The following is a 57,671-nucleotide window of genomic DNA, read 5'->3' as shown; positions in this document are numbered from 1 at the left end:
CCTGTCTGAGAGTTTGGCGCATATACATTCACCACGGTAAAGTTAGACCCGCCTGTTGGCGCTGTACCAGCAGTACCATAGGTTGCGCGGAGGGCCAATGCGTCCAGCCATTTCTGACCAGCCATGAATTTCTCCTTAAAGAGATCCCATTTCAGACCGGCAGACCATAAAGGAATCGCCCTGTTGCGACGATCGATGCCATACATGCTGACGTCGTCAAAACGGATGCTACCGGATACAAAATACTTATCGAATAAGGAGTAGTTCGCAGTAGAGAAATAAGACAGATAACGCTGGATGTTTGTCACGTATGCACCATCCTGATAACCCAGCTGTCTGGTGCCACCGAAGAACAGGCTATAATTCACTGTCGGATTAAAGGCCTGGGAAGTACCGGTATTTTCATCATATCCATAGCGGATCTGTCTGTAACCTTTCGACTTAGACTCACGGATATCTGTACCTGCGAGGAAAGTCAGTTTGTGGATCAGGTTCCACTGTTTATTGATATTCAGTTGCGCTCTCGTACCGTAGTCCGTAGACCAGCTGTTTGTATTCGTCATGATACCACCGACAGGCACACCATACACCAGTTTACCGTTCTGGATGGTGGTGGCACTATTCAGGAAATCTCGGGTATAATAACTACCAAGTTCATTCAGCAAAGTGATTTCCTGGGAGCTACGCTGATACATACCAGATACCTGGAAATCCGCCCAGGGAGTCAGTCGCGTAGTCAGCGACAACTGCATACGGGTAGCCTGTTTTTCAAAGCGGGTCTTTGAATAATTCAGTTCGTCGATCGCGTTATATGTCCATGGGAGCAGGCCCAGTTTATTATGAAGACTATCCTCGATCTCCGGCTTCAACAGTAAGCTATTGCTGATAGATTGACCATTCTGATCTATCAGCTGATCATAAGGTCTTAATCCATAGAAGCCTGGCTGTAATGCACGCAGCGCTGCCTGATTTACAAAACTGGTAGAGTAGTTATGTGTCAGTCCGGCAGTGATCTTCGCACGACCGCCAAGGATATCAGAGGTCAGGCTACTATTGATAAAGTAGTTGGTAGCACTGTTGCTTTTATAGGAAGGCTGATCTTTGGAATAGTTACCGGATACATGGTAGCTGCTGGTCCTGCCGCCACCAGACAGCGATAGGTTATATTGCTGTGTAACGGCTGGTTGCAAGAGGTTTTCACGGATCTGCGACTGGTTATTTGTAGCTGCCAGACGTTGTAACTGTGCATCACGTTCCTGTTCAGTGATCTGACCACGTTTAGCCAGGAACATATACCTCACTGCTTCACTCGGATTAGCGAAGCGCCAGTGTGTGAACGGATCCTGGTAGAAGTTTGCGTCAAACATCTCTTTTTCCATATCGATGTATTGTGCGCTGTTCATTGTTTTCAGCTTTGACAGGCTGATAGGCGCTGAAACACTCAGGGTGGCGCCTGCGTTCACGGTGGTCGCTTCTCCCCTTTTACCTTTTTTGGTTTCTATCACGATCACACCATTTGCGGCACTGGAACCCCATATAGAGGTAGCAGCAGCATCTTTCAGGAAAGTGATGCTTTCGATATCATTCGGGTTAAAGGCGCTCAGTACTGCGTTATTGGTACCTGACTGATCTCCGAATAAAGGCGTATAACCAGGGCGGAGGTTCAGGTTCTGATCTATCGCCGGAAAACCGTCGATAATAATCAGGGGCGCACTTTGCAGGAAGTTGTTGGCGCTTCTGATCTGTATGGTATTATTTACAGGGTCAAAGCGTACGCCGGGTACTTTACCTTCCAGGCGTTTAGCCAGGTTGATATCAGGTGTTTCTTCCAGTTCTTTGGAAGTGATCACCGTATATGATCCAGGTGTCGAGGCTTTTTCGATCTTCTGGAAACCGGTACTTACTACAACACCTCTGAGTTCTCTCTGTTGCGGTGTCAGGGTGATCTTTACATTGACATCACCATCAGTCACCGTAATTTTTTTATGCGCGGTCAGGTAAGCCAGGTGTCTTACTTCCAGCGTATAGTTACCAGCGGGCACGGCGGCCATTATAAAGGTACCGTCGTTTTGTGTGGTCGCGCCTCTGTCTTCAGTAGGCATTAACCTTACGATTGCTCCTGGTACAGGCACTCCTCTTTCGTCAATGATCTTCCCTGATACCAGCGGCAATTTCTGCGGCGCTGTATAGGGCATTGGTACGGGGATAGTCCTGCGGGAAATGACGATCGTTTTATTTTCGATCGAATAATCCAGCGGCTGATTGTCTAAAGCCTTTTTCAGGAAATTCTCCAGCGGCACTTCTTTAACGCTGATAGAGACTGGTTTTGTCTTTCCCAATAGATCCTGATCGTAGAACACCACATAACCCGTTTGCTGCTTAATAATTTTAAATACCTGTTCCAATGGCACATCTGTGCAGGTATAAGTGATGTTCTGCGAATAACTGATTTTGGCGCTTGCCTGCATAATAAATGCCAGCAACAAAATGGTTGATAATCGCATAATACGTAGCGTTTGATTCACTAACCGGCTATCCTTCCGGATAGGCATAGGCATCCCCTGCCGGTTACAAGAAGCTTGAAAAATCATACTTTTGTACTCGTTGTGGTTGATAAATAAAATAAGTGTCTGGCTAGACGCTGTTTTTGTTTAAAGGCCCTGACTCATGGCCGTTCTACCTCCCCGTAGAGCGGCCATTCAATTCCTGGCTGAAGTCCCTTCTGAATGCTGCTTATAAGCTGTTTTACGTTTTCTATGTCACTGTTTTACATTACTATCAGTTTGTTGCCGTTTTCGATGCGGCATTTTACATCCATCTTTTCAAGGATGCGTAAGACCTGTTGCAGGGAAAGATCCCGCTGTAGTTCCCCACCAAATTTTCTGGCAGGGATTTTTCCTTCAAATACGACATCTACATCATACCATCTGGCGATCTGCTGAAGTACCTGTCGCAGATCAAGCCCGTCAAAATTGAACATTCCGTTCTTCCAGGCCATTACCTGATCAATGTTCACTGTTCTGTTCAGTTCCACCTTTCCGTTGTCAGCCACTGCCTGCTGAAGAGGATTCAGCACAACGCGCCGGTCAGGATCATCACCTGTTTTCATCACTACTTTACCATCCAGCAACGTCGTGCTGATTGGGCTTTCATCGGAATAGGCGTGGATATTAAAGTTGGTCCCGAGCACCTCTACCGTTGCACGATCATCAATCTGTACACGGAAAGGTTGCTGTGGATCTTTAGCTACTTCGAAATAAGCCTCCCCCTTTAACGTTACCACTCTTTCATTGCCATTGAAGGCTGTCGGGTAACGGAGGGATGTGGCGGCATTCAGCCATACGGCTGTACCGTCCGGTAACACGACCCTGAACTGTCCGCCGCGTGGCGTTGTCAATGTATTAAAGCCGGCTCCTCCGGTACGGGCGTCCGCCTTATACTGTAAGGTGCCCCCTTGTTGCTGCACGGCGGTATTGCCTTGTACCAGTTGTTGTTTTCCCATACTGTCCAGCGATACAACGCTACCGTCCGCCAGTGTTAATATGGCTTTATCCGTTCCGGGTGCTTTATCATATACGGCAGCGATCTCCTGTACAGGTTTACGCTCCACCAATACCCATGTACCGGACGCGGCCAGTAATACGACAGCCGCTGCAGCCCACCAGTAACGCCTCAACGGGTGAATACGCGCTACAGGCGTTTTTTCCGGCTGTTCCTCCGTCAGAAATGACAGACTATTAAACACTTTATCTACCGGCTGCTGGTGTCTGGAATACAGTTCTTCCGCTGTACCTTCTACGTCCACTTGTTCAATCATTTCCTGCCATACGCGCGCAAATTGCTGATCGGCAGCATAAGCGGCCAGTTTCCTGACCTCTGCTTCCGTACAGGCTCTTTGCAGAAATTTATCGAACAGACCACGCAGTTCTTCCTCATGAAAAACATCTTCCATAATAGCTAATACGAACAAGGAGAAATAAATAACTACTCTCCGTGAAAAATTATTTTAAAATAAAACAGAGCAGGATAATACCGGCGATATCCGGGTGGTCCGCCAGGTATTCCCGCAGGAATTTGGTGGCCTTAACTATATGATTATTAACGGTAGACGGAGAAATGCCCAGTAACAGACTGACTTCATCATGACTCTTCCCCTCCAGTTTACAGAGGGTAAATACCAGTTTACGTTGCGGGGGTAATGCATCTACGGCCTGCTGGAGCATAAATGCATTCTCTTTTTGTTCCAGTCTTTCTTCTGTGTGCGTGTAATGGTCAATACTGGCTTCGAGGAGCCGGTTGAGCAGCTGGGTACTGCGGTTGGCCTTTCTGAAGAGATCTATGGCCAGATTGTCTGCTATTTTGAATAAATAGGACCTGAATGAGCGGGTAGGGTCAATGACCGTATGTTTCTGCCATACGACGATAAACACCTCCTGGAGCAATTCGGTAGCGAGGTCTTCAGAATGCAGTAATTTCAACAGCTTACCATAAATACGGGGCGCATAATGATAATAGATCGCCTGAAAGGCATCTCTATCACCCGCCGCCATCTTTTCCAGTAAAGCTGTTTCGTTATCTAACATTCCTGACATGCTGCTTCATTCTCCACTGATTTGGTAGAATAGGGCGCTAAAATAAGTAAAAAGCCGTGTTTTTTACAATCAGGGATTAGGAATTATCAATCAGGAATGTAGAAATTAGTGCTTTCCTCTATTATTAAAGGATTTTATCGAGATTCTATTCAATAATAATACATATTCATAAATTCAATAGGTCGCTCAATTTATGAGCGACCTATTGAAATATCAATCAATATTATAATTGGTCAGGTCTGAAAGCCCCTGACTAATTCTTCTCTGCCAGTTCTTTTACTTTCTCCAGCGCCTTCGGCCAGGTATTTACAAAATACTCCTTATGGCTTTCTGCGATGTCCATATCAACTACCAGCTCTGTATGACCGTCTACATTCTTTAAGGTATAGTTCTCATGCGCACCCGCCCATTGTTTTACTTCCGGACTATCAAAATCTTCTTTTCCTTCCTTTACATAGCCCAGGTGCTCAATTGACATATACTCATTAGGGATGTTTTCCGCGATAGCCGAAACCATGCCACAATTCTCGCCATCCAGGAACAGTACCTTACTGCCTTTTTTCCAGTCAGTTTTAGCCCATGATCCTGGTGCAAAAACGGAAGTCCATTCCCTGTAAGAAGCATCATCCCACAAGATCTGCCACACTTTTTCGCGTGGACCATTGATCATGATCCTGAATTCCTGTTTTTCCATAATACGTGTTTTTAAGTGTTCTAAACCTATGAATAATGGAAGCTTTGTTCGCTGTAACAAAGATGGAATTCTTTTACGTTCCGGAGGCGGTGTGCTTACGACATTCTTGCGGGGCAGAACAGTCAAAAAAATTAGGAATTGGTAATTAAGAATTAAGAATTCGAATGCAGTGGGGATGATTATTATTACCGACACTACATTACACTAAAAGCCACTACCGGTTTCCAAATAATAAGAGGCTGCATCATACTTTGAGCAGCCTCTTACGGTTCAATTCTTAATTATTAATTGTTAATTCTTAATTTTTCACTTCGTCTGTACTACTTTCTGGATCGTACCATCGCTGTTATAAAACAGCTTATCTACGCAAATAGACCTTAACCAGTCATGATGTGACAATGCACTGTTATGATAGAAGGAATACCACTGTCCTTTGTATTCTACAATAGAACCGTGATTGGTATAACTATCAGTCGGATCCATGTAGATACCACGGTAGGTCCATGGTCCCAGCGGACTGTCACTGGTGGCATAGCGCATCTGGTTGTGTTTACCATCTTTATCGTTATTGTCAGAATAAGACAGATAATACACACCATCACGCTTATGTACCCAGGTTGCTTCATGGAAATCTACCAGGCCTTCCATTGGCTGCATAGTACCATCTATTTCCATCATATTATCCATCAGTTTTCCGCCTTTGCAGACACCGCCACCACCATAATAGAAGTAAGCCAGTCCGTCCTCATCTATGAATACACAGGGGTCAATCATTGGCTCCAGATCAGGCAGGAAGCCCTGTACCTTAAATCCTTCTGCAGGACTATTACTGGTTGCCACGCCTATCTTCCAGGTCTTATTCCATTCATCGCCACTTGGATGCGGGAAATAGAAATAATAGGTACCTTTTCTGAATACGCAGTCAGGCGCCCACATAAAACCGCCGTCCTTTCTTCCCCAGGGCACCTGGCTCGCACGCAGGATCTCTCCATGGTCTTTCCAGTTCACCATATCATCCGTAGAGAAAACATGATACTGGTCCATCAGATCGCATCCACGTGGCGGTGCGATATCATGAGAAGCGTATACGTATAATCTGCCATCTGACCATACATGCGCCGAAGGATCTGCAGTGTATATATCTGTGATAAACGGGTTCTTTTGTGCACTGGATGAAAGCGCCGACAATGCCATACATGCGATAGAAAAAGAACGAATGATCATTCCCTTCATCTGACTGATCTTCAATTGCTGCATACCTGTTACTTTTGATTTACTGTTATGGAACTTTTACCTCTATTATTTGTGAATAGTTAAATTGTTTATAGCTGTCATCCACACGTGCACCCAGTCTGGCATAAAATGTCCTGCCTGATTTCAGGTTCGGCACCCTGATCTCATAGGTTTTGGCGGCAATCTCACCCGACCAGCTGGCATTGATATCCACTTTATTCGGATCGGTATACTGACTGATCGTAGCGCCGCTGCCTACGTAATCACTGATATTTACAAATGGTTTGATATCCAGTAAACGGGGCAATCCCGCTTCCTTCGGCACCGAAAGTTTACAACGCATGATCAACGTGGTGCCCTGCAGTTCGTGTTCAAACTGTGTGATACGAAGATACGGTGTCAACGTGAAATCCTGCGTGGTAGTGCCGTTGATATCGATCTCTATTCCTTCTACCGGCCAGAAAGCGCCATTGGCGGGTGTTACCCTGTAATGACCGCTAAACAGCTTTGTATCTTCAAAGGTACCATCACTTTTTGACGGAATATATTGTGGTGTTGGTGTGGCACTCCAGCTCAGCTCTTCCAGCTTGATCTGTACACCACCCGTTTCTGTCAGAAAATTTTCCTTGGAATCATTATCCAGCAGCCGGCCTTTGAACCCTGCATCCGGACCGTCATAATTATCCTCCTTGGAGCAGGAAGACACTAACGTGGCGGACAGTAAGATAAATAATCCTGCTATAATCTTGCGCATGGTACTCAGTTTTTAATTAATGGTTAGGATTGTTGGGGAACAGATTCGGGTTCTTACCCAGTTCACCGCCGGGAATCGGCTCATAATAGAACTTCTTCTCAAAGTTGTAGGAACGCTGAAAAGGCTCCATTTCACGCAGGAAGATGTACTTCTTTTCATCTGCCACATAATATGGCATCAATGCATGGTATTTGGTATTATCCAGCATTCTGTCAGCAATACGCCATCTTCTCAGATCCCACCAGTACTGCTTTTCAAAAGCCAGTTCCTTACAACGCTCATTCCTGACCGTATCGATGGTGGGGTCTGCCGTCAACTGCGGTGCACCAGCCCTGTCTCTCAGGTCATTCATCACTGTTCTTGCATCAGAAAGCTTGTTGAGTTCTACCGCTGCTTCTGCCCTGTTCAGCAATACTTCTCCATAGCGCATATCGATCCAGCTTTGTGTACTCATGTACAATCCGCAGGCAGACTGTGCGCGGTTATAATCGATATATTTCCTTACATAAAAGCCGGTACGGGTCAGGTTATCATCATCTGTACTGATACCGGTAAAACCAATAATACGCATGCCATCGTACAGGGTTTCTGTTTTACCTGCCAGGTGTCGGTATTGACGATTGGGTGGATTCTGTCCTATCTCGTCTGCGGCGGTACCCTGAAAATGCTCATAGATACCCCGTTGCATATCGAATTGTTTTCCTCTCAGCGAAGCACCCGGAAAATAAACGGTTGCCAGTAACCTTGGTTCTACGCCCTGCATCAGCTGCGCTGTATTGTCAAAACGACGTGGCGTACCGTCTGTATTCACTACAGGCAATTGTCCGTTAAAACGCTCTATCAGTTCCAGTGTAGGATAAGCACGGGAAAGACCATCAGCGGTCATAAAGCGGCAGGTCATCGTAGCGTCCCAGCTATGTGCGGTATTACTGGTGAGGGAATAATCACGTAAGAGGATATTTTCTGTACTTTCTTTATCAAGGAAGAGGTCTACGTAGTTCTGCTCTTTATCGGTCTTTTTACGGTACAGACTATAATGTCCTTCCAGCAGCTTTGCAGCATCCCATGCACGCTGAAAGAAACCCTGTGCCGCAGACGCCGGAATACCGACATAACCCAGTGTTCTGGCTTCTCCTTCTACGAAGTTCGCCGAACCATATTTCGCGATCGTACCAGCATATAACATAGCCCTGGATTTCAGTGCAGCCGCTACATAGCGGTTTGCACGTCCTCTCGGACTGGTTTCCGGCATCTTCTTATAGGCACTGTCCAGATCATCTGCAACGAAATTCCAGACGTCTACTTCCTTATCGCGGTGTACCTGCAATTCTTCCAGACTTTGCTCCGGATAATGCTGTACCTGTTTGATGATTGGAATACCACCATAACGTTTTACTAATGCGAAATAGAAATAGGCACGGCAGAAATAGGCTTCTCCCATCCAGGCGTCTATCTGTTCCTTTGAAAATCCTACCCCAAATACCGGCAGATTTTCCAGGAAATAATTCACCGTACGGATGTCACCATAAGGCCAGTAACCAAATCCACCCGCACCATCATATGTGCTGCCGTATGGTCCTACCATCTCACCACAGAGTGCACCGGGGTGATAGAACTGCTCCCATCCACGGTTAAATCCTGAATTTGCCTGCTGATAAAAGAAATCTTCAATGGGTAATGCTTTGTAGATCGTTGCCATATAACCAGCCACGCCAGCCTCCGTGCCAAAAACGTCCTTATCCTGGATCACATTTAGGGGTTCTACGTTCAGGTCGTGACAGGCGGGTTGTATAAGCAGAGTGAATATTGTAATGATGCTTAAATATATCTTGCTCTTCATATGGTTTCAGTTTAGAAAGTAATGCTGGCTCCTACGCTGAACGTTCTGTTCATAGGATATTTATAGCCGCCCTGGGAATAGTTCCAGTCTGCCCCGCTGGCAACAGTACCCGGATGCTCAGGATCACTGTTTTTCAATCCGGTAATAGTGGCCAGATTATAACTGTTGATGTAAGCACGCAGATTGGTGATACCTACATGGCTCAGCAGTCTCTTCGGAATTGTATAGCCAAATTCCAGGCTTTTGATCCTCATATAGCTGGCATCCTGTACTGCTTTTGTACCTTCTGCAGATGGTGATCCCATAGCAGGATATTTACCTGGTATCCATACAGTATTAGGATCAAACACATCTGCTCCCGGATCGGCGGTATGCCATCTGTCGAGGAATGGTGTCAGCGCACTACGACCATACATCAGCGGTTCCGCCATCTGTTCGGCATACTGTACATAGAAGTCTGTAGCGCCCTGCAGCAGCATATTGAAATCAAATCCTTTCCAGGCAGCGCCGATCGTCATACCGAAATTCACCAATGGAATATCTCTTGTAGCAATAGGTGATTCATCCTTTCCATCGATCACGCCGTCGTTGTTCCAGTCGATGTAGTAATAGTCGCCCGGTACAATACCCTGGTTACCACCGCCTGCATTAACGGAATGATTGTAGATCTGATCGTAGGAAGTAAATTGTCCGCCGTACTGTTTACCCCACCAGATGTTCGTATAGCGATCTGCCTGTGAGTTCTTCCAGTTCTCATAAGAGTTACCGGCTTTGGTTTGCTGTACCGTGCGCATCATTCTACGTGTAGACGCCACATTCGCAGTGATATTATAACTGAAATCGCCCAGTGTATTACGATGTGTCAGCACGATCTCATAACCTCTGGTTCTATCGCTGTTCAGGTTTTCCTGTGGCAGGTTAGTACCTACAGTACCTGGCAGTGTTGTTGTTCTGGTAGCCAGTAAACCCGATCTGTTACGGATGAAATAATCAACCGAACCACCCAGTAATCCTTTCAGCAGATCAAACTCCACACCCAGGTTCAGCGTTTTCGCCGTATACCAGGTCAGATTAGGATTCACCACTCCCCTGGAGACCATCCCGTTTACGTAATTACCTCCAAAGAAGTATCCCGGTGATGGATAGTTATATCCTGATATGTACTGGAAGCCCGTAGCGCTGTCATCCCCTGTTTTACCATAGGAAGCGCGGAGTTTCAGGTTATTCAGGAAGGTCGGCGAAAGGATCGACTGTATGAAATGCTCTTCACTCAGTCTCCATCCTACGGATACCGCTGGGAAGAAGCCCCATTGTGCGCCCGGTTTGAACTTACTGGACCCACCATACCGGAAACTGAAATCGAACAAATATTTGCTTTTGAAATCGTAATTCAGTTTGCCGACCAGCCCTTTATTCACCGTCTCCCATAATCCATTCCCATCCATACTACCCAGTTGATTGGTCTGGTCACCGGCAAACAGGTAAGGCAGCCCCAGCGAGAACTCTCTTTGTGCATAGAAGTTGTCAGCCGTAGCATGATTCTCCTCATACAATAACAGCCCTGTTACGTTATGTTTAGCGGCGAACTGACGGGTATAATTCAGCGACAACTGATACAGCGAAGCGGTATTGTTGCCGTAGGTACGATTTACTGTAGAAGGCGAATTCACCAGTGTAGGAATGTATTTATCATTCTGCCGGTCGTACTCATACAGGTTATACGACTTTCTGACCATGGTATTGTCCACGATATTAAAACCGTAGTTATACATACCACGGGCCATCAGTCCCTGGATACCTGGTATATCATATTCCAGTGCCAGTTGTCCCTGGAAGTTCTTATTCTTAAAGGCCTGTGAACCTACAATATCCGAATTCGTCATCACTACCGGATTGGCATTGTCGGGCTCCAGGTGCGGATACAGCGGATTACCATTTGCATAGATCTGATCTGTCGGCAGCTGATTCCAGGTATACTTGAACATTTCCCATACACCTCTGCCTCCCGGCTGGTTCTTGGTATCAGTATAACCGGATAACAGCAACTGTGCACGCATCCTGTCATTGATCTTTGCGTTGATATTAGAGCGGAAGTTCCAGCGGTCGTAATTCATATCATTTGTGCGAAACAGACCATCCTGGTTGAAATATCCCAGGTTGAAGAAGTAGTTTGCCCTGTCGTTACCACCATTTACGCTCAGCGTATGCTGCGTTTCAGGTGCAAATTCCCGCATTGTTTCACCTACCCAATCTGACGACTTTAATGTTCCGTTTTTGTACAGCTCCATATCTGCATCTGAGAAAGACGGCGGCATCTGGTTATAGAAGTTATTCCCGAAATCACGCTTCTGCTTTTCATTCTTCAGCATCATATACTGCAGGGCATCCACGCCCTGCGGCACATTCAGGAACTGCTGCCAGCTCTGATTCACGGAATACGTGATATCAAACTTGCCATTCGGGTTACGGGAACCTTTCTTACTGGTCACCACAATGACCCCATTCGCTGCCTGTACCCCATAAATTGCTGCCGAGGCATCCTTCAGGATAGAAATACTCTCTATCTCATTCGGGTCCATTCTCGACAGATCGCTACCACTCCTGGGCACTCCGTCAATAACGACCAGCGGGTTTCCCATCCCCCTGATGTCAAAAACGTTGTCATACGCTCCAGGTTCGCTACTTTTCTGCACTACCCTGAGTCCGGGCAGTTTACCCGTCATCATATTGATGACGTTCTCATTTTTAGTCGTGACAAGCTCACTGGCTTTGATCACAGATACGGCCCCTGTTACGGTTGCTTTCTTTTGGGTACTGTAACCCGTAACAATCACCTGGTTCAGGCCTGCGGTCGTTGCCGGCAGGCGTATCAGCAGTGCGCCGGCACCTGTATATGGCACTCTGATCTCCCGGTAACCGACCAGGCGGACATACAATGTATGTGTCTGTCCTTCGGGTGCTTTGACGGAGAAGCGTCCGTCTTTTCCTGAAATAGTTCCCGACTGCGTTCCGGCAATACCGATAGTCACCCCCTCCAGTACACTTCCGCTGGCGGAGTCAATGACCTGTCCGCTGATCGTTTTTGTCAATGCTGCCCCTTCGTTGTCTCGTTTTTGTGCTGTGGTTTGTCCCGGTCGGGATAAAATAATGGCGCCGATGAATAATAGCTGAAAGAACAGGAAATTTCCGCCCTTGCTTTTCATAACATGGACGCATGCGTCATACGTGGATCTTTTCATATTTGCGGCTTTGCTTTTGTCCTTTTAACAAGGAGGTCTGTAGAATTTTGGTTTCATAACTGGATTAAAGAGTTTTATGCTGATTCACTCATGACATAGATTCTTCTATTGGCGATCAAGGTGTAAGAAACTATCCGGGAGGTTAAAAAAGGTTTAACAAAAGGGTTAATGAGGGGGTTAATAGCCAACTTTTTTTCAGATTTGTGAAAATTTCGTGACGGTTTAAGCGTGTGGAATACGTTTTATCGGATTTTTGATGTGTCAATTATGGTTTTTGGGGATGATGCAGCGCTGATACTGCGGGTATTTGTCGTTTAATCTTGCATACCCGGATGGTAGTTCTGAATAGCTGGATATTGGGGATAGTAATGCTTTCCTGGATTGAGTAGATTGACTTTTGATTATTTGAAGGTGAGAGTGATTATATGGTGAGTGATGTTGGGTTGGGTGAATGGGTACTGGATAGATTGGTGTTGAGTAGACCAAAGGTGAATGATTTGGAGGGAGATTGATGTGGGGGCACTGCGTTCGGTTTCAGGAGGGACCCGGGCTGTGTTCTTTGAAGCGTTCGTACGATGGGGCGGTTTGGGGCGTATTTGGCAGTGGGGAATGATTAAGCGCGGGGAGGTCGGTCAGCTTGCTTCAAACAACGAAGGCCCTTGGTCTCCTCCTGAAACCTGCCGCTGAACGGTTCTGTCTCTTAAGTTGGTAGGTTAAGCAATTTGAGCCGGATTATCCCTGGTTTCATTACCTGGGCTAGTAATTACTGTGCCTTGGTATTATTCTCTGCAAAGTGAGTGCGGTAGCTTTCAGTATCTTTGGCAGATCTTGTCTAAGACTCTTTGAGCCAGTCCAGTTCTGCCAAATTGCGCTCATTCCTTGTTCAAAATCAGGCCATTAAACGTCTTTTTTAAATACTTGCCTCAATCAATTAACGTAGCTGTCTTGAATGGTTCCGTTTCACTAGTTACACTCTAACAAATTGATAATGTACAACTAGCGAATGCTTGCCTCAGTCAATCAAATAAGCATTCACAGAAATAAAGACTTTTTTATTACTACGCCTCCCATCTCTCTTGCCAGCTCCATATGTGGATGGTTAGACTATAGTCATGCAACGTTAATGTTCCGTTTTTCAATGAAAGATCATCGAATGATGACTACAGAATAACCGTTAAGAGCCAATTCATAACATACCTCCCCAGGTTAATTGTAAGCCTCCAAACAGCGGCGGTTTCAGGTGGGAGACGCTGGCCTTAGCTATCTGAAGTATGCCAAAGCCTTGCACAAAAGTTCAATAGCAAAAAAATCACCACCTCCCCCCCAAACGCTAAATACATAAAAACTTCAGAGAGCATCAGCCAGTGGCCCTACCTGAAACCAGAGCAGTACCACCAGGACGATTACCAACAACAGCCAGAAACCAGTGCTGAAGTCCAAGACCAATATGCTAAAAATAAGCCCCTAGGAAGCGGCGGTTTCAGGTGGGAGACGCTGGCCTTAGCTATCTGAAGTATGCCAAAGCCTTGCACAAAAGTTCAATAGCAAAAAAATCACCACCTACCCCCCAAACGCTAAATACATAAAAACTTCAGAGAGCATCAGCCAGTGGCCCTACCTGAAACCAAAGCAGTACCACCAGGAGCATTACCAAGAACAGCCAATAAGACAACAAGAAAGGCAATTATGCCTTAATCACGTCATTGAAGGACTTATAAAACTCCTCGCCATAAATATCCCGATAGTCCTTAACGAACTTCTCATAAGTATTATTAGCCAGAGAATATCGCCGCAACAAAACAAGACTCCTACACTTAAACTCCAGCGCCTCCTCATTCAGACGGTCAAAGAAGAAGATCGCATTCGCTACTCTGATGACAAACTCAGGATCTTCAGACTCCTGTTTAAGATAACCCAGACTCATGTCAATCACCGCATTACTCACCTCAGCCTTCACATCATCCAACCAGTCATACTCCGTCTTGGCAAGAAAAGCGCCTGATTCGATCACCTTCAGCAGGGATGTTATCAAAGGACGGTCAACAACAGTATGTGCCTTTGTAAGATGGACAAACTGGTCATAATCAAGGGAGAATTGTCCTTCATTGAACTGAAACTGCCAATAAACGGACTTCTTGTTAATCATACAGTTGCCAATCTTCTCAAGAATACTTTTCAGCTTCGCCAGGTTAACAGAGCGATTATTTTTAGCGTCCTTGGCCGATTTACCATTCCAGAGGATCTCTGTCAACTCATCCGAAGTAATACCCTGACCAGTTCTGACCGTATAGATCAGGATGAGTAAAAGCAATTCCTTCATCAGCGGGGTGAACAGACCAGTCAGCTCCGTACCATCTTCACTAAATGCCTGAAACGGACCAAACAGACGAATAGCTGAACGGGCAGGCATAGCAGATTGTAATGGAAGAGCGACAGGTTCTTCAGTTGCAGGAGCGGCTGCTACTAACGGAAGCTCGGGTGCTTCTTCGATAACCAAAACTTGCTCGGGAATTGTTTCGATCAGGTCAGTATCAGCAATCTCCTCAGGAACAGGAATAAACGGAGCTGTCTCAGGGGAATGACTCACTTGTACCGGAAGAATACGCCGTTTAGCCCGTCTTCTACTGTATAACCACAAGACAAGTACGCTGGTGAACAAAAACAGTCCTATGAATAAGAGCCATTTATACAGGAAGCTTTTTTGAGGAAGAGCAGTCAATGTTGCTACCTCCGGATCGAGCGGCGGGAAGTCGATCGTATAGACCTTCACGCTGGTTTCGCGATGATGTAATTCCTGGTCGGCATAGAGGAGCGTGACTGCCACCAGTTTACCCGCCCCAGGTGCATAGTACAGGTCTGCAAAAGACTGTACATCGTAAAAGGAATACGGAATCGGCGTACCCGTCAGTTTATAGACGGGCTTATCCAATGAACCCTGGATCAGCTGTAATTTCGAATTAAAACTGTCTTTAGGGAATACGAGTCCGTAGTATTGACGTCTTTTGGCATCAATAACCAGACTGTTAGCAAATGTGAACCTGCCATAAACAGAATCCAGGTTAAAACGCTTTGTGAATGTTTTAGAACGGATATCAAAGGCAAAAAGGTCGTAATAACCACCAGGGTCCAGCATCTGATCGCCGGTCATGCTACCGTAACCACCCACGATGAAGGCAGTGTCTCCGCTGATGTTGAGGCCCAGACCTGCCAGGTAACGGGGAGGAAAGAAATTACCGCTGACTGACAACGTATCCCATTTACCGGTACGCAGCTGATAACGTTGCACCTGGTTTTTATACTTCAGCTGACCATATCCCCCAATAATATATAACGCAGTATCCAGCGGAGAAATAAACTTATTGGCATGCCAGTATTCAGTCAGGATGGTATCAGGGAAAGTCTTGTTCCATTGTGAGGAAGCAGGATCATAAGTAGCCAGCTTCCGGTGATCGATGTAGAAATTATAGAAGCGGTTGGTCAACGTATCATAAATACCCTGACAACCGATCAGGATGTTTTCCTGTTTAGCACTCTTTGCAGTACGGGGATGCTGATTCTGCCGCAGATCATAGGTCACGATGGAGTCAGTACCGGCAATCAGCAATTGTTCATTTCTGCTGTCAAAGCCGGTTACCGCATTACCATTCAACTGAAAGGAACTGGCTATTTTCCAGTACTGATGCCCCGGCTTCAGCCAGACACCATTCTTGACCCTGGCAGGCTCACGGGCACTGATGTCATAACAGAGGGTATCGGAGACTTCTTCCAGCGGCCAGTGATTATGCAGACGTTCATTATTGAAAATCCGGATATCCTTGAGACGCATAGGTGGGATATCGCGGGTATGAAAGCGCTCATCGTCATTGGCGCCATAGAGAAAACGAAAACAATTGCCTTTAAAGGCGAAGGCAGTACTTCCTGTCTGACGGTCATTGAGGGAAAGCGATATCAGCTGTTTGTTGAGGTCCAGCGTGATAGCGAGTTTATTCCAGTCATTGTACAGCCTGTAAGCGTCTGCCGCAAAAGAGATGTTAAAGAATTTTTGTCCGGAAATGACCCGGAAAAGAGATGCCCGCTGATCATAGATCAGGTCAATATTCTGGTTCTCGTTAACAATACGGAGGATGTAACCAAAATAAATATGATTATAGGAAACAAAGTTCAGATCAAACTCCAGCCTTACTACGCCTGATAAACATATGGGCCTGCCGCTACCAATTTCAAAGGAAGTCCTTTTCTCGGCAACTGCTTCATGTCCGTTGAATGCCAGCCCATAGGATAAATAAGATTGCGCCCGTCCTATAGTACTAAAAATGAGTAACAAAAATATAGTAAGGAAAGATCGATACATACTTAAACAAAAAAACAATATTAAGTTGTATTGACCAATCCCCGGACGCATTTTTTTATTTGGTCCACCGCCTAGTAGACCACCAGAACGGCTCCTTTCTCCTGTACGGGCTGCCCCAGAATATCAATTCCCTGCAACAACCATACATAAGCGCCGGTATCTACCTTTTTGCCACGGAAGGTACCATCCCATCCTGTACTCACATCTTTTGCGGTAAATACACAGTTACCCCAGCGGTCCATTACAGTGAATAGACTATAAGAAGCCACTCCTATCCCTTTGGGTCTGAATATATCATTATGTCCGTCGCCATTGGGTGAGAAAGCGGTAGGTGCGTATACTTTTACGGCGTCGATGATATCGACTTTAAAGTAGGTCGTCGGACTTATACACTCTCCAAACTGATAGTTAATCCCAAAGGTGGTACTACCCGTGATATCTGTAACACTGAATTCTCCTGTTGTATTTGTTTCAGACCATTCTGTGCCCGGACGGAACAGGTTATAGTTTCCCTGGTGCAGGTTGGTCACTTTGATATCGGCCGTCATGCCTTTCATGATCACGACGTCTTTTACCGTGGGCGCCAGCAACAGGATGTCCACTGCATTTACAGTGAGCGGATCACTATACACGATACAACCATAGGCGTCTGTTACACGCAGTGTATAGTCATATCCTCCTGGTAATGACTGTGCCTGTAAGGTGGTAGAAATAACCGTGCTATCGGGGTTAAGCCATGCATAGGACAGCGGTTCTTTACCATTTACCCCCAGACCGGCAATTGCACCGGACGTCATGCTACAAACGTCATCGATGATGGACAGATATGTCGCATCTATACGCGGCAGATTAGGAGTTTTCAGGATAATAGTAGCTACCAGCTGCTCACATTGTTCAATGTCTTTTACATACAATCTGTAAATACCATCGCCTGCATTGGTCAGGTCTTTCACGGTGCTTACCTCCATGTCATTCATGTTCAGCCAACGATAACTGGCGGGCGTCCCACCTGCCAGGATCATACCTGTAACACTCCCATTATTCAGGTTACATACGGGATTCTGTGTATTTAACTGTGAAACCGTGATCAGATCAGGTTCATGCTGTGGTACATCAAAATCAGTGGTGAGGGCACAACCGTAGGCATTGGTGATCTCAAGGCGATAATTGCCAGGGGCCAGATTTGTCAGATTAAGACCGGTACCGATCACGGTGCCGCTGTTATCCATCCAGCGGGTTGTTTCTGCATTGGTAGCCTGTAAGCCGGTGATACTACCATCACTGACCGTACAGGATGCTTCTCCTATGATAGCGGTGCTACGATCGATCAGGATCTCTCCCGGTGCAGTGATCACAAATGGTTGTGAAGGGCCTGCGGCCGGACAACCAGATTGATCGGAAAAAGCAAGTGTATAGGTACCGGCAGGAATGTTTGTCAACTGTGCGGTACTGCCTACGGTTTGTCCGGTAGCATCAGTCCAGGTATAGGTGATGGTACCAGTACCGTTTACGACTAATCCGGTGATGCTGCCTGTCGGCTGACTACAAACCGCGTTCTGTAACTGCACGGTGCTCAGGTCGAGCACCGGTGCATTTACAGCTCTTATTTCAAAAGGTCCGCCGGTTGCAGTGCAACCGTTAATCGTGTCTGTAATGGTGATATAATAGTTGCCAGGGGCAAGGTTATTGACAGTAGGACCAGCGCCAGCACTCACTGCCGGCGTATTGGCATTGTACCAGTTGTATTGGAGGTTGATACCCTGAAACTGGATACCGGTGATGCTGCCGTTGTTAACGCCACATCTTGCCGGAGTGATCGTCATGGCAGCCGTCTGGATCACCGGACTCATATCTTTCACCTCAAAGAAGGGTGAATACTCAATACACTCCGGTTTGTTACATCCTGCACCATACATCACCAGACGGTATTTACCTGCGGGTACGTTCAGCAACGAAGTATCTGTACCCACTGTATTCCCGTTTTCATCTTCCCAATGAAAGGGTGTTGCATTGTATAATATCTTATTGATAATGCGTCCTGTACTCTCGCCACAGGCAGTATGTACGATGTTGTCCGTAATATCCTCACTCCATACCGGATTGCTGTAATCCGATGTGGCGCCGGTAGCATCAGTGGCAGAGAAGATCACGCCATCACGACCTTTCAATGCGTAGGTCCATTTACCATCTGCTCCGGCGAAAAATGTTTCAATATAATTACGGCCATCACACTTACGTCCGTTACCACATCTGTAAGGTATAAAGGCCTCCATTTTAGCATTTGGCGTAGCCACCCCTGTGATGGTGGTCGCATTGCAGGTCAGCACACGTACAAAAGGCTTTGCTTTCCCATCTGCCGGATTCCAGTTCAGCAACTGGATACTATTGGCAGGTCCCGTTACAATAGACGTATTATTGTTACAGAACATTTCATTCTGGGAGATGGTCGCCTGATAGGTAGAAACAACTACCACCGGTACATCATAACAACCGGCAATGATATTTTTGTCAGATAGTGTGCCACCGATTACGCCCTTCATACAATCCGTCAGGCGTATGCCGGAAGAACGTTGTCCGAGTACGGCTGTACCGGTAATCTCCGTCCCTATCTTATTACGCTGCACCCTGAAGGTCCCATTGCGTAAACCAAACAATCCAAGGCCATACACACTCTGTCCTGCAATGAGGTTATCAGCCACCGTCACGATCCCGTTCGTAGGACCATAAATAGCGATATAATCGTCTCTGAAAAGATAGGATGCGGTAGCAGCAGTGCCGCTGACATCAGTCCCTATCTTGTTAAAAGTAGCTACGACGTCCCCAGCATCTGCAGAAAGAGAAACACCATAGGTGGTACCCACGACTATATTTCCAAGACCAGCCCAGCTGCCCCCAAACGTTACGCCGTTCAGGTGTGTAACCAGTACGGGCTGATAACACGAGTTTGCGTCAACCGGAATTACACCATCCTCCCGCATACCGATGATATTATTCTGTATGGTCAGGTTACTGATAGTTTTGGGGTCTGTATTAGGCGCTACGCCATAGATCCCAAACTTATAACCATAAATAACATTGCCTTTACCATTCCCACCGATAATAATATTTGAACAGGTACCACTGATCTGAATACCATAACTTTCACCTGCTACGCCGGCGGTTGCGATCACCAATCCGTAGATCTCTACATCTGAAGCATTATCTATTCTCAGTCCATAAAATGTTGACTGGTCATTATTACGCAACAGCTGCACCCTGGCAGTACTGACACCATATACCGTAGATGCCTGTGTAGATGCATCTACCACAATGTTACTGCTCAGTGCCGGCAGATCGCTGTTAATGACAATGACAGGCCTTAACGGCGAGGTCACCGAAATATTAAAATAGATATAATCTTTCTCAGTTGTACCGTTGCTGTTAGCTTTGGTAATTGCATCTCTTAGTGATCCGGGGCCGCTGTCTGCCTGCGTAGTGACAGTAAATATGGCTGCGCTGGCAGAGGAAAAAACACAAAAGAAAGATATGGTAATAAGCAGGAGTTTAACACCTGTAGGTTTCATATTTTATCAGTATTCGGGATATTCTGGCAGTTTGATTTATGCTGCCGGGCTGAAAAATACACATATTTATCAAGAATATAATATAAATCGGACATTAATTATACACATTCCTGCCGCCAGACGGGCATTTCCGGACACAAGGACTTAAATATCATATGCTTGAGCAAACAGGAAATTTTGGCAGAAAATATTGGTCAACGTACTTCTTTAAACAAAATAGCCGGATACAGAAGTATCCGGCCTGCTTTAACCACAGCGGGATGAAATAAACTATTCCACCACCAGCTTCTTTGTGTCAATCTTTATATCAGAGATTGTCTTTACGAAATAGATACCTGGTACGAGATTGTCCGTAGCCAGCTGGATACGCTGCTCCCCTGCCGGGATCTGCTGACGTACCGTCTTCACCAGTACACCGTTTGCATTGTAGATGGCTATCAATACATTGGATGCTGTAGGCAAACTGTAATACAACGTAGCCTGTTCCCTGGCCGGATTTGGATAGATCCGCAGACCAGCCTTCGTCCCTTTCACTTCTGTTGCAGCAGCGGCCACATATGCCTGTCTTGCTGCAGATGTAGTACCCCATCTGAAGGTTTCCCATCCACCAATAGCAGTACGGTTCCAGTTCATAGGCTGTGTACCGTTTTCAGAACACAGATACAGGCCTTTCAGACTTTGCAACGCTACTGTATTGCTACTCAGGTTAATCCAGTTAAAACGGGTCGTGCTGTCCAGGGTCGTACCTGTACAGAATACCGGATTAGTTGCTTTTACATACAGTCCATTATTACCTTTCAGTGCAACCGTATTGTTGCCTGCGTCTACTACTTCAAACTTCTCCCATGGACCCAATCCTGTACGGTTACAATTCATCGCCTGTGTACCATTCTCAGAACATACCAGCAAGGTATCATGATACAGATAGATAATGCTGCCTACCGGTGCAGGTGAAGGATTCGTTACGGTTGTATCCTGTGCATCTTCAATGATAATATCATCAAAATAAGCCGTAAAAGTACCTGTCTGGGAAGCGTTATCATAAGCGATACTGATACCGGTGATCTCATCTCCGATCAGTTCTCCCTTCCCTATCTGGCAGGTAAATTTCGACCAGCTGCCTACTGTACCTCTTGCCACATTCGGATGCATTACACTACCGTTATTGTCTTTATAAGCACTGAGGTTACGCAGTACCTTACCTGATTTAAAAGTCAGGTCTACTGAAGTATTACGTCCCTGATTGTTAACGGTATATTTCCAGAAACTCAACTGCATATTGGCTTTTACCGCAACTTTGGTTTCGGCGATCTTATAATAATAGCTGGAAGTGCCATTCGCAGTACCATTGATCTTTACGGTGTATACGCCGCTTTTAGAAAACGCGGGCGTATTCTCAATTGCTACGCTGGTATTGCTTACACCGGCTGATGACAGCAACGCATTCTTATAAAAACAGGCATCGATCGGCGAGATGATATTCTGCGGCACCTCATTGATGATACAGTTCGCCACCCTGCTTTCAAAGCTGTTCCTGTAATAAATCGGACCCAGTGAATAAGGGATCGGCACATCCGCAGGCGTAGTTGTACTGGTCAGTAAACGGGCTGCCTGTCCTGCCAGTCGCAGATAAAAATCAGACGAGGTCCATATTCCATCCATCGACAAAGTACCAAAGTACTGGTCAGTAGGAATATCGAAATAATCGACTGCCGAACTGATAATATTAGTGGATTCCTCAAACTCATCCAGCATAGCGAAATACATGGATTTTACGCCAACACTTTTAATGTTACGGGCCTGCTTCCAGAGGAACTTGCCTCCCAGTCTGCGGGTGTCATTAGGATAACCATGTACATGTTGTGACCAGGCACTTCCCGGGAATATCACAGGATAGAAACCCATACCATTCTGATCGCAATACTGCTTGTCAGGGATCAGAGATTCCGTGCGGAAATTATCTGCACCGGTCGTATCATTATACACGCCAACTGTCCAGGGCGAGATCATGTTGTAAGCCTTGTAAACATCTTCAAAATCAGCACGGGATCCGCCATTACGTAAACGCCAGTCCCTGGGTACACCTGCGATCACATAACAACCCCGGTCTTTAAAGAACTGTGCCAGCTCCAGCGCCTGTAGTCTGTCAACCAGGATCGTGGAATATCCCAGTCCCCATAACTCAACTACCGGTTTACCATTTACGGTTGCATAAGCACCTGATTTCGTCAGTTCATAGATCTGCTCCATCTGGTACACCCAGTCGCGCTTAATACCCTCTACAAGATCAATTGAGTTGACTTCTCCATTGTTCTGATCGGGCATACAATACATCACGTAAAACAATCTGCCGTTTGCTTCGCAGGCATTTTTGATATTAACGTAGTAATCGTCTGTTGAAGTATATTTTATGTTTCTGCCTACCGGTGCATTCCGTTGGATCGCAACACCGTCAAATCCTGTTCTTTGCAGTAATGCCATCTGCACATCGATCACTCCTTTATCTGTAGAATTATACAGCTTTGCAGGCTTGCCATTTCCAAGATTGGCAAAATTAGTGGCGTACATGGGAATGTTAGGATTGTTCTCATAATCGGCCAGGTTCGGGAACGTTTCCGTATTATGATTTCCTCTGCCTGCGGCAGGTACTTTGTCGTAGGCCCAGTGACTCCAGTCCTCCGGTTTCGGACCCGCTTCATGCCATAACTGATAACCGGCAAAAGATTTACCCACGAATTCGGAGCCCGGATTGTTTGGTCTGGCAGGAATAGGTTCTGCGGAGGGGTTCAGCGAACCTACATACATGGTAATGTCTTTGATATAGGTATCTTCTGATCCATAGCCCAGCCGGATATCACCGCCATAGCCCATGCTACCATCGAGTCCTGCATCTTCCAGGAATACCAGACGGGTGATCCATTTACCGGTATTGGATTTCTTAAAATCGGCGCCGCCCCAGTTGCTGCCGGCACGGGTGTAATTCAGCCACACGAAGTTCATGCTGTTATCATAATAAGTAATGGACAGGATGACTTTTTTTGCGGTAGAGGGAACAGCAGTGCGGTCAGCACGGACGTACATAAATTTTCCGGCAGGGATCTTTCTGCAGGGCACACCATCGATCGTTGCGATCTCTGTGTAACCTTCACCTGCGGCATTTGTTTCGATGCCCAGTGTCAGGCTGCCGGATTGTATAGGATTTGTGTATCTGATCCACGCGGATGCTGCCGGCAGGGTAATGTTACCTGCATGTAGTATGCACGCCGATAGCAGGCATGCAAATAGTAATAGAGAGTGTTTCATATATAGTTTTTAAGTGGGAAAAGACGGCAGTCATATTGAGTTGACGGGTTTCATAGCAGCAATGGCTGACTGTCAACGATACGGGTCGAGGGCACAGGTTTTCATTTCAGGTTTTTAAAAAGATGGTTCCGGGCGTAAATATACAATTCTAAAATAAAGAAGCGATACTTACTGTCAGGACATATTGCCAAGCGCTGTATTTCTCTCTGATTTCAAATATGCAATATAGGCAGGCAGTGTATCTAAAGTAGGAAAATCAGATGCCGGCATGCCTTCGGGCAGCTCTCTGACAAGATAGACATTGATATTTTCTGCGAATGATTTCTCTCCGAGAAGACTTTGCAGCAGGATAAAAACAGCATCATCCAGGTTCTCGTTCTGCTTCAGATATTCATAGTCATCTATATGTACAACTACGTCTAATTTTGCAGGGAATTCCGGGTCTTCTACTGCAGAGAACCACATGTCTTCCGCGGATAATTCCAGGTCCGCATATTCAATACGGGCACTCTCCGGATCGGCCTGTATCAGTGCGGTAAATTTCCAGCGCTCCAGCTCAGGGGCCTGCGTAACCAGGTATTCCGCATCATCAAAAAATGACTCATCGCAATTGGCAGTGATGACCAGTTCGCCGCCATTCAATTCGTCTACACGCATTTCAAAATACAGGCTGGTGCAATAAAGGTGGAGTCTCTCAGTCAGCTCATCAAACAGGGCCACAATTTCGTCCTGTTCCATTTCTCTGAAAAAGCGGAAATCGTCATTTCTCTCTGTGAACCATTTCCAGAACTTGGCAGCGTCATTACTTCTAAGCATATTTCTCAATTTATAGCTACAGGTAGCCGGGGGTAACAATCTGTTTACTAACCGCAATTTAGTTTTTTTTGTTATTTTAGAATCAGACACAAACGTAAATTAATGCCCAACGTTAACACTATCCGGATACCATTGAACAGAACCCGTCTTTTACTCGCGCTTTTTCCCTGTGGAGTCTCTTTACTGCTGATCGGTTTCAGCCTTACACAAAATGACAGCACTTTTCTGCCACCAGCCCTGATCTATGTCAAAAACATACTGGGCATCCTGGGAATATTGCTTTTTGGTACATGCTCCGTGTGGGTTATCATGAGATTATTCCGGTCATCCGAAGGACTCTTTATCACCGCAGAAGGCTTTACGGACAGATCCAGTGCAGCCGGAGGGGCACCTGTGAAATGGGAAGAAATCATAAATGTGGAAACGAGAGAAATATGGGGCCAGCCAATCCTGACTATCTATCTGAAGGACCCTGCGGCGTATATTACGCGTGAACGAAATCTGCTGAAGCGGATGGTCCTGCTACGGAACAGAAAACATTATGGTTCTCCGCTGCAAATTCCCATAAGCAATGTAAAATCCAGTCCGGATGAGTTATTGCAAATAATCTTATCCAGACTGGATGCGCACCGGACTATTTAGCCGCCACGACGAGAATAGAGTTCATATCGCCTTCATGTGTCTTTGGATTGCGGGGGTCAGACAACCAGACGCCGTCTATGACGAACTTATACTGATAAGTACCCGGAGCCAGCCGTAAGGCCGCTTCCCAGGCGCCATTCTTCCAGCGCATGGGTACTTCCAGGTCATTCCAGCCATTGAAGGTACCCGCCAGGCTAACCAGTTTCGCAGCTGGAAAATCTCCCAGTCTGAAAAACGTCAATGAGCTATCAGCTGCAACCGGCGTCGCTATAAATGTGCTGTCCAGCTTCCCCGCCATCTGTTTATAATTTGTTTTTGCGGGTTTCAGCGTAGCTGCCTTTGTATACCATTGCTGTGCTTCTTTCGGATGGCCACCCCTGAGTGCGGCTTCCGCCAGTCCGGCATAAGCATCTACAGAATCAGGGTAAGCCTGCGTATTCAGGCGGAAGAGCTGTTCTGCCAACTCCGGACGACGATTCTCCAGCAAACGGTATCCCAGCCAGTTCATTTTCGATTCCGGTAATGCGGCGGTATCCTGTACGCTGCCCTTCATAAAAGGAGCGATCGCTGTAGCGAAAGGTTCATGCAGCAGATCATTCAGCAATGCTACATGTCTGATATCCGGATCTTCATTTGTTACCCAGGCAATGGCAGGCTGTTCTCCGCCAAAAAAGAGTTGCAGAATATCGCGTGCAATCGTCAATCCTGCGGCACTATTCGCAAAATAGACCAATCCCTCCTTCTTCTCCGGATAACCGATCAGAAACGCCTTAAAAGTGCCATTATCGCCCCATTGCCAGAAGGCAGGACCGGCAGCTGTTTCCTGACGGCCAACACCCAGGCTCCAGGACAAGGCCGTTTTTCCCTCTTCTACCTGACTATGCACCTGTGGCTGGAGCATGGTCTTAAAGGTCGCAGGCTTCAGTCCCTGCTTATTCAGCAGCGCACAAAGCAGTTTGGCATAACTATCAGCTGTTGTATGCAGGGAAGCGGCTGTATTTACCTTCTCAGGTGTCCAGCGGCCTGAAGTCGTACCGGTTTCCGTATGCGGCCATGCGTAGTCCTGGTCAAACTCATTTTTCCAGATAAAACCACTACGTTCCATCCCCAGGGGTTGTAAGACAGTTTCTTCCAACCAGGGGCTCAATTCCTTTCCGGTGATCTGTTCTACTACTTTTCCCAGCCAGACGAATCCTTCTCCGGAATAGTTCCAACGCTCACCGGGATTATATTTAAATTTCAGGGTATCTCCATTCCGCCAGTTGGGTAATCCGCTGGTATGACTCAGCACCTCTCTGGCAGTTACTTTTGCAGCACGGGCATCATATTGCAGGTCGGGATAGTTGTAATAAGAAGACAAGGGTTTGTCAAGGTCCAGTTTGCCCTGGTCTACCAGGTGCATCACCCCATAGGCAAAAGCGACCTTTGTAAGCGAGGCTGCCTGAAAAACGGTCCGGGCATCAACGTCTCCGCCGGTGTCATTACTGCGGGTACCGAGGTAATAGGTCTGCGCGACCCTTCCATTTTTGACATATGCCAGCGAAAGACCCGGCACATGTGCGCGGGTCATCAATGCCTGGAGTGCGGCTGTCTGGTCCTGGGCATGGCACAAAGAGGAAAATGCCACCAGGGCGGCAGCGCATAAAAGTGTCTTACTCATTGTTGGTTTATTAAAAGACGACTAAAGGGTCAAAATGTTGCATGTGTATTTTATGGGGCTTCACTGCCCTCTTTACAATATAGCACAATAAAAACAGCCGTGCATAAAAAAACCATGAGGAATGTATCGCATCCCTCATGGTTAAAACCAGACAAATAAATACCTATATTTTTATTCTGTATACAGTATAGGGAGAGGTACGTTTATCAACGCCATTATTGTATTCAGGTTGTTTCTGTATCTGGGAACAACTGATGTATAAATAACCATCTGCTATGGAGTAGCTATCGGGCCAGATCAATCTGTCATCTCTGACCACCGTTGTCATGCGAAATGCACTGTCCAGTTTAACGATCCTGTATCCCTGGAGATCTCCCAGATAAAGGTTTCCTTTTTCATCGAAGATCATCCCGTCGGTTGTTGTAAAATGCCCCAGGTCTTCCACCTGCGCCGCCAGATCGGTAGCCGTCATATTCCAGTTACGCAGATGTTCTGTTTTGATACGGTAAAGCTTATCATCAGATAACGGCTTGTAATACAACCAGTTTCCATCTGGTGTCAGGGCAATACCATCCGAATTGAATTTTGCAGGTTTACCATCTTTCATCAGTTCCCTCCCATCAATAATAAATTTATACAACGGATCAGAAATGGTGGAATAATGAGCCTGCAACACGCGGCGCATTTGTCCGTCAGCCAGATTCACCACAATAATTCCGCCTCCTTTGGATTCGGTAAGATAAGCATACTGCCGTTCGACGTCAACACGCACGTCGTTGACATAAGAGGTATCAGCCAGTATATCGGTAAAAGAATAAGTACGGGCGATCGCATTCGACTGCTTATCCATCTTTACAAGCTTTGCGCCGTTTCCCTGGATTGTCTGTAGTCTGGGAGCTGCCGGGTCGAGTATCCAGAGTGTTCCCGCCTTATCAAAATAAACAGATTGTACGCACACCCATTTATTAAGACCTGATAGTCCATGACTCCATTGATTTGTTGCCACATCAGGATAAGGCGTCTTTCCTGTTTTGGCATTCGTCACGACAACCGCATATTGATAGATATCAGACCAACGTGGATAATTCACCAGTAATCGTCCGTTCTCTTCTTTAGCAACACCTGTCAGCTGATAGGTATTGTCTTCAAACATTAATTCCAGCTTTCGTTTCCCATGATCATTATCTTTGGAACAGGCAGTCATCCCCGTCATAGAGACGGCCAGCACAGCGGCAATAAGGTTGTTTTTCATAAAGCTTTTAGGCTAACCGCGCAAAACATTATGCCAGATAAGAACCGTAGGAAAAGACCTGTACAGTGTTGTCGGATGTACCCGCAGCACAAAAGCAGTGTAGCAATTACTCTCAGCAACAGCAGGCACTACATAAACAAAAAAGGACTGCGAAAGCAGTCCCTTTGTCCTTCTCTTAACTATAAAAACCAAAACAAGATCATACTTTATTCACCAGCAGGAAGACCAATACAAAAAGCGCCAGCCCGCCTACCGGATACCATACCCATTTGTCAGCCAGGCGATACCGGCGTTTTGCCACCCATGCGCCTAATATAGCGCCGACCAGTATACCGGTGATTGTCCATAAGACTTCAAATGAAATAACATCACCCGCATGCAGTAACCTGCGCAGAAAGATAAAAAAGTTCATACTAAGGATGAGTACAGGTTTTGCTATGATAACAATCAGAATGAATATTCCGGCTGTAACCCAGCAGCCAGTGTTCTTCCTGGGTGTAGATATATTAGTCATTCAGGTTCGTTTTATATTTCCGGCGGATGTACCGGATTGAAAGAAATAATCCCCCTCCCAGCATTATCAGCAGCAACAGATAAGCAATGCTCACCGGTTCTACATATCTCCAGGGCAATCCCCAGGGCAGATACTCCCGCATGCCCATATAAAAGGAAGCACTTTGAAAAGCGCCGGCCAGCAAGCCGAGTACCAGGAAGAAAGCGGCAGACATCCCGCCCCATTTCAGTAGTTCGGTGATATAGGCTTTCTGCGGAAAAACCACAGAAACAGCGACCGGTATGCGCAGATCCTGGTAGACAGAATTCACTACGATCTGAAAATCATAACGCGTATCCTTCTGCAACTGCATAGGATCGATCGTCAGTTTGATAGCCGTTTGTCTATTGTCAACCAGTCCGTAAAATTTAACAGTCGTTCTGTCCAGTGTAATACCAGGGATAACAGGTTCCAGCCGCAGACTCGCCTTTACAAATCCGTCAGTAGATAATTGCAGACTGATATCTGACTCAATCACATGACTTGCCTCAGAATTGATAAAGGACAATTCCTTCGGCGCGGCCACTATTGCCGGCAAATTAGCTGTTTCATCCACCAGGTTAATAAAGGCCTGTACGTATGCCAGTTTTCGTTCTTCGTCGTTATAGAAACCAGAGTCCGAAATAGCCGCATTCTGTTTGTCAATGCCCTCACACCACTGTTCCTGTCCCTGTTTGCTGAACCAGACATGCAGCTCCTTATTGTCAATAGACTGGAAGATGTCTTTCCATAAGGCCCCGCTGGTTCTGGCGACCGTCACCAGGTGCGCCGGCGAGTCATATCGTTGTCCATTCAGGTAGAAAGGATACTGCGGATTAACAGTATACAGGAGCTCCAGGAAGCCGTTTTTACCCAGTCCTGCGGGTAAGTGTCCGGCCATTGCTGTTTGTGCCTCCTGCTGCCAGATATGGATGTATCCTCTGGAATAAACAGCTTCCAGCTGACTAAGCGCCTCATGCGAATGACAGGCTTCTGTCATCACATCTGCCAGGGTTTTATACATAGCACCTCTGAAACGGAAAGGCAGGTCATTATACAGCCGATAAATAATAGTGAGGTAACGCATCTCCACATCCTTTATATCATCAAAGATCTTCTCAAAAGGCTGTGTACGGGCCGCGCTTCTTGTCAGCATCATGACCGTCGGCGGCAGGTATAACTTGTTCTGGATCAGCTGAAGGGTATCTTCCCGTTTACTGAAACACACCTCTCCCAGTTGTTCCAGCGTGATCACCTCTACGCCGCACCATTCTACCGGTTGCTGCTTCTTATACATATCCCAGGCATCATCTGTCATCCAGGGATCCCGGAAAGAGCCGGTATCCGGAGCAGGATGTAAGCGCGGACTGAATGGATTAGGCTGATTGCTGATAATATGGATAATATATGCGATCGCTTCGGCAGGAGATAGGTCTTCCTTTACCTTTTCAACGATGGGGCGGGCATGTTCATTAAAAAACCTGCCCTGTGAAAAAGAGGAACTATTGACCACCTGATCTTCGATCAGTTTATATGGACGCCAGTCAGTACTTTCATACACACGCCCCACTACGGCTGCCAGTTCTCCCGTATCATACCCCAGATCCCTGCCAGCACTGATCAGTTCAGGATGTTGATTGATATTAATATCCAGGTTATTCCTGACCAGCAGCTTTCTGATATATTCTTCCAGTTCGTCTGGTGTTCTCATAATAACATTTTTACGACACTAATTGAACCGGATCTTCGCCGGATGACGGATCATCCATTTATCTCCGTTCAGGACCAGTTCTCCGGGTTTATCAGTCACAATCACACTATCCGCCGCAGGGAATGCCTCATACTGACAGGTCTTACCAAAGAAGAAGGAGGCATTGGACAAAGCATAGCGTTGTGCCTGACGGTTATTGCTGACGCGAAAAGCGCCTGTAGCCGGAGACGTGATGGTGATCTCAAAAATGGTCTCGTTATCATCCTTATCCAGCAATTCTTCAGAAGAGAAACCATCGATCTTATCCGCGTAGCGGGCATACTTTACAATCGGTACAAATTCCTTCGAAATATTAATGTCAGGGGGTGGCGTTTCAGCAGGCGTTTCTCTGGCTTCCCTCACCTTCTGCTGATATTGTTTACGTTCGCTGGCCTGACTTTCCTCCAGTTTGATGAATTTGTCCTGCGCATCGCGTAACTTATTGTCCAGCGATTTCACATCTTCCCACAACTTATTTTTCTCGGCCTCCAATGCGGAAGCCTTTTCTTTTTGCTTGTCGAAGAGTTTCTTCAGGTCCTCTTTCTTCTTCCGCTCCTTGAGAAACGCACTATAAAAGTATAATGCCAGCAAGATGCCCAGAATGGTACTAATAATAAAGACCCATGGGAGCTTTTCATTTTCATTTTTAATGGATAGCGCCGTCAGATCATTTTCACTTACTGTATCTCCCGCATCAGCAGCTGGTGCTTCTTCAGGAGCAGCAGAATCTGCTGCAGGAGGAGGCGTTGGTGCCGCAGCCGGCGTTGTGGTGACTGGTGTCTCCGCTGGTGGCGGAGTAACATTGCCGGCGATAATATCTGCTATCGCTTTCTGATATTCTTTAAAACCCGGCGACTTCAGGCGATTTTCTCTCCGGGCATTTCCCCTGGTAATGTTGTTCAGTACTGTTTCACTGAATTTTATCATTTCAGCTTTATCGGGTCCGACTTCAATCTTCACCCATTTATCAATAAGACTATCGACTTTCGTCATTTTCACGGCGAACTTCTTAAGGCTCTCATAATCAGCACACCCATTACAGGTATTGACAGTAATACCTTTGAAACTTACTGTATCGGTAGACAAAAACTCTACCGTACGTTTGATAATATTAAACTTCATTGTACTGACAGGACCTTTCGGGGTTTGTGCCAGTATGATGCTACAAAGAAACAGGGGTAGGATGAATATGTATCTCTTCATGTCAGACGGATTTTTTAGCAACAATTTGTTTAGACAATCTGTACAACGACTCTTTGAATGCAAAGAAGAAAAGTGATTGCGGCAGTGGTTCTTCCTGATCGCGGGAACGCAGGTCATTCAGTACCTTTCTGTAACTGTCATAGATCAGCCCCTCTCCATTGTCGATATCGCCATTCCAGCGCAGCAATTCATACGTTTCCTTAAGATTCCTGATATTGAACTCACCCAGGAAATCGATCACCGCACGGTTGTTCAGTGTTTTCTCCAGGAAGTTGTTCAGGTTTTCCAATACAGCTACGTTCAGCGGACTGGCAATATTCTGTACATCCAGCAACTGGAAAGCCCCTTTTTCTCTGGTCCTCACCTTTTCTGCAAAGGCAGCTTCCTTCAGGGGATTAAAGCCGGGATGCACAAACTCCGCCAGCGTACTATATCGCGCTGTTTCTGCCTTGTCAGCGCGTGCATAGAGGATGGAACCATTAGCAGTCACCTCCTTCGGATTAGCATTCAGAATCACTTCAAATGAACGCTGTAATTGTTTATCTGAATAGGTATTGATCAGCAGGCGCGTGAACTCTTCCAGTTCTTCCTTACCTCCCCCACACAACAGAGAAATGTACTGGCTGCCCTTTCCGGTAAAAGACAGGTATCTTGGTAACGGATATCCTTTCAGTTCGATGATCTCAATGATATGGTAGACAATAGCGCTATAGTGTAAATACAGCACGGTTAGCATATCCGGTCTGCCGATAGCAATAGAGTCACTGAAACGGAACTCCTGGTCATATCTGAACAGTAAACTGACCAGGTCATCGGAGCGCAGGGTACCATCTTCTTTTGCCTTTGTCAGGAACCGCGCTTCATTAGGCGGATAGATGTTGTTAGCCCGCTGGTATTCAAAGTAATTGGTAATAAAACCATTGTCTTTTACCTTACCATTAAACCCGCTGCCCCACAGGTCATTTCCCGCAAAACGGAAGGAAGTACTGATATACTTATCATCCCGCTGACCGGAAGACTCCATAAACATCATAACGTCTGTCGTACCGCCACCAATATCCACGTTGACAATATTGGCCATATCATGCAGGGCGTTCTCTGTTTTGGTCAGGAAGAAATAAGGCGCTACAGATTCCGGGATAGCGGCCAATAGCTGCGCGCCACTTCCATCAAAAACATCTTTAAAAGCAGCCTCCACGAGCTTCCTGAGTGTCAGTCTGTTACCCATACTCATACTCAATGGTAACGACCAGCCCAGCTGCAGCTTACCCAGGTCACCGTTATTCAGGACCGTCTTTATCTTAATCTGTGCAAACAGCTGTTTCAGGAAGAACTTCACCCTGTTCTTGTTTGCATTGTCATTGTTATTTTCCAGCAGCCATTTCAGATTGGTGGTATAGATCACATCACCCTGCGTCTCCTCCTGATCGATGTAATAACCGATATTGATATGACTGAAAAGATCGTAATTGGAATCATCCCCTTTCGCAAAACTGCTGATCTCACAGGTTGCAGTTTTAAAAGGGAAGGAGACAGGACTACGCCCCTTCTCGGTGATCACGGCAGGCAGGAATTCGCGTCTTAAAGTCTGGTCGATGGCCGGGAACTGCCCATAAAATGCAAAGCGTACACCAGGATGCGGATCATTACCTGGTGCATTCAGGAGTACCATCTGCTGATCTGCCTCTTCAATCGTGAAAGGCTGTGGCAACTCAGTGGCATTGTCCATATAGGCCACATGCGTATTAGAGGTGCCAAAATCCACCGCAAAAGTATACGCCTTATGCTGGTTCAGACTGATGATCCTGTTCTCAAAATCGGGGATAATAAGGCCCTCACAGCTAATGCCTGAAGGGTCTTTATATGACAGTTCGATGTAATCGAAGGAGTCTTTTAATTTGTAATATTTGGAGCTCGCTGTTGCACCGCCTTTGTCAAAAACAGACCTTGGCAGCATCTTCTGTGGCAGTTCATTACGGGAATGACTGAGCGTATTGTACGTATAGAAATGCAGGGATACGCGTTCCGGTCCCTCCTGTTCTATACGGTTGGCCAGCAGGATATCATAGTTCTTTAAGGCTCTTAATGCCGGGGCATCACTTTCTACCTTGTAAAAAGGATAAATACCCAGGCCCATACGACACTCTACGATGGTTCCTTTTGGTTTGGCATACTCTTTTACAAAAAGGATCTCTTTGGCGCCTTTCTTATTTTTGATAGGTACCTTCAGCGTGACCTTTACTACCCCGTTTGTGACGGTAATATTCAGGGCATTCTTCAGGTCCGAAAAGGTGAAGAAATTGAAATACGCCTTCTTGACGGGCAGCAGGTATTTGAAATCACCCCGGAAACCGGAGAAGAACCTGTTGTTATTGATATTGAAAGGTACTTCCAGCAGATAATCCTCCAGCAGGTCCTCCGTCGTAATAAAAGGATAGGTTACAGCAGTGCCCGTCCCCTGTGGTAGTTTACGTTCATACAGCGGTATGGAACGATGATACAGATCACGGATCATTGTACTGGGATTCCAGGGTACGTTTTCCTCCAGATAATCCCCGCTGATATTCATGCCATTGATCAGCACTAATGGCGGATAGACCTTTACCTCCTCGTTCTTTTCGTTGAACTGCCGGTTATATTTGTCAACGGTTGCGTTGATAATAAAGTCACTGTACTTCTGTACTTTTTCCTTCTCCTTTCCTTCCTTCAGCCGATGATAATGCAAACCACCGATAGTCAGGTGTTTGTTATCAATATTCGTCATGATCGTACTGTATTCATCATCCAGTACAGCCGAGGAATTGATGATCCTTTCATTCTGCAGCAAATGGGAAAAGCGCTTACTGCTGCCGACCGCCTTGTTGATATATTTCCTCAGACCGGCAGCTTTTCTGAAGGCTTCCGGTTGTTGTCTGCACAAGGTGAACAGATACGTCACAAACTCTTCGTCCCGCAGGTGTAAAGGGCGGGTATCCTTATCAAAAAAGACATCCCCATCGGCACTCTGCGGGATGTTGATGATCGCACCGTCCCTGATCTTACGGCTCCAGTTTGGACTGGTAAAGAACAGGGTCAGCGGAGACGTTCCCCCCAGCAATGTATTCTCATAGAAAATAAGAAAGACGCTGCCGGTATTGGTAAAAGCGCCGTTGTCTTTATCAAAAAAGATCTGTTCCAGCGACTTACCCAGCAGATAGTTCGGATGTTTCTCTCCTTTTTGCTTCAGCTTGTCTATATTCTCCGTTACCAGCCATTCCTTGAACCAGATCCTTTTACCGGGACCGATCTCCTCCGGACGGCTGCTGAAGATAAGCTGTAATACATCCAGACAGTCAGACACCAGCTGGTGATAGATCGTATTGCCTTCAAGGCTGATATTATCAGAAGCGAGGATATTAAAGGCGGTGTCAAACAGTTCCATTCTGGCGAGTGGAGAAGGAATAGCGGTACCTGCCTTGGAAGACCCCTTGGAGGCGGTGATATTCTCTACTTCAAAACTCTCCGTATTGATACCTGTACTGGGGGTCCAGCATTTGATCTCATTAGGGTTATATCCCTTATATTTTCTAAAGATATGCGGCGTCATAATAGCTCATTTTAGTTCATGGATGGCAGGGATTCCAGTTTGGAAAAACACTCAGCGGCGACCCTGTTCATCAGTTTCAGGAAACGTTTCTCCTTTTCTGTGTCCGGGATGCTTTTCTTCAGCTCATCTTCGATCACGCCGAACTTTGTTTTCAAAAACGATTCCGTAATACCGCCATTCTTTACGATACCGAGTATCTTCACTACTTCAATAGGTTTGCCTCTTACCATGGAGTTAAAATCAAGGTTCTCTCCTACGTTGAAGGGCTGGAACTTGCGTTCATTATCCATCATTTCCCTCAGCCAGGACATATAATGATCCCGGAAGAAGGTCGTCAGATGCTGGAAGAAGATATCATTCTTCATTCGGGTCCCCAGCTCCAGCTCTTTATAAAAAGACTCATTGCTGAACTTTGGCAGGACTTCCAGGAATAACTTCTTTGCATATGTAAATAAGGTCAGCGGCTCCATGATAGTGCTCCTTGTTTTATCAAAGAAATGACGCACATCAATGACCTGATCTTCCTGTTTGATACCGAAGTCGTAATACTCCGTTTTATCCCGGGATTTAAACGAATCGTCTGACCTGTTTACAAAATCTACGATCGCAGTAGCCCCCAGTAGTTCGAGCAGATGGGCGTTGTTCTTTTGTTCTTCCCCTCCCTCTTTATTTTCGTATTGTTTCAGCGGATGGTCCCACAACTGATAAAAACAGTTGATCTTCCCTTTCAGGTATTTGGAGTAATAAGTCAGCGCTGCCTCTGTTTTAGAGTCGAAACGGTCTGAGTTGATGGCGCTCTTTTTATCATCCGATACCTTGTAATAGGGCATTACGGTCAGTGCACCAAATACGTTATTCCGCAGACGCTCTTCTTCCTGCAATAATCTGACCAACTGTGGAAACCCTGAAGAACCGGTCCCACCAAAAATGGAGCTGATGATAAAGATCCGGTCATGTTCTCCGATACTTTTCATGACAAACTTGAACTCTTTCGTGGAGGCCAGATTATTGAATACCACACAGCCGATATTGGGGTTCCCCTTGAAGCCCATATCCAGGCGCAGATTCAGTTCTGTATGACTGTAATCCGGATGACCGGCAGGCGTATTATCATACAGTGCTTCCAGGAAGTCCATATTGATATCGCCAACCAGTTCTTCGTCAGGATCGATGTATTTGATGAAAGAGGTCTCCAGGTTATCGAATTGCAACTGGAAGGAGTCTTCCAGCCTTTCCGTCGTACCACTTTCCGGTTTAATGGAGCTCAGTGTATTCAGGTTTGCATTGAAAAAGCCCTCACGGGTATCTTCTCTGTCGCCATAACCCTGAGTACGGATCAGTTTATAAGATTCAAGTGCTTTTAAAGTGCGGGAAGTATCCGCGTTCTTTGCATCCACATCTATGATAATGGGGATGATCTTGTTGGTATTGCTCAGCTTCACACCCGATGCCAGCAGCATAGTTAAGGAGCGCAGTACCCTGGCTCCGGTGCCACCAACACCGAAAACAAATATGTTCCTTGTCATACACGACAGTTTATACAGGTATTAAAATGGAGTTCTTTTGGCGAATATAGACGCGCGTTTAAAGAGCAGCGAAAGGATCACAAAATAGACCACTGCATACAGGGCATTGATCATGGAGAAGGTGAACATATACGCATCTGCCTCATCTTCCGTACCATTCCTCGCCTGACTATAGGCCAGTCCTGAGGCAATAAGCGCCAGCAGGATCATCGTGATCAGCCAGTGTTTCTGTTTATCCCATACAGGTCTCCAGCGGCCCAGCAGCACGTAGAATATAACAGCAAACAAGACAGACAGAATAATGGTAAAAAGGCCTACGGCCGGGAAAATTGTTGTTGCATAGACGGGGTTATTATTCTTACCACCCAGTAACTCGTACAATAAACTAAACATGACAGATTATTTTTTTATGGGTATCGAAATATCAATGTAATCCTGGTTATTGTTTTGGTATGCTTCCCTGACACCGTCAATTAAATGTTGCAGTGCAAATGTTTTGCCGCCGATGTCCGTGATTTTTGAATCATCCATGATTGATAAGGTCCTGTAAGAGGTATCATATTGCAAGGGAAGATGAAGACTAATATTGCCTGAATGATATACATTATTTATTCTCAATACAAATACATGGGTTCCTTTCTGTACTCCGACAATCTCTGACTTCCTGAGTTTGCCCATGTCAATATTCTTCGTCAACAGGATCTTTTCAATACTATAGTCCAGATTATCTGCCTGCTTCTCAAGATGCTGTCTGAGATAAGTGGTATCTTTTGCATATGCCGGCAGGGAAGACAAATCTGTAGAAATGGCAAATACACAAGGCTTTTTTGCCGATGCACTTACGTCTTTAAGGCCGTCATCATTTAAGGTCCATTCTCCTTCTCTGAGATAATTATATAGGATTTCACCACCTTTGACGGGCTCTCCAAACAGGCCAAAATCCATCGCCATCGTATAAGGCTGCAGGCTTTCCATGTCATTCAGCTGGCTGTTGAAATGTGAGAGCAACTCTCTGTTGCCGATCACCCACATATAGTAAGGGCGGGATACATCTCCCCTTATAGGAATGACCTTATTCTGATAAGTATAATAGTTACCGACGAAGCTGGAATTAAATCCGTATACCATCGCACACATGTGCTTATGCTGCTTAAGATCGAGGAAGGACTTTGTCATGGTCGCCTTCAGCTCACCTTCTGCATTATCCCTGTTGATATTTTCATTGCCTTTCTGGCGCAGGACTGCGTCCGGATAGGACAATATGCAGTCAGATACAAAGATGGAAATATCGTTTGAGTCCGTGCGCTGTGCGATCATTTCAAAGATCTTATGCATTTCCGAGCTCTTGCTCTTTGTGGGATGATCTACTGAGATAGCATTGATAAACTGTTGCGTGGTACCATTAAATGCAACAATGGAATCTGCTATATAATAGTTGTGCAGTTTCAGCTTTCCTGAATCGACCTTTCCCTCGATATTCACCAGCAGATTGGGGATCCGCTTTCTGAAATCAGTTGAACCCTGTAGGTACCCGGCCATACTGCCGGATGTTTCCATAAAAAAATTGATCTTATCTATTTTCTTCTCTGCCGTAGTGGGTAGTGCTGTTTTTTTTGTCTTCTCTTTACAACCGGGGCCTGCTCCGATAAACAACAACGATAGTAAAGCAATAGCATACTTACTCATGAAGTGGATTTTTAACACAGAAATAGAAGGGGTACCATAAATAAGGGATACACACAAATTGTTCAATAGCAAAAATCACATGGCAAAACACCGGGGTTGCTACACGGGGGGTGCTTTTAATGATTTACATGAAATTTCTCTACTGAGATAATGGGCACAATGATAAGGATAAAGGATGTTAAATTGGTTAATGCGGTGTTAAAAGGGGATTTTTCCCCGGTTAATCCCATGTTAAAAACAATAAGATAAGGTCTGTAAAAAGTGGATGATTACAACGAATAAATGATACCTGCCTTAATGCTCAGCGGCCAGTTCCTGTTTCTTTTCCATCAGGTAATTGGTCAGTTGTCTGATCTTCCCGTCTTCCATATGAAACACATCACAAAAAGCCGCTTCCAGCGTACTGCCATCTTTCCTTTTTGACAACACCTTCCCCTCTGCTACTACAATATTATCTTCCTCGATCAGTCTTGTCACGAAGATATCCGGGTCTGGTTCAAAGGCATCATCCTCCATCTCCCGGTCAAACGCACCTTTACCTGCCAGCTGGTAAAATCCCGGCATCTCCCAGAGTACATCATCTGTCAGACATGACATCACCATCTCATGGTCTTTTTTCCTGAACCCTTCCATATAGCGGGTCACGGTTTGCTTGTTTGTTGTCATATTACATTTTCTTTTAGTTAATATACTGATTTTCCGTCGCTTAACCATCAGCAGCAAAATACAGGCCCAGTATTTGTGGCAATTCCGGCATCACCAAACAAACTCAACACAATGGCATCATCCGATCACATACTGGCTATAGATGTTGGTGGTTCCCATATAAAAGGCACTATCCTCAACAGCAAAGGCGAATGGCAGATGGACTATAAAAGACTGCCTACTCCCAAAGGCGCGAAGCCTAACGACGTTTTAGAAACAATCAGCGCACTGGTAAAAGACATGCCGGCTTATGACAAGATCTCAGTCGGCTTTCCCGGTTATGTACGCAACGGCATTGTATATACCGCCCCCAACCTGGGGAATCCTAATTGGAAGAATATCGACCTGGGACAGCAGATCGCGGATCTGCTGAAGAAGCCTGTCCGCCTGGTCAACGATGCAGACCAGCTGGGCCTGGGTGTTGTTTCCGGTAAAGGCTATGAACTGGCAGTTACCCTGGGTACAGGTTTTGGTACTGCCCTGCTGATAGATGGCTACCTGCTGCCGCACCTCGAACTGGCACACCATCCGGTCACCAAAGAGCATGATTATGACGAATACATTGGAAATAAGGCCCTGGAAGAAGAAGGTAAGGAGAAGTGGAATAAAAGGATGGAAAGGGTGCTATTGATCCTTAAAACGGTGTTTAATTACGATCGTTTGTATATCGGTGGTGGCAGTGCCGACGAACTGACGATTCCCCTGGACGACAACATCCATATTTTTACCAATAAGGATGGTATCAAGGGTGGCGCCCGGCTCTGGGATATGGAAGACAAATATCATATCACGACCAATTATCCGAAATAAGGATATCCGGCATAAAAAAACGGCGTAAGAGTAACTCTTACGCCGTTTTTCTATCTATCCGGGTGCATCAGAACTTATACGCAAAGTTGGCGGTATAGTTTCTCGGACGCTGCGGATTCACAGACCAGTAACCAATATAGTATTCCTTGTCTGTGATATTATTTACGTTCAGGGAAACCCTGAAATGCCTCGAATTAAAAGACACTGCCGCATTCAGCAAAGCATAATTAGGCAGGTAGAAATCGCCGGTAGCACTGTTATCAATCACTTTGTAACGACTGGCATAGTTACCGCCGATACCCAGACCGAAGTTCTTCAGTGGCCCCTGTGTAAAGCGGTAGTTCGCCCATACATTCGCCAGATCACCAGGTCCCTGTCCACCAGGTGCACGGCCAGGCTGAGAATAGAAATCATCCTTCGCACCTTCTTTCACCTTTGTGTGATTATGGCTGAAACCTGCTATCAGGTCCAGGCCCTTCACCGGTGTCGCATTGATCTCCAGTTCAAAACCCCTGCTGCCTACTTTTCCACCCTGCGTAACGTCATTAGGGTTTGTGGCGTCAGGCATCACCCTGTTGCTTACAGTGATATCATATACAGAAAATGTCGCGTGTAATTTATCCTCCAGCAGGTTCGCCTTTACGCCATATTCCAGCTGATTGGCATGCTCCGGCTTGAAAGACTTCACATATGGGTTTTCGCCATTTTCATCAGATACCTGCTGCGGCGCCACATTGATAAATGCATTCATGTAATTGGCAAACAGAGATACTTTATTCAATATAGGCTGATAGATCAGACCGAATTTAGGTGACAAGGCAAACTGGTTGAAATCATCGTCCTTTGTCTCCTTTTCCCCTTTGGAATCAAAGTAATCTGCTCTCAGACTTACCATCGCCATCAGACCAGGCGTAATATTCACCACATCCGAAAAATAGGCACTATAAGAGCTGTTAGAGATATTGCTGTTGGAATGGTCTGTACCGGACAGTACGCCGTATATAGCGGCTTTTGTCAGCGGCAGCGGACCAATCGTATCTCCGCTCCATGGATCAGCATAATAGCGTACATCCCCCTGTGCAGTCACCGACCTGGTAGCCGCCCATCCGGAACCTTTATCTACCACATTTCTGCGGAAGTAATCTACCCCGATCAGTAAACGGTTGCGCAGCTTACCGATCTTGAAATCGCCATTGAAGTTCTGCTGAATATCGAGGGTACTGGTGCGTTGGTTCTCATCATGGAAATACTGGTCATACCATTCATCTCCGGGCGCATCATCCCAGATATAAGAATAAATACCATCTGATTTTACCCGGCCATTAGAAACCACCGTCTGTGAGCTCCACTGGTCAGATAACTTATACAGCATCTGTGCCTGGATATTATAACGGGGATTTTTGATGGTGAGCTCATTGCTGGTAAAAGAGAGGTCATTGTTCAGGTTCAGTTCCTGAATGGTCTTATAACGGAGCGGTGTGGCCCTGTCAGAATGAAAGAATACAGGCGCTACCGCTCTCTTTTCATCCAGCACTTCCGCCATCACCTGGAAGGAAAGTCTGTCAGTAGCATTATAGGTCAGCGAGGGCGCCAGGAAGAAAGATTTCTTCATACCGGCATCCTGGAAGCTCTTTTCAGAATGATAGGCCGTATTGATACGCATGGCCACTTTTTTGCTCAGGGGTACGTTCACATCGGCAGTCACCCGGTGTAATCCGAAACTGCCAAAGCTATAGCCTACCTCTCCGCCAAAGTCGAAATACGGTTTTTTAGTGATGGTATTGATCATACCACCGTAGGCATAAAAAGAGCCGCCAAACAGCGTTCCTGAAGGTCCTTTGATGACCTGTATCTCTTCTACATTGGCAGGGTCGAGATTACCTGCGGTAAGCCCCGGTAATCCATTGATAAGGGAAGGCTGTGCTTCAAAACCCCTCAGGGCAAAATAAGCGGCACCGTCTCCACCCCTTCCGGTAGATTCCCAGGTACGGCTGAGTCCTGGTACGTTACGCAAGGCATCGTCATAATTGACGATACCCTGCTGTTTCATGATATCGGATGAAACAGTGGTATATACCTGGGGATTATCCAGGTTCTTCAGCGGCATTTTAGCCACCACGCGATTCTCTTTGTTGCGGTTGTAAGATGAGATGATAATCTCGTGCAATTGTGCAGAATTTTCTTTCAGGACAAAGTTCAGCTGAACAGTCTGCCCTGCGGTAACAGTCACTGTCTTCTCCTGACTTTCAACGGCCACAGCCGTCACTTTTACCTGCCAGTTGCCTGGTCTTACATCACTGATACTGAATGTCCCATTCTCATCACTGATCCCTCCCCACTTCGACTTTTCAATCCGTATGGTCACATTGGATGCAGGTTTACCATCACTGGTTGTGATCGTCCCTGTAATAGTGCCCCCGTTTTGTTGTGCATATATCGAATTGACTGACAGTACCAAAAGGCTGATAAAAAATAGAAATCTTGTCATTCCCCTTATTTGTGGTTGATAAAGTATTTAAACCACAAAAATCAGCTGACGAAAAGGGAACAGTTTACGCAATCGGGAAATTATGTCACATGATAAACAGGAATGACGGGAAACTGACAGAAGCACCTCCGTAGAAACACAAAAGGGTACTCCTGCGAGTACCCTTTCTGACTAAACAAAACATCAAAGATTGCTCTCGTTCTGCGGCAATGGGTACCGCGTCCACACATCATCATCGGGCCTGTCTTTGGGCAGGGTCCCCAGTAAGTTATAGCGTCGCAGGTCTACCCAGCGATGTCCTTCCATAAATAAAGAGTACCGGCGCTGATACAGCAATTCTGTGATCAGGGCAGCAGGTGTGATCGCTCCTGCATAAGGCGTCATATTATGCAGTGACCTGATGCGGTTCAGCGCAACAATGGCGTCCGGTAAGGAATTGCTCTGGATCTTGGCTTCCGCATAGATCAGGATCAGCTCCTCGTTACGGATGATACTGATCGGTGCGTTCAGCGAACTCCAGATCACTACGTCACGTGTACCTGTCAGACCATTCTGGCTGATAGGTGAATTACGCAGGGCTGTTTTCGCCAGCCGATCATCACCAGCCACAATATTCGCAGCATAGGAAGGATGTGAAACCCTTACCTCACCATTGGTATTTGGTGCCAGGTACATGGTATTCGCAATGTCGCCTCCATTGGTAGAGAAGAAATGGAATACGCCTGTATTCAGCGCACCATTCAGATCAAAGAAAGAGGCAGTCAGGGCAGTCAGCGCCTCACCCCATTCTTTTCTGTAAATATGCACTCTGGCCGCCAATGCACGGTTAAATTTCAACAGACCCGCCGCATCCTTAAAGCCGGCAAATCCGTCTGATAACGGAAACATCACGGTCGATCCCGTCAGGTCTGTCTGTCCCTCGTCGAGGAACTTCAGTACAGAATCCAGTACGATTGCCGGATCTGTAATAACAGGACCGAGTGTGGCGCCATTCGGCACCGGAATACGGGCGCCGCTGGAATCTGTCATATTGATATTCAGCAGCAGCTGATAACCGATAACTGTTTTCGCAAAACCGGAAAACGCTTTCTTCTGTACATCAGAAGCGATCTCTGTACGCGCATTCCTGGTGGCGTCCAGCAGGATGAAACACTGTCTTATTACCTGGTAACGGGAACCCCAAGGGTTTGTCAGATAGAAGGTATTATTATCCAGAATCCTGGTACCTCCACCTAAAAGATCTGTTGTGTAGCGTGGTTCAGAACCGGAGAAACGATAGATCTCACGGCCTATCACGCCAACACCATCGAGGTAACCTGCGTAGTTGACACGCATACCTGATTCAATACCGGTGACCAGATTAAACAGATCGCTCCTGGTAGGATTGCCGGAGATAGTACCTACAACCGGCGTATTCAGACTGTCGATCGGTCCCTTCTGGCAGGCGCCCATCAGGAAGAGTACAACAGCGGTAGTTATAATTGAGAAGTAGTTCTTCATATGAAATAATTTTTAACAGATGGAAAAATGATCAGAAATCAACGCCTATGTGGAAGCTACCTCTCTTAGAGGCAGGGAAAGGCGTTACGTCCACACCGGTAGACAGACCGTTACTACCGCGGCTGGTAGAGGTCGTAATAGTGTTACTACCGAAGTTGGACACTTCCGGATCATATCCTACGTAACTGGTCCAGGTGAAAAAGTTATTCGCTGACACACCGAGACGAATTCCCTTGATGATATTGGTATTCCGCAACGGCACGTTATAATAAACGCCGATCTCACGGATACGTACATAAGAGGCATCCTGTACATAGATAGAAGCGTCACCTGCACCGGTACGGTACACGCCTGCTTTCTGGCCATGAAGGATATCGTCATAGTCGAATGAGGTCTGACCAAGATCAGTCAGCAACTGTGTCAGGTTAATATTATCTCCGCCTTTCTTCCAGTGTATCAGGAAACGGATGGAGATATTTTTCAGGATGGTCAGTTCATCGAAGAAACTCATCTGGAATTTCGGCTCCGCGTTACCGATCAGTTTCAGCTCACTACCCACCGTACCTTTGATCTGCGTAGCCGGTTCGCCTTCTTCCAGGTAGAAAGTACCCAGTGAGTTACCAAACGCACCGATCGCATAAGGCGGGATCAGCAATTTGGTCACTTTGGAACGGTTACGCCACCAGTTGATCGTAGAGCTCCATTTTATTGTTTTTGTATTGATAGGGATCACTGTCAATCCCAGTTCAATACCCTTATTTCTCAGGTCACCACTGTTCTTCCATTCATTCGCATAACCGGAAGAACCAGGTAATGCATGACGCAGCAGTACATCCTGGATCTGTTTATTGTAATAGGTCGCCTCCAGGGTGACACGGCCATCCAGTACGCTCAGGTCCAGACCAGCTTCAAACTCTGACTGGCGTTCCGGTTTGATATCTGAATTACCCAGCAGATTGTCTACGAGTACGCCAGGTAATCCACCGATATTGCTACCCAGCATAGCGGTGAACTTACTGCCGTAAGGCGGTACGTTACCCGACTGACCATAGGCGGCGCGCAGTTTCAGACTCTGGATACTTTTCACATCCCAGAATTTCATACGGGCAATGTTCCAGGAAACAGCTCCTTTAGGGAATACATAGTATTTCTTGTAATCGCCGTTATTGGTGGAACGGTCAAAACGCACACCACCACTCAGTGTGATCGCATCCAGTAAAGAGAGGTCTTCCTGGAGGAAGATACCGTTGTCGCGGTATTTCTGTCTGAACTGACGGGTGGTCGTATTGGCACTGGCGTCCAGGTTACTTTGTCCGGATACCAGGTTAGTCGCCGCAGTGACGATGTTATCCATATAACCGGTTTCCAGGGTAGCACCCAGGGTACTGGTCAGACTGATATTTTCATTGGGCGTAAATGTATTGGTCAGGAACCCACCCAGGTTGGTATTGGTGTTGTTGGTGTTGCCCTGGATAGAGTGTCCCTGCAGCGCATTTTCTTCAAACTGAAGATCGCGGGGGAATAAGGCAGCGGTCTTATAGTTGAAATAATCCACACCACCACGACCGATGAACTTAGTCGAAGAATGCTCGCTTTGCTGTATACGGACCTCCAGGTTGGAACCACCTACAAAACGGTTGGTCACCTCGTTATTGGTCATTTTATCACGCGTTTCCAGTGGGTTGGAAGCCGCAAACGGGTTACGCGGATATTCACCTAATGCATTCGGGAACAGGTCCACGAAAGTAGGTGTAGATGACAGGGCCACACCAAAGCTCACACCGTTGTTATCGTTATTGGTCAGGCCTCTGTCCGCATCTGAGTGGATATAACTCATGGTAACACCCAGGGAAATACGATCTGACAGCTTATGGTCGATATTAAGACGGGCGGAGTTATTAAAATAGCCGGTATTCTTTACGATCCCGTGTTCCTGTCTGCGGTTACCGGACATATAGAATGTCGTTTTCTCATTACCACCACTGATGGAGAGACCGGTATTGAGTATCAGACCGGTTTCTCCGTACATTTCTTTTTCGTAGTCATATATCTTACCGGCGGATGCGGCGGCATTGAACTGGTCTCTGTAAGCCTGACGGCGCTGTTGTACAACCGGATCAGTGTTACTGGCTGCACCGGCAAGATCAGCTGCTTTATCTGCGTCAAAAGTACGCACACCCATCAGATGTCTTACTTTGGCAAAGCCGGTTTCCTGATTAACGCTCACTTTTGTTTTACCGGCACGGCCTTTTTTGGTTGTTACGATCACCACACCTGCTGCTGCTTTTGCACCATACAGGGCGGCAGCAGAGGCGCCTTTCAGGATCTCTATATTCTCAATATCTGCGGGGTTCAGGTCAGCAATACGGCTGGAAGGGTTATCCTGGTTGTTGGGGTTACCCGCCGTAGCGGCGCCGGTAACATCATTCAGCCCGGCAGGAATACTACTGTTGTTGAAGAAGATACCGTCTACTACGTAGAGTGGCTGGGAGTTACCAAATACAGAAGTGATACCTCTCATTTTAACGGAGATACCACCACCCGGTGCACCGGAGTTGGCGGTGATCAGCGCGCCTGGCACCTTGCCGCTCAGTGCAGCGTCAAAGGTCTGTGCAGGAGCGGTACCAGACAGCTGATTAGCATTAATGGTGACCACGGTATTGGCCAGGTTACTACGTTTTACGCTTGTAGCGAGACCTGTTACCACGATCTCATCCAGTTTTGCAAAGTCCTCTTCCATGGTAATATCACCCACGTTAGTGCCTGGACTTACTTTAATGGTCTGTGTCTTATAACCTGTAAAGGTCACGAGTAACGTGGTGTTGCCGGAGGGAGCGGACAAAGAATAAGCACCGGTAGCATCCGAGATGGTACCTTTGTTAGTGCCCTGTATTCTGACTGTAACGCCGGGAATGGGTTTCCCGCTCACAGCATCTTTGATCTTACCGGAGATGTTTTGCTGCGCGAATAAGGCTAGTGTACTGCATACGAATAGCAATACAAGCAAGCCGGTTTTGGGTAAAAGCATAGCTTGTGCGATTTAGATATGATAGTTAAAAAAGCTACAGAGTCATGGCCTGTTTTACAATTTTGGTCGATACGTGTTAATTCCTCTCTGTTAACTTAACAGATAAATGTTCGTTGTGGTTCCCTGTCACGGAGGTCAACTACTGGGTGTCAGATACATTTTTTCTCTTAAGCAGGGTTTCTCAGAAGCCGGTCTGTTATAACGTCGAATTTGGTTCGGCAGATTACGAAAATCCCAATGCAATTAGCTTTTTTTTGTTTGGTCTAATTACGTTATATTTTTCAACCCTTTATGCATACCAACAACAAGCCATGACAATCCGTTACCACCGTAGCGGTAATGCCTGGAAATACCCTGAGCCCTGTTATACATTAACAGAGCTCAAGACAGTATATATGCTCACGGAAAAGTGATCAGGGCTTAACGCCTCCTTCAATCACACCGGTAAGATCTTTGGAAATCAGTTTGGAATTGTCGTAAAAGGACACCGTTGCTTTGTCCTTGATGCTGAAAAGCGGTTTACCGAAAAGCACCTTGCCTTTAAAGTTATCAAGTTGCAGTATTTCTCCGGTGGAATTTTTTTGCACCTGTATATAAGCTATTGCATTGGGATCTTTAGAAAGATCCGCATAAAAAGTGTAGTAGTAGTTACCGTCTGTCTGATGACCGATTTCTGTAAATCCTTTTTTGCTGTTCTCCGGGTTGGCGATGAGATTACCCAGAGATGTCATTACAAAAAATACCGTCAGTACAAGGTATAATGCACGCTTGTTCATAGGGATAGATGCTTTAGATAATTAAAAATGGTTCGCGTTCTTGATACAATTTAACAATTTTTTATATTTAAAACCAATTTAATTTTATTACCCTTCGCGCGCCTGAAAGCAGGTCATCAGAAAAAATATTTTAATTTTTTTTAATTCTGATAACCAATGTCTTATAAGAAATCCTGTTTTTACCCAAAAAATCAACTCCTCTCCTCTACTCCTTAATTGCTTGTCTCGTAACACACATAAAATAAACCAGTTAGACATAATTACACACCATATTTTGGATACTTATAATATCTACAAAGACAAAATCCCAAATTATATACTTTAAAATTTTTTTTAACCCTTGTACGCATATCGTGATTTAAATGTTGTCTTATATGCAGAGGTTCATTCAAGATAGTTCGCGTTTAAATTTTGGATAGACTTTAGATAATTCGTGTAACCAACAATAAAGGTAAAACAGATGAACAGATGCTTAACGGTTCTCGCGGCCTGCTGCATGGCGATGCCAGCGATGTCGCAATCGTTTCAGATCAAGGGAAAGCTAGGAAGATTAAAAGCGCCAGCGAAAGTATATATCGGCTATACTTATGATGGTAAGACTGTTTTCGATTCTGCCGATGTAGACAATGGGAATTTCGCGTTCGATAAACCTGTTGCTTACCCAACAAACGCTTTGCTGACAGTAAGCAGAAGCGGTGAACACCAGACTTTTTTTAATGCAAGCGATATTGCACATCTGTATGTAGAGCCGGGATCGATCGTGTGGGTGACATCTGATGAAAGCATCGCTAATTTCACTTCGAATGGGTCTAAGTCACAGGATGACTATGATGTATATCTGAAGTTCATGGAAGATGCAGAAGAAAAGCTGTCATTACTGACCGCAGAATCTTCCAACACACTACAGAATGATGTAACTGAGAAAGGACTGGCTGCAAAGAGAGCTTATATGGAGCATTTCCGTGCTGCAATGGCATTCCGGAAACAGCGCATGAAAGAATTCATCCAGCAGCACAATGATATGTATATCAACCTGGACCTCCTGGAAGAATACGCTGGCAACTTTGTTGATTTCCGTGAGATTGAACCAATGTTCAACGCACTGAACGAAAAAACAAGAGCCTCCTCAAAAGGTAAAGCTTTCGAAAAGAAGATACAGGCATCCAAACGTACCGCTATCGGTGCTCCGGCTCCTGACTTCGGACAGAAAGACTCCGATGGTAACAGGATCACCCTCTCTTCCTTCAAAGGAAAAGTAGTTATTCTGAACTTCTGGGCCAGCTGGTCAGCTACCTCCAGAATGGACAACCAGGAACTGAAACAGATCGTGAAGCCTTACAACCAGAAAGACCTGGTCGTAATCAATGTCTCTCTCGACGAACGTAAAGAGCAATGGTTACAGGCGATCGCTGATGACAAAATGAGCGGTTACAATGTATCCGATCTGAAATTCCTTAGAAATGAAGTCGCTGAACTTTATAATATAAGTGCTGTTCCGCAAAACGTATTAATCGATGCATCAGGCAATATTGTTGGAAGGAATATCAAAGGGACACAATTATCCGACAAATTAGCCGGAATAATTGGTAAATAATAAGTAAAGAGTGTAATCATAACAAGTAGTCATAGTGAATTAATGCAACCCGGCGGGGCACGTGAAATATGTCTATATTTCACCAAAACCTGCCGGCTTTTTTTTGCCCCTGATCGCGGGGGCATTCACGTTATATAATCGTCTTAAAAAGCAAAACAGCCTGCGTATACATATATACACAGGCTGTTTATTTTTATAAAGTAGTCTCATTGTAAGCCTACCGTAAAACCCAGCTTCGTCTTTGCCTTAATACCGGCGCCATTCAGATTGATCCGGTAGATGTTCTCTCCCCATTTCTGCTTTACACCACCATCTTCCTCCGTCAATAACGGTACTTTTTCAATACTCGCCTCCAGCTGGTCCGCCGGATAACGCAGATAAAAGTCTTTCTGGACATTCCCTTCTTTTCTATGGATCACCAGGACGCCTGGTTTCATGACTTCCACCGGATAACAGGTCATCAGGTGTTCTGTAACTATACCGTCTTTCTTCAGCTGTAAAACATCATCTATATAGACCTGCTTACCTCTTGCCAGCCGGATATTGCGCTGCCATCTTTCGATGCCTGCCGCCTCCGGATATGAACTGCTGATATCCATCATGATACTCGCAGCAGTCAGACTCCGCTTATACATAACTTCCGTGGCTTTGAACTGTGGTCCGGCTGACTGCTGATAGCCATTGACACTAGGCACATTGTGATAGTCTGAACGGTTGTACCAGATATCATAGCGCTTACTACTGAATGTTTTGGCCGTATAAGTACCTCGTCCGATATCGATCAGCACCGGTAAACCATCATAATATACCACATAGTTGCCTATATCATTATGGTTATGGCTTTCATCATTGTTACCGCCTTTTGCCGCCACAAAGAAACCATTTGTACCACCCTCCTTATCTCTTGCCACCATGACCTGCAGATCAGGCCACCATACATCCGCCGGTAATGCCAGTCCTTTTTCCGCCTGTCTGAACTCATCCTGCATAAAGATGGCAAACAGGTGCCGGAAGAAATGATAACCGCCTACAGCTGCCTGGTTCTCATCTTTCAGGTACCACGCACCAAAACGCATCATCGCCGGGTCTTTGATATCCTTTCCGAAACGATAGATCATGCCTGCCGCCATCCTGGGTTGCGGATCAGCATCTGCAAAATCCAGGAAGTAACGTTCACTGATCTGGGCACGGTAAATGAACTTACCCATTTCCCCTACTTTCTTATCATTATATACATAATCAAAGGCATTATTTGTCGCCAGGTTCAGCATCGCCACATTATCATATAAAGAAGCCGCGGCTGCGCCCCAGTAACCAGGACCTTCATCACAACCGCCATCCGCAGGATAAGGATCCAGGAATTCATCCAGCACAGTCAGGATCTTATCAACGGCAGTAATTCTTTTACTATCATCCTTTTCCAGCAACAACACCGCATTCAGCCAGTTGGAACAGATCCAGGGATTCCAGTTGTTCGGCCTTCTGCCGTTTGCGGTAGCATGCATCCAGCCATGGGGTTTAGTCATCAGCGGTTCAAAGATGCGTTTGTTCGTCTCATAGTAGATACGCTTTCTGATCTGCGGAGAAGCAGCGTCCAGCTGTGGCCCCAGGAAATAATCCACCCAGGCTAACAGCGTGGCGGTTTCTGCGGAGAATAGTTCTACAAAAGGCTGTGACACATCCATCAGGCCTTTAAAGGAACCCGGCAGATGGGCAGGTACGCCCCAAAAGGACTCTTCACAAACAGACCAGACGCCATTGATAATAGGGTCTATAAAACGTCCTTCATTTTCATAGAGTTCTGCCATCAGCAAAGTTGCCAGTACTTCCCGCCTTTTATTGGCGATATCCTGGTATTCGCTGCGGTTGCCCGTACGGATGATCAACAGGGATTTGGTAGCCGGGATAGAGGGCCAGTCGTAGTCAATATATCCCTCTGCTTTTTTGATAACCGCCTCTCCGATAGCGGTATCTGCCTTTTCCCAGCCCTCCCGGTCTGTTGTACGCGGAAACGGCATCCACTGTCCCTGCGGGATCAGTTTTGCTGCCAGTTCAGTCTCTGTATAGTGACCACTTAAGAGATGCTGGGCCGACAGTCTGCAATAACAGACTGCCAGCATACAGGTTAAAACAATCCATCTTTTCATAACGCTGTTTTTTTAGTACGCCCACTGCGTCAGCAATAATAAGTCATTTTGATAGTCTTTATGCTGCACTTTCAGGGCGCTGAGGTCCAGATCCGGGTATTTTCGGGCAGCCACCTCCGATAGTTCCAGGAATTCCTCATCATGTTTGGGCTTGATCTGCTGATAGGTCCACTGGCTGGCTCCGGTCGCAAAAGGCAATAGCCAGCGGTAGGCTTTCTGCAGACTTTTACCTCCCGGTGTCTCATAATGCCAGAGGTCCATCTGCACATTCTCTGCCAGCAGGGCCAGCTCAAAGAAGGCCCGCAGGTTGAACAGCGAATAGTTCCAGGATAAGGTCCGGGCCAGCTCTTTCGGCTGACGGCCATCTGCTTCCAGCTGCACCTCAATGCGCTTTTTTGTCTGCTCTTCCAGCAGCTGTTTTGCCAGTGCCGGTTGCTCTGTAAATAAAGCGATCGCTACCTGCTGCACGTCATACCAGGTGCCATGGTTATTTAGTTCATCCGCCTCATCCTGCCCGATCGGACTCGTACGCATCCATTGCAGGAATGCCCTGTACCAGTCCTGTATGCGCTTATATTCCGCGGCCGAAAGGGCCTTTGAATCTTTCAGCAACTGAATACCATCCAGCAGCATGGTCACATTGTGGGTATCGATCAGTCCTATTCCCCTGCCATCTGTAATACCTGGTATCGCCTGACTATAATTCAGGTGCGGGTGCATACTGGTAGCCGTATCGAGGAACCAGGTCCGGAGCAGGCCTGCTGCATGTTTAGCATATTGTTCCTTCCCGGTATAAAACCAGGCCAGTCCAAGGTAATATACGTCGCGTGAAATGGCATTCTGGTACTCATCATCCTTGATAGCATACCGTTCCGGATTGACCTGCCCATCCTTACGGATATAGGGTAATCCGTTTGCCTTTGTAGAATCAGGCCACCAGTAAGGCCCTACGCTCATGTAATCATGTTTGTTACCACTGGGCGGCACCTTTGTTTTGTAGACCACGGAATAAGGTCCGTTCTCCAGCGCCTTGTCTGCTATCTTCAGCAAAGCAACCAGCGCCTGCTGCATAGCAGGATCTTTCTTTGCGATCTTCTCCTTTGCATCGAGCAACTGCGGACCTTTGAGCAGGTAGGTCTGTGGTGGCAACTGTGCCGCCTTACTATACAGGCAGATGATCATCCCCAGCATCAATAAGGCCCCGGCATAAAAAACAGGCATTTTCATAACGACTTTATTATTTAAGCGTATAACGTTTCATACTGATGGTCGCACTTTTCTTGCTATCCTCCACTTTATTCATATAAATATAAGCACGATACCTGCCGTCAGCAGTCTCCACCCAGGCGCCTGCCTCCGACTTCAGATTAATAACGTAATCAGGCGATCCTGTCATATCCAGTTGCTCGAAATCCAGGTCATCGATATAAATACCATATTGCAGCCGCGCCAGGTGAAAATCCCGCAGGTTCCAGGTCTTTCTGACCTTCGTCACCCTGTTCAATCCCGGTGGCAATGTAATATCCGGCAGATATTCCGCGTTTGCTCCCGGCGATACCAGCGCATGGTTAAAAGAAATACCTGTAATCGCCCGATAGAGATACACCAGATCGATCTTATCTGCATTCGCAGGAACATCCTTTTCTGTATACACCGCCATGTCTGCCACGGAAATGAAGGAGGCCTCTGCATTCTTCACCGGCAGATCCAGCACCATATCCATTTTTGAGATCTTATAAGGCCCCATCGCATAGGAGACGGTTTCCCCGTTGCTGCTTTTTGCGGAGAAGGTAAAGCGGACTTCCTTTCCCTGTGCTGACTTCGGGATCACATAAAAGTAACGGAGGGTTACGGCATTGGTATCTTTTGTAAAATTCACTTTTGTCGTGTTGCCTTCATTGACAGCAGGATCACCTATCTGAATACCCACGTCTTCTCCGCTGCCATTGGTATAATAAGACCGGTGTTCAAGATAGGTTGTTGCTTCTCCTGCAATGGAAGCTTCTACCTGTGCAGATACAATCTTTCCTTTTGCTGCCGGCAATGCTATCGCATAGGCAAATTCAATGTTCAGTCCTGCCACATTGGGTCCCAGTGTACGTTTAATGCAATCATTCTGCAATTCATTCTTAGCCTCCGGGATGGCATATTCCTTGTCCTTACAGGCGGTCACCAACAGACACAGCCCAAGTAATGACATGATATAACTTTTCATTTGTGTAAATTTTAGTGTAAATACTATCTGGGCTGTACGGTAACATTCACCTTATAGGTCTTTCTCACCTGTCTGTTACCCGATATCACGCTGTAAGTCCTCGGATTCGCCAGATCTGAAAAATCAGTAAATCCGGTGATCTTAGGGTCCAGTTTTGCATCTGTCACCAGCGTAAACTGCGGATATAAATGCTTCAGATCTGTACCATAAAAGACGGTTACATCTACCGTACAGGCAATCGTATCGATCACTGCATTCTTTGTACGTACGGTCTGGAAATCTGCACCCAGTAATTCAAAATTGCTGACATAACATTCTGCACGGGTGGTGATCAGCAAACCATCTTCATCTATAGGCGCTTCTTTGCGGCAGCCCATCCAGGTGCATGCAGTCAGTAGTAATATGATCGTTAAACAGTATTTCATTGTTGTGGATTGAAGGATTAGAGCCATGGTGTGTTCTGTGTAAGATTAGGGTTGCGGTTACGTTCTCCCGGCGGAATGCGGAAGATGTAACATTGCTGGTACTCTCTTTCCGATACGTTCTGGAAATAGCGTGTCATCTGTGCGCCGTAGGTATCTATACGCCATACACCATTACCATAAGGCGGATTCCATACCCGTTCAATCGCTCTCCATCTGCGCAGGTCAAAACCGCGCTGGCCTTCGCCAAACAGTTCAACGATACGCTCCTGCTCTATCGCATTAAAGAAGGCCTCTTTACTGGCCGTTTTATCCGCCCCCAGTGGCGGCAGATTACCTCTATGGCGTATCCTGTTCAATAAAGCAATGGCATCTCCCTGCGGACCATCCACTGCATTTGTTGCCTCTGCATACATCAGGAATACATCCGCCAGCCGCATTACAGGAAAATTATAGGTTCCATCGCTACGTCCCAGTCCGGCGGTATTCCGCAGGAATTTGCGCAATACATACCCGGAGTTACAACCATCGGTATTATAAGTGATAAAGCTTGCCCCATCGATCGTTACCGGCTGATTCCAGGTACGGTAAATAAAAGGTACCCAACCAGTTGACTTCAACGAGATCATACCTACGCTGATCTCATAATCCCACATAATGGAAGACTTCATCCGATAGTCGCGGTTGGTATAACTCTGCGGATTGACAGCTGAATTCAGGGTCGTCCTTGCAGCTGCATTATTCGCAGGATTCATGGGGATCAGTTTATCTGCAAAATCGCCTGTGATCGTCGACTGATAACGGTCTGCGATCTCATAACGGGGCGATACCCAGCATTGCGAACCTTCATGAGAACGACCGGCGATATCACGCATCAGTTCTTCTCCCTGGTTGGTACCGGTACCACCATGACTAAAGGCCATGATCATTTCAGGATCTCCATTCGCCACTGGCGTAAACAGGTAATAGTAATTCGGCAGTTTGTCTGCTTTACCCAATACGTCGCACTCTCCCGGTTCTCCGCCTCTGAAGAGATTCAGGCCATAATCATTGATGACTTTCTTAAAGTCAGCCGCCGCTGCCCTGTATGCATCCGTACCCTGGGCCGCATCCGGTTGAAAAGTGTCCAGTTCAGGCCATCCGTAGGTATTCCAGCAGGCCCAATACAATTGTACTTTGCCCCGGAAGGCCAGTGCCGCCGGTTTGGAGGCACGGCCAATCTCGGGGGCCTTCACCGGGAGTTTTTCAAAGGCATAGGTCAGGTCAGCTATAATGGAATCTTTTACCTGTGTGATAGACGTACGTGTCAGATTGGCTACCTCCGCATTATCGAAAATGACGTGATCGATATACGGCACATCGCCCCACATAGAGATAAGTCTGAAATACACCATTGCTCTCAGCAAGCGGGCTTCACCAACGATGCGTTCCAGCTGTACCAGGGCTGTTCCGCTGGCGGCAGGCAGCATCTTACGGACGTTTTCGATGACATAATTAGCACGGTGTACACCGCCATATAACCGTTCGTACATTTTGTCGAAGTTGTCGCCATATCCCGACGGACTATAATCTCCACCGTTATAGGCGTCTCCTTTCTGCAGGTTACCACTGGCGGTACTGGTACCCCTTACACGGAGGTATTCTGATTGTCCGTCGAAATAATAGTCACGGTCAAACAGCGGACGGATATCCGCATAAGCCCCCATCAGGGCATAAGTCGCATCAGCTTCTGATTTCCAGAAAGCACCTGTTCCCAGTTCTGTTGCCGGCTCTCTGTCCAGCAGGTCTTTTACACAACCTGTTTGCAGTACCGCACCCAGTAACAGTGTGCCTGCGATATATATTTTAACAATAGTCTGCTTCATAGTAATATCTTTTATAAACCGATATTCAATCCTGCACCATAAGTCCTGTTCAGCGGATAAGCATTGCTCCTGTTGCCATTCAGCTCAGGATCAAGACCACGGAAAGAAGTAATGGTGAAGAGGTTTTCGGAAGAGCAATAGATACGGCAGTTATTCAACCCGATCCTGCTGAGCAGTTCTTTAGGAAGATTGTATCCCAGCTGCACGTTCTTGAAACGGATATAACTCAGGTCATCCAGCCAGAAGGTCGTCTCTACACGGTTATTACTACCGCTGAGCCTTGGCCATGCGCCATTGCGGTTTTCTACAGACCATGGGTTATTCCAGTGGTCCCAGGTGGAGGCATAACGCTGCGCGCCGAAGTTGATGTTATTGTAGTTGTTGATCCAGTAGTCTTTACGACCGGTTGCGCCGGTAATAAGGAAACCCAGATCAATGCCTTTCCAGGAGAAGGTCGTATTCAGTGCGAGAATGGTCGTAGGTCTGTCCCTTTGCACATTCGGATAAGCCTTCATGTCGTTACCATCGATACGTCCGTCGCCATTCAGGTCTTTACGGATCAGATCACCCGGAGAAGCGCCCTGCGGGGTGTTATTGTATACATCCTGCCACGTCTGTGCGATACCCTTATCTTCATAGGTATACAGGAAGTGGTAAGGCATGTTCAGGAAGGTCCATCCCCTGCTCAGGAATTCATTCCATTTTTCAAGCGTCGTGATATTATAAGAACCATTCAGGTTAATACCATAACTCAGCTGACCAACCCTGTCAGACCAGGTCAGGTTTAACTCAATCCCCTGGTTACGCAGATCGCCGATATTTTTGCGCGGTGCGTTGTAAGCGCCGGTCAGTAATACGGACATTTCCGAAGGACGGTTCATGCCTGTGGTCAGACGGTTATAATAATCGATTTCAGCTGTCAGGTGATTGTCTACGAAACCGAGGTCCAGTCCGAGGTTCAGTACCCGGGTAGATTCCCAGGACAGGTCCCTGTTCACCATTTTCTGATTCACAAAACCTTTGGCAATAGTGCCATCGATCATATAATGACTGGCAGCCAGCGTAGCCTGTTGCTCGGTACGACCGACACCGGAGTTATTACCCAATCCGCCGTAAGAAGCGCGGAACTTACCATTGCTCAGGAAGCGGCGGGTCAGGTGGTTGATGAATTTCTCTTCTGTAAAGCGCCATCCTACGGCAACAGAAGGGAAGAATCCATATTGTTGTCCCGGCAGGAAGCGGGAAGAACCATCATAACGGAAATTCGCTTCGAAGAGATATTTATTAAAAGCGGTATAGTTGATACGGCCGATGTAGGAACGTAAGCCTTCTGTACTGGAATTACCACCCGTTGATTGTATATCAGTAAGGGCAGCATCTACTTCATGCAGTGTGGGATACAACCTGTCATTTCTGGAAGTACCCTGATAACGGTCATACCAGAATTCTTCACTGTATACACCCAAAGCGGTAAAGTCATGGTTGACCCCAAATGTTTTGTGATACGTAATACGGCCATTCAGCATGGTTTTGTAACCTGTATTCGTAAAGTTGCCGATACCTGCATTATCACCTACATATACCCGGCTGCCATAGCTGACGGTCTGGAAGTTATAGGCACGGTTCGGATTATTGGCATTCCAGCGGAACTGGTTGTAATAATTCAGGGTATAATCCACACGCCCTGTCAGTCCTTTGATCGGTTCCCAATCCAGGTATGCCGTAGCATTGGCTTCCTGTCTGTTTTGCCGGTTCAGCATATTCTGATAAACGGTGTAGGGATTATATGCCTGCGGATCTTCATTATATGCCATTACACCCCCATAGTAACCACTAACCGGGTCATAAGGGGTAATACCAGCAATTGCGTATTGCAGGTCAAATCCGGCCGTATTAGAG

At 46.3% G+C, this 57,671-nt stretch carries 35 protein-coding genes (2 of these 35 only partly in view); 3 read left to right on the top strand and 32 right to left on the bottom strand.

Going from position 1 to position 57,671, the window contains the following annotated elements:
- From BMZ72_RS04575 to BMZ72_RS04515, 12 genes are all read right to left on the bottom strand, one after another.
- Window positions 1–2,504, bottom strand: the 5' portion of a protein-coding gene (locus tag BMZ72_RS04575; RefSeq protein WP_177222674.1) for a SusC/RagA family TonB-linked outer membrane protein. The gene continues 1,039 nt to the left of window position 1, outside the view; 2,504 of the gene's 3,543 nt are visible here — the first part of the coding sequence; the start codon lies at window positions 2,502–2,504; the stop codon falls past the left edge of the window.
- 263 nt (window positions 2,505–2,767) lie between these two features.
- Window positions 2,768–3,952, bottom strand: a complete 1,185-nt coding sequence (locus BMZ72_RS04570) for a FecR family protein (RefSeq protein ID WP_143087599.1) — start codon at window positions 3,950–3,952, stop codon at window positions 2,768–2,770.
- A 49-nt stretch (window positions 3,953–4,001) separates the two neighbouring features.
- Window positions 4,002–4,592 carry an RNA polymerase sigma factor gene (locus BMZ72_RS04565; protein WP_089805683.1) on the bottom strand — a complete coding sequence of 197 codons (591 nt, stop codon included), beginning with the start codon at window positions 4,590–4,592 and terminating at the stop codon, window positions 4,002–4,004.
- A gap of 253 nt (window positions 4,593–4,845) precedes the next feature.
- Window positions 4,846–5,286, bottom strand: a complete 441-nt coding sequence (locus BMZ72_RS04560) for an SRPBCC domain-containing protein (protein WP_089805681.1) — start codon at window positions 5,284–5,286, stop codon at window positions 4,846–4,848.
- A gap of 306 nt (window positions 5,287–5,592) precedes the next feature.
- Entirely contained in the window at window positions 5,593–6,543 is a 951-nt protein-coding gene (locus tag BMZ72_RS04555) for a family 43 glycosylhydrolase (protein ID WP_089805679.1), read from the bottom strand.
- A gap of 22 nt (window positions 6,544–6,565) precedes the next feature.
- Entirely contained in the window at window positions 6,566–7,273 is a 708-nt protein-coding gene (locus tag BMZ72_RS04550; protein WP_089805677.1) for a DUF3823 domain-containing protein, read from the bottom strand.
- A gap of 16 nt (window positions 7,274–7,289) precedes the next feature.
- The gene (locus BMZ72_RS04545; RefSeq protein ID WP_089805675.1) at window positions 7,290–9,113 is read right to left on the bottom strand and encodes a RagB/SusD family nutrient uptake outer membrane protein; all 1,824 of its coding nucleotides are present in this window, start codon (window positions 9,111–9,113) and stop codon (window positions 7,290–7,292) included.
- A gap of 11 nt (window positions 9,114–9,124) precedes the next feature.
- Complete coding sequence (locus BMZ72_RS04540; protein WP_089805673.1) at window positions 9,125–12,352, bottom strand: SusC/RagA family TonB-linked outer membrane protein; 3,228 nt, start codon at window positions 12,350–12,352, stop codon at window positions 9,125–9,127.
- 1,684 nt (window positions 12,353–14,036) lie between these two features.
- Window positions 14,037–16,676 carry a Kelch repeat-containing protein gene (locus BMZ72_RS04530; protein WP_177222673.1) on the bottom strand — a complete coding sequence of 880 codons (2,640 nt, stop codon included), beginning with the start codon at window positions 16,674–16,676 and terminating at the stop codon, window positions 14,037–14,039.
- 98 nt (window positions 16,677–16,774) lie between these two features.
- Entirely contained in the window at window positions 16,775–20,266 is a 3,492-nt protein-coding gene (locus tag BMZ72_RS04525; RefSeq protein ID WP_089805666.1) for a T9SS type B sorting domain-containing protein, read from the bottom strand.
- Window positions 20,267–20,536: 270 nt separating this feature from the next.
- Complete coding sequence (locus tag BMZ72_RS04520; protein WP_089805664.1) at window positions 20,537–23,569, bottom strand: T9SS type A sorting domain-containing protein; 3,033 nt, start codon at window positions 23,567–23,569, stop codon at window positions 20,537–20,539.
- Window positions 23,570–23,743: 174 nt separating this feature from the next.
- A complete protein-coding gene (locus BMZ72_RS04515; RefSeq protein ID WP_089805662.1) occupies window positions 23,744–24,385 on the bottom strand; it encodes a hypothetical protein in 642 nt (213 codons plus the stop codon).
- A 102-nt stretch (window positions 24,386–24,487) separates the two neighbouring features.
- Here BMZ72_RS04515 and BMZ72_RS04510 point away from each other — a divergent pair, with 102 nt between their 5' ends.
- Window positions 24,488–25,027, top strand: a complete 540-nt coding sequence (locus tag BMZ72_RS04510; protein WP_089805661.1) for an STM3941 family protein — start codon at window positions 24,488–24,490, stop codon at window positions 25,025–25,027.
- Here the strand turns inward: BMZ72_RS04510 and BMZ72_RS04505 are convergent.
- The 10 genes from BMZ72_RS04505 to BMZ72_RS04460 form a co-directional block, all read right to left on the bottom strand.
- Complete coding sequence (locus BMZ72_RS04505; protein ID WP_089805659.1) at window positions 25,020–26,687, bottom strand: serine hydrolase; 1,668 nt, start codon at window positions 26,685–26,687, stop codon at window positions 25,020–25,022. The two genes, BMZ72_RS04510 and BMZ72_RS04505, sit on opposite strands and share 8 nt — an antisense overlap.
- Before the next feature lie 163 nt (window positions 26,688–26,850).
- Window positions 26,851–27,939, bottom strand: coding sequence for an L-dopachrome tautomerase-related protein (locus BMZ72_RS04500; RefSeq protein WP_089805657.1), 1,089 nt, complete (start codon window positions 27,937–27,939; stop codon window positions 26,851–26,853).
- A 199-nt stretch (window positions 27,940–28,138) separates the two neighbouring features.
- Window positions 28,139–28,351 (bottom strand): hypothetical protein, encoded by a 213-nt coding sequence (locus tag BMZ72_RS04495; protein WP_143087597.1) that lies wholly within the window; start codon window positions 28,349–28,351, stop codon window positions 28,139–28,141.
- A 94-nt stretch (window positions 28,352–28,445) separates the two neighbouring features.
- Window positions 28,446–30,182: a hypothetical protein gene (locus tag BMZ72_RS04490; RefSeq protein WP_089805652.1), complete on the bottom strand. Its 1,737-nt coding sequence runs from the start codon at window positions 30,180–30,182 to the stop codon at window positions 28,446–28,448.
- A gap of 18 nt (window positions 30,183–30,200) precedes the next feature.
- The gene (locus tag BMZ72_RS04485; protein WP_089805650.1) at window positions 30,201–31,424 is read right to left on the bottom strand and encodes a DUF4200 domain-containing protein; all 1,224 of its coding nucleotides are present in this window, start codon (window positions 31,422–31,424) and stop codon (window positions 30,201–30,203) included.
- A 1-nt stretch (window position 31,425) separates the two neighbouring features.
- Complete coding sequence (locus tag BMZ72_RS04480) at window positions 31,426–35,010, bottom strand: hypothetical protein (protein WP_089805648.1); 3,585 nt, start codon at window positions 35,008–35,010, stop codon at window positions 31,426–31,428.
- Window positions 35,011–35,021: 11 nt separating this feature from the next.
- Window positions 35,022–36,536: a hypothetical protein gene (locus tag BMZ72_RS04475; RefSeq protein WP_089805646.1), complete on the bottom strand. Its 1,515-nt coding sequence runs from the start codon at window positions 36,534–36,536 to the stop codon at window positions 35,022–35,024.
- 21 nt (window positions 36,537–36,557) lie between these two features.
- Entirely contained in the window at window positions 36,558–36,929 is a 372-nt protein-coding gene (locus tag BMZ72_RS04470) for a hypothetical protein (protein ID WP_089805644.1), read from the bottom strand.
- Window positions 36,930–36,935: 6 nt separating this feature from the next.
- Window positions 36,936–38,222, bottom strand: coding sequence for a hypothetical protein (locus BMZ72_RS04465; RefSeq protein WP_089805642.1), 1,287 nt, complete (start codon window positions 38,220–38,222; stop codon window positions 36,936–36,938).
- Between the two features lie 294 nt (window positions 38,223–38,516).
- A complete protein-coding gene (locus BMZ72_RS04460) occupies window positions 38,517–38,888 on the bottom strand; it encodes a nuclear transport factor 2 family protein (RefSeq protein ID WP_089805640.1) in 372 nt (123 codons plus the stop codon).
- A 111-nt stretch (window positions 38,889–38,999) separates the two neighbouring features.
- Between BMZ72_RS04460 and BMZ72_RS04455 the strand changes: the two genes are divergently transcribed.
- A complete protein-coding gene (locus tag BMZ72_RS04455) occupies window positions 39,000–39,737 on the top strand; it encodes an ROK family protein (protein WP_089805637.1) in 738 nt (245 codons plus the stop codon).
- A gap of 67 nt (window positions 39,738–39,804) precedes the next feature.
- Here the strand turns inward: BMZ72_RS04455 and BMZ72_RS04450 are convergent, their stop codons facing one another.
- From BMZ72_RS04450 to BMZ72_RS04435, 4 genes are all read right to left on the bottom strand, one after another.
- Window positions 39,805–42,225: a TonB-dependent receptor gene (locus tag BMZ72_RS04450; RefSeq protein WP_089805635.1), complete on the bottom strand. Its 2,421-nt coding sequence runs from the start codon at window positions 42,223–42,225 to the stop codon at window positions 39,805–39,807.
- Between the two features lie 183 nt (window positions 42,226–42,408).
- Window positions 42,409–43,725 carry a RagB/SusD family nutrient uptake outer membrane protein gene (locus tag BMZ72_RS04445; RefSeq protein WP_089805633.1) on the bottom strand — a complete coding sequence of 439 codons (1,317 nt, stop codon included), beginning with the start codon at window positions 43,723–43,725 and terminating at the stop codon, window positions 42,409–42,411.
- 31 nt (window positions 43,726–43,756) lie between these two features.
- Window positions 43,757–46,753 (bottom strand): SusC/RagA family TonB-linked outer membrane protein, encoded by a 2,997-nt coding sequence (locus BMZ72_RS04440; protein ID WP_089805631.1) that lies wholly within the window; start codon window positions 46,751–46,753, stop codon window positions 43,757–43,759.
- Window positions 46,754–47,166: 413 nt separating this feature from the next.
- Window positions 47,167–47,529 carry a hypothetical protein gene (locus tag BMZ72_RS04435; protein WP_089805629.1) on the bottom strand — a complete coding sequence of 121 codons (363 nt, stop codon included), beginning with the start codon at window positions 47,527–47,529 and terminating at the stop codon, window positions 47,167–47,169.
- A gap of 460 nt (window positions 47,530–47,989) precedes the next feature.
- Between BMZ72_RS04435 and BMZ72_RS04430 the strand changes: the two genes are divergently transcribed.
- Complete coding sequence (locus BMZ72_RS04430; RefSeq protein WP_089805627.1) at window positions 47,990–49,123, top strand: TlpA disulfide reductase family protein; 1,134 nt, start codon at window positions 47,990–47,992, stop codon at window positions 49,121–49,123.
- A gap of 206 nt (window positions 49,124–49,329) precedes the next feature.
- Here the strand turns inward: BMZ72_RS04430 and BMZ72_RS04425 are convergent, their stop codons facing one another.
- The 6 genes in view from BMZ72_RS04425 to BMZ72_RS04400 are tightly spaced (at most 23 nt apart) and all read right to left on the bottom strand, a layout consistent with a single transcriptional unit that may run on beyond the window.
- Window positions 49,330–51,270 (bottom strand): heparinase II/III domain-containing protein, encoded by a 1,941-nt coding sequence (locus BMZ72_RS04425; protein WP_089805625.1) that lies wholly within the window; start codon window positions 51,268–51,270, stop codon window positions 49,330–49,332.
- A 12-nt stretch (window positions 51,271–51,282) separates the two neighbouring features.
- Window positions 51,283–52,497: an alginate lyase family protein gene (locus BMZ72_RS04420; protein WP_255373104.1), complete on the bottom strand. Its 1,215-nt coding sequence runs from the start codon at window positions 52,495–52,497 to the stop codon at window positions 51,283–51,285.
- A gap of 10 nt (window positions 52,498–52,507) precedes the next feature.
- Entirely contained in the window at window positions 52,508–53,485 is a 978-nt protein-coding gene (locus BMZ72_RS04415) for a DUF4466 family protein (RefSeq protein ID WP_089805623.1), read from the bottom strand.
- Between the two features lie 23 nt (window positions 53,486–53,508).
- On the bottom strand, window positions 53,509–53,910 hold the full coding sequence (locus tag BMZ72_RS04410) for a hypothetical protein (RefSeq protein ID WP_089805620.1): 402 nt from the start codon (window positions 53,908–53,910) through the stop codon (window positions 53,509–53,511).
- Window positions 53,911–53,927: 17 nt separating this feature from the next.
- Complete coding sequence (locus BMZ72_RS04405) at window positions 53,928–55,772, bottom strand: RagB/SusD family nutrient uptake outer membrane protein (RefSeq protein WP_089805618.1); 1,845 nt, start codon at window positions 55,770–55,772, stop codon at window positions 53,928–53,930.
- A gap of 11 nt (window positions 55,773–55,783) precedes the next feature.
- Window positions 55,784–57,671, bottom strand: the 3' portion of a protein-coding gene (locus BMZ72_RS04400) for a SusC/RagA family TonB-linked outer membrane protein (protein WP_089805615.1). 1,274 nt of this gene lie beyond the right edge of the window; 1,888 of the gene's 3,162 nt are visible here — the last part of the coding sequence; its start codon lies beyond the right edge, outside the window; its stop codon occupies window positions 55,784–55,786.

The organism is Chitinophaga sp. YR627, assembly GCF_900114995.1.
In the GTDB taxonomy this organism is placed as follows: domain Bacteria; phylum Bacteroidota; class Bacteroidia; order Chitinophagales; family Chitinophagaceae; genus Chitinophaga.
The sequence above is the reverse complement of the archived record's forward strand: the minus strand, read 5'-3'. Positions and strand labels throughout refer to the sequence as shown.

Excerpts from the sequence above, each read along its gene's own strand:
- BMZ72_RS04570 (WP_143087599.1), bottom strand. The coding sequence starts at position 3,952 with ATGGAAGATGTTTTTCATGAGGAAGAACTGCGTGGTCTGTTCGATAAA.
- BMZ72_RS04565 (WP_089805683.1), bottom strand. The coding sequence starts at position 4,592 with ATGTCAGGAATGTTAGATAACGAAACAGCTTTACTGGAAAAGATGGCG.
- BMZ72_RS04560 (WP_089805681.1), bottom strand. The coding sequence starts at position 5,286 with ATGGAAAAACAGGAATTCAGGATCATGATCAATGGTCCACGCGAAAAA.
- BMZ72_RS04555 (WP_089805679.1), bottom strand. The coding sequence starts at position 6,543 with ATGCAGCAATTGAAGATCAGTCAGATGAAGGGAATGATCATTCGTTCT.
- BMZ72_RS04550 (WP_089805677.1), bottom strand. The coding sequence starts at position 7,273 with ATGCGCAAGATTATAGCAGGATTATTTATCTTACTGTCCGCCACGTTA.
- BMZ72_RS04545 (WP_089805675.1), bottom strand. The coding sequence starts at position 9,113 with ATGAAGAGCAAGATATATTTAAGCATCATTACAATATTCACTCTGCTT.
- BMZ72_RS04540 (WP_089805673.1), bottom strand. The coding sequence starts at position 12,352 with ATGAAAAGATCCACGTATGACGCATGCGTCCATGTTATGAAAAGCAAG.
- BMZ72_RS04525 (WP_089805666.1), bottom strand. The coding sequence starts at position 20,266 with ATGAAACCTACAGGTGTTAAACTCCTGCTTATTACCATATCTTTCTTT.
- BMZ72_RS04520 (WP_089805664.1), bottom strand. The coding sequence starts at position 23,569 with ATGAAACACTCTCTATTACTATTTGCATGCCTGCTATCGGCGTGCATA.
- BMZ72_RS04515 (WP_089805662.1), bottom strand. The coding sequence starts at position 24,385 with ATGCTTAGAAGTAATGACGCTGCCAAGTTCTGGAAATGGTTCACAGAG.
- BMZ72_RS04510 (WP_089805661.1), top strand. The coding sequence starts at position 24,488 with ATGCCCAACGTTAACACTATCCGGATACCATTGAACAGAACCCGTCTT.
- BMZ72_RS04505 (WP_089805659.1), bottom strand. The coding sequence starts at position 26,687 with ATGAGTAAGACACTTTTATGCGCTGCCGCCCTGGTGGCATTTTCCTCT.
- BMZ72_RS04500 (WP_089805657.1), bottom strand. The coding sequence starts at position 27,939 with ATGAAAAACAACCTTATTGCCGCTGTGCTGGCCGTCTCTATGACGGGG.
- BMZ72_RS04495 (WP_143087597.1), bottom strand. The coding sequence starts at position 28,351 with ATGAACTTTTTTATCTTTCTGCGCAGGTTACTGCATGCGGGTGATGTT.
- BMZ72_RS04490 (WP_089805652.1), bottom strand. The coding sequence starts at position 30,182 with ATGAGAACACCAGACGAACTGGAAGAATATATCAGAAAGCTGCTGGTC.
- BMZ72_RS04485 (WP_089805650.1), bottom strand. The coding sequence starts at position 31,424 with ATGAAGAGATACATATTCATCCTACCCCTGTTTCTTTGTAGCATCATA.
- BMZ72_RS04480 (WP_089805648.1), bottom strand. The coding sequence starts at position 35,010 with ATGACGCCGCATATCTTTAGAAAATATAAGGGATATAACCCTAATGAG.
- BMZ72_RS04475 (WP_089805646.1), bottom strand. The coding sequence starts at position 36,536 with ATGACAAGGAACATATTTGTTTTCGGTGTTGGTGGCACCGGAGCCAGG.
- BMZ72_RS04470 (WP_089805644.1), bottom strand. The coding sequence starts at position 36,929 with ATGTTTAGTTTATTGTACGAGTTACTGGGTGGTAAGAATAATAACCCC.
- BMZ72_RS04465 (WP_089805642.1), bottom strand. The coding sequence starts at position 38,222 with ATGAGTAAGTATGCTATTGCTTTACTATCGTTGTTGTTTATCGGAGCA.
- BMZ72_RS04460 (WP_089805640.1), bottom strand. The coding sequence starts at position 38,888 with ATGACAACAAACAAGCAAACCGTGACCCGCTATATGGAAGGGTTCAGG.
- BMZ72_RS04455 (WP_089805637.1), top strand. The coding sequence starts at position 39,000 with ATGGCATCATCCGATCACATACTGGCTATAGATGTTGGTGGTTCCCAT.
- BMZ72_RS04450 (WP_089805635.1), bottom strand. The coding sequence starts at position 42,225 with ATGACAAGATTTCTATTTTTTATCAGCCTTTTGGTACTGTCAGTCAAT.
- BMZ72_RS04445 (WP_089805633.1), bottom strand. The coding sequence starts at position 43,725 with ATGAAGAACTACTTCTCAATTATAACTACCGCTGTTGTACTCTTCCTG.
- BMZ72_RS04440 (WP_089805631.1), bottom strand. The coding sequence starts at position 46,753 with ATGCTTTTACCCAAAACCGGCTTGCTTGTATTGCTATTCGTATGCAGT.
- BMZ72_RS04435 (WP_089805629.1), bottom strand. The coding sequence starts at position 47,529 with ATGAACAAGCGTGCATTATACCTTGTACTGACGGTATTTTTTGTAATG.
- BMZ72_RS04430 (WP_089805627.1), top strand. The coding sequence starts at position 47,990 with ATGAACAGATGCTTAACGGTTCTCGCGGCCTGCTGCATGGCGATGCCA.
- BMZ72_RS04425 (WP_089805625.1), bottom strand. The coding sequence starts at position 51,270 with ATGAAAAGATGGATTGTTTTAACCTGTATGCTGGCAGTCTGTTATTGC.
- BMZ72_RS04420 (WP_255373104.1), bottom strand. The coding sequence starts at position 52,497 with ATGAAAATGCCTGTTTTTTATGCCGGGGCCTTATTGATGCTGGGGATG.
- BMZ72_RS04415 (WP_089805623.1), bottom strand. The coding sequence starts at position 53,485 with ATGAAAAGTTATATCATGTCATTACTTGGGCTGTGTCTGTTGGTGACC.
- BMZ72_RS04410 (WP_089805620.1), bottom strand. The coding sequence starts at position 53,910 with ATGAAATACTGTTTAACGATCATATTACTACTGACTGCATGCACCTGG.
- BMZ72_RS04405 (WP_089805618.1), bottom strand. The coding sequence starts at position 55,772 with ATGAAGCAGACTATTGTTAAAATATATATCGCAGGCACACTGTTACTG.